The sequence below is a fragment of the Mesorhizobium captivum genome, from assembly GCF_033977165.1.
Taxonomy (GTDB): Bacteria; Pseudomonadota; Alphaproteobacteria; order Rhizobiales; family Rhizobiaceae; genus Mesorhizobium; species Mesorhizobium captivum.
Genome location: NZ_JAVIJB010000001.1, coordinates 112,028 through 169,698 on the forward strand (window position 1 = coordinate 112,028; position 57,671 = coordinate 169,698).

Genomic DNA, 57,671 nt, shown 5'->3' on the forward strand with positions numbered 1-57,671 from the left:
AGTTGTCATAGGTGTGGTCGCCGGTGCATTCGGCGATCACGAACAGGTCGAGATGGTCCTGCATGTTCGAGCCGACGCCGGGCAGGTCGTGGACGGGCGTCACGCCGACCGACTTCAGATGATCGGCCGGGCCGATGCCGGATTGCATCAGGAGCTTGGGCGAACCGATGGCGCCGGAGGAGAGGATCACCTCGCGGTTCGAACGCAGGATCGTCTTTTCGCCACCCGGCCTGTCAACGATCTCGACGCCGACGGCGCGGCCCTTCTCGACGACGACGCGGGTGACCAGCACGTCGGTCCTTACCGTCAAATTCTTCCGCGTACGGATCGGCTTCAGATAGGCGACGGAGGCGGACGAGCGCCGCGCGTCCTTCTGGGTGAGTTGGTAGTAGCCGACGCCCTCCTGGCTAGAGCCGTTGAAATCCGGATTGAAGGGGATGCCCATCTCCTGGCCGGCGCGGAAATAAGCCTCGCAGATCGGCAGCGGCGAGATCGGGTTGGAGACGCCAAGCGGGCCTTGGTCGCCGTGGAAATCGTTGGCGAAGCGCTGGTTGTTCTCGGCGCGCTTGAAATAGGGAAGCACGTCGCGATAGCTCCAGCCGGCGAGCCCTTCTTCCTTATCCCAGGCGTCGTAGTCGCGGGCATTGCCGCGCGTGTAGATCTGGGCGTTGATCGACGAGCCGCCGCCCACCACCTTGGCCTGGGTATACCAGAAGACGCGATCCTTCATGTTCTTCTGCGGCACGGTCGACCAGCCCCAGGAGGCGATGCCCTTGGTCATCTTGGCGAAACCCGCCGGCATGTGGATCAGCGGATGCCAATCCTTGCCGCCGGCTTCGAGCAACAGCACCGAGATCGAAGGATCCTCGCTCAGCCGGTTGGCCAGCACGCAGCCGGCCGGGCCGGCGCCAACAATGATGTAGTCAGCCATTGTTCCACTCACTCACAAGCGAGGCACGGAAAGCGCGCCGTCGACATCGATGACCGATCCGGTCGAAAAACCGAATTTCCCCGAGGCCAGCGCCGCGACCACATTGCCGATGTCGGCGGTCTCGCCCCAGCGTTTTGCCGGCACCAGGCCGCCATCGATCAGCGCGTCATATTTGGCGGAAACGCCCGCGGTCATGTCGGTGCGGATGATGCCCGGCCGGACCTCGAACACGCCGATACCTTCGGCGGCGAGCCGCAGCGCCAGGTTCTTCACCCACATGGATAGGCCGGCCTTGGAAATGCAGTAGTCCGCACGCTGAGGCGAGGCCATCGCGGCGCTGACTGAGGTGATAGTGATGATCGACCTGGTCGCGCTTGAGGGGGCTGCTAGCATCGCTTTGGCGACGGCCTGGCTGAGGAACACCGTGCCCCGCAGGTTGATATCCAGCGCGCGATCGAAATTTTCCGGCTTCAACTCCAAAAGATCGCCGCGCACCACGGCGCCTATACCGGCATTGTTGACAAGGCAGTCGATGGTGCCGAAGGCGTCCATCGCCGCCGCAACCAGTTTCGGATGGCCGGCGAGATCGGCGATATCGCAGCGGGCGTAGGCGAATTTCGCGCCGCGCGTTGCGATGTTCTTGGCAAGCCCGTCGGCAGGCTTGTCGGCAAGATCGGCGATAAGGATGTCGAAGCCGGCATCGGCAAGCGCCTCCGCGCAGGCAAGCCCGATGCCGCGCGCGCCGCCGGTGACTATGGCCGCCGGGCGGTTCATGCGACGAGATCCGTCTTGCGGATGTGGTCGGCGACGCGCAGCGCTTGCGCCGCGATCGACAGCGCCGGGTTGACCGCAGCGGACGTCGGCAGGAAGCCGCCGTCGACGACGAACAGGTTCCGGTGGTCGTAGGCACGGCAGAACGGATCGAGCGGTGCCGTTGCCGAATCGTTGCCCATGCGCACGGTGCCGCACTGGTGCGAGGGCGTGCGCTTGTCGAAGGGGCGCGACAGCACGATCGGATAGCCGCAGGCGCGGAAATTCTCGCGCATTACCTTGGTCAGGCCTTCCAGCGACTGCATGTTGGAGCGCCGCCACTGCATGACGATCTCCTTGCCGTCGACCATGATGCGGCTTTCGGGATCGGGCAAGTCCTCGCACATCAGGTACCAATCGACGGCGTGGCCGGCCATGAAATCGAGCGCGGATTTCGGCGCCAGCTTCACATTGGCCCTGAGCATGTTGCCGTCGATCTTGCCGAGCAGCTGCACATTGCCCAACGGCTTGCCGCCCTTGCCGTCCGACAGATAGTAGTCGTTGAGCATCAGCGTCTTCTGGTAGACGGCGTCGTTGCGGCGGCGCGGGTCGATCGCCAGCATCGCGCTCGAATTGTGGTTCATGAAATTGCGGCCGACCTGGTCGGAGCTGTTGGCGAGGCCTTTGCCGCCTGCCTTGCCGTTGCCGGCGGAAGGCGAGCGCAGCAGGATGACGGCGGAGTTGATCGCGCCGGCCGAGAGGATGACCAGCTTCGGCGATAGCGTCTTCCGAGAGCCATTCTGCGTGTAGTGGATGGCCGCAATCGACCTGCCGTCCGGCGAGGGCTCGAGCCAGTCGACATGGGCGCCGGTTTCGAGCCGGATGTTGCCGTCGGCGAGCGCCGCCGTCAGCGGTCCGGTCTGGGCGTCGACCTTGCCCTGGCCGGTATTCGGGAAAGCATCCCAGCCCGTCTTGCCGTCCTTCAGCCAGGCTTCGATGTCGACGCCGAGCGGCAGCGACGCGGGATGCAGGCCGAGACCTTTGAGTTCGGCGCGGGCGCGCGCGATCGAAGGCTCGTCGGGCACCGGCTTGAAGGCGTAGGGGATCGAATGGAATGGCTCGGTCGGGTCTTCGCCGAGGCTGCCGCGCACGCGAAAAAGCTGCTCGGCCTGCGAGTACCAGGGCTCGAACTCGTCATAGGAAAAGGGCCAGGCCGGCGACACGCCGCCGAAGTGTTCGAGTTCGGAAAAGTCCTCCTTGCGGTAGCGGATCAGCACCGCGCCGAAGAATTTCGAGTTGCCGCCGACATAGTAATAATTGCCGGGATTGAAGGCCGCGCCGCCTGCCTCGCGCCACATCTCCTTCGGCCGGTAATGTTCGTCGACGAAGATGGAGCGGGTCGAGCGCGCGTGCGGCGTCGCGGGCAGAGGTTCGCCGCGCTCCAGGATCAGGATCGAGGCGCCGCTGCCGGCCAAGCCGGAGGCGATCGTGGCACCGCCGATGCCGGAGCCGATGATGACAATGTCCGGGTTCATAGCTGTCAGAGAATGCGCTTCTCGGTCGCCGGGTCGAAGAACACCGCCTTGCTGAGGTTGAAGGCCAGAGGCGTGCTGGTGCCGGGCTGGATCCTGGCATCGGCGCGCAGGCGCGCCACCACGCCCTTGCCGCCGAGATTGGTGACGGCGAAGGTGTCGGACCCTGCCGGCTCGACCACTTCGATGTGGCAGTCGGCGGTGGCGATCTCGGACCCGTTACGCTCGGCACCTTCCGGATCGGTCAGCGCTTCCGGGCGGACGCCGAAGATCACCGGCTTGTCCTTGAACTCCGCAAGACCGGCCGGCGCGCCGGGAAGCGACAGCGTGATCGGCTGGCGCGCCTCGCGGTCGAGCACGACGGACAAGCCGCTGCCATTGGCGCCGATCTTGGCCGGGATCAGGTTCATCGCTGGCGAGCCCATGAAGTCGGCGACGAAGACGTTGGTCGGGTTGTTGTAGATTTCGGCGGGCGTGCCGAACTGCTGCACCTCGCCGTCGCGCATGACGGCGATCTTGGTCGCCAGCGTCATCGCCTCGATCTGGTCGTGGGTGACATAGACGATCGTGGTGCCGGTGGTCGCATGCAGGCGCTTGATCTCGATGCGCATGTCGACGCGAAGCTTGGCGTCGAGATTGGAGAGCGGCTCGTCGAACAGGAATAGCTTGGGGTCGCGCACCAGCGCCCGGCCCATGGCGACGCGCTGGCGCTGGCCGCCCGAGAGCTGGCTGGGCTTGCGCTGCAGGAGATGGCCGATCTGCAGGATCTTGGCCACCTTGTCGATCGCGGCCTGCCGCTCGGCTGCCGGCACGCCGCGCATCTCCATGCCGAAGGCGATGTTTCCGGCGACCGTCATGTTCGGATAGAGCGCGTAGCTCTGGAAGACCATGGCGATGTCGCGCTTCGAGGGATGCAGATCGTTGATCGCACGGCCATCGACGCGGATCTCGCCCTCGGTGATGTTCTCGAGGCCGGCGATGGTGTTGAGCAGCGTGGACTTGCCGCAGCCGGACGGACCGACCAGCACCAGAAAGCCGCCCTTTTCGAGCTCGACATCGATGCCCTTCAGGATTTCGACATTCCCGAAGCGCTTCTTCAGCCCATCAATTTCCAAAAAAGCCATGGTCGTTCCTTCAGAAAATAGGGTCAGCCCTTGACCGCGCCAGCCATCAGCCCGCGCACGAAATAGCGGCCGGCGACGACGTAGACGATCAGGGTGGGGAGCGCGGCGATCATCGCCGCGGCCATGTTGACGTTGTATTCGACGACGCCGGTCGAGGTGTTGACGACATTGTTCAGCGCCACCGTCATCGGCATCACGTCGCCGGAGCCGGCATAGGCGGAGGCGAACAGGAAGTCGTTCCAGATGTTGGTGAACTGGTAGATCACCGTCACAACGATGATGGGCAGCGAATTGGGCAGCATGATGCGGCGGAAGATCTGGAAGAAGGACGCGCCGTCGACCTGCGCCGCCTTGATCAGCTCGGTCGGGAAGGCCTCATAGTAATTGCGGAAGAACAAAGTGGTGAAGCCGAGGCCATAGACGACATGGACGAAGACCAGGTTCACCGTCGAATTGCCGAGGCCGAAGTTGAACCCGGTCGCGTTCCGCAGGGTGGCGCCGAAGCGGCCGATGCTGCCAAGGATGGTCGCCATCGGCAAAAGCACCGACTGGAACGGGATGAAACAAGCAAACAGCATCATCGCGAAGACCAGCGTGTGGCCGCGGAAGCGCCATTTGGTCAGCACATAGCCGTTGAGCGCGCCGAGCAGCGTCGAGATCAGCACCGCCGGCACGACCATCTTGATGGAGTTCCAGAAATAGCCCTTCATGCCGACGCAGGTCAGGCCCGAGCAAACTTCGCTCCACGCCTTTATCCATGGTGCGAAAGTCGGCGCATGCGGCAGCGACAGCATGTTGCCGTTCTGGATCTCGTCCATGGTCTTGAACGAGGTGACCAGCATGACGAAGAGCGGCATCAGGTAGAAGATCGCGAACAGCGCGAGCAGGCCGTAGATCACCATGCGGTTGAGCATCCTGGCGCGGACGCCGGTTGAGGCCTGGCGGGCGGGTGAAGTGACGGCGCTCATCGCGACTTCTCCCTGAGCTCGGAATAGAGATACGGAACGATGATGGCCGTGATGGTCATCAGCATGATCACCGCGCTCGCCGAGCCGACCGCCATCTCGTTGCGCTTGAAGGTGAACTCATACATGAAGTTGGACGGCAGCCAGGCCGAGCCGCCGGGCCCGCCGCTGGTCAGCGCCACGACAAGGTCATAGGACTTGATGGCAAGGTGGGCGAGCACGATGAAGGCCGAGAGGAACACCGGCCGCAGCAGCGGAATGACGATGCGGCGGTAGAGCTGGAAGGTGGTGGCGCCGTCGATCTGCGCCGCCTTCATGATCTCGCCATCGATGCCGCGAAGGCCGGCCAAAAACATCGCCATGATGAAGCCGGAGGCCTGCCAGACGCCGGCGATCACCACGGTATAGATGACGAAATCCTTGTTCTTGATCCAGTCGAAATGGAAGCTTGTCCAGCCCCATTGATGCAGCGTCTGCTCCAGCCCGAGCCCGGGGTCGAGGAACCATTTCCAGGCGACGCCGGTGACGATGAAGGAGAGCGCCATCGGATAAAGGTAGATCGGCCGCAACATGCCTTCGCCGCGGATCTTCTGGTCGAGCAGGATGGCGAGAAACAGGCCGAGCGCCAGGCAGATCAGGATGTAGAGGAAGCCGAAAATCCCCATGTTGGTGATCGAGGTGTACCAGCTCGACGGCGGGTCGCTCTCGAAGGTCCAGCGCCACAGCCGCTGATAGGCGCGGGCGCCGGTGATGGCATAGGACGGGAAGGTCTTGGAGTTGGTGAACGACAGATAGATCGTCCACAGGATGAAGCCATAAACGAAGACGATCGTCGCCGCGAAACTCGGCGCCAGAACGATCTTCGGCAACAGGTCCTGCAATCGCGAGCGGACGGTCGCGGTGGGGCGGGCGTCGTGCTCCGGTGTCAGCTTGATTTGGGTTTCGGCAACTGTGCTCATCGGCTCATCCAGTCCCGGTTGGTCGGGAGCGGCCCGGCACGAAAAGTGCGCCAGGGTGCATCCCGCATCTTTGTCGACAGGTGACCTCCCCCGCCGGAGCGGGGGAGACCTAAGTTCAAGCGCAGCTTACTTGGCGTCGTCGATCGCCTTGACCAGCTCGGTCACGGCTTCATCCGAGGTCTTGATCTGGCCGTGGACGAACTTCGATATGACGTCCTTGTAGGCATTGGCGACCGCAGGAGGCGCCCCATAACCCTGGGCCAGCGAGCCGAACAGCGTGCCGCCCTCGTTGGCTTTCTTCAGGTCGGCGATGCCCTTCTTGCCGCAAGCGTCGAAGTCGGTGTCCGGCACGTCGGTGCGGGCCGGGACCGAGCCCTTCACCACGTTGAAGGCCGACTGGAAGCTCTTCGACAGGGTGGCGGTGGCCAAAGCGACCTGGGCGGCCTTGCGGTCGTCCGGAACGTTGAACATGCCGAACATGTCGGAGTTGTAGATCACCGAGCCGTCGGTGCCCGGGAAGCGGTAGCAGAGGAAGTCGGTGCCCGGGGTCTTGTTGGCGGCGTGGAACTCGCCCTTGGCCCAGTCGCCCATCACCTGAACCAGCGCGTCGCCCTTGATGACCATGGCGGTGGCGAGGTTCCAGTCGCGGCCCGAGAAGTTCGGGTCGACATAGGTGACGAGTTTGGCGAGGTTGTCGAACGACTTCTTCATCGTGTCGGACTTGAGCGACTCTTCATCGAGGTCGTTCATCGCCTTCTTGTAGAATTCCGGCCCGCCGGTCGACAGCACGACGGAGTCGAACATGGTGGCTTCCTGCCAGTTCTGGCCGCCAAGCGCCAGCGGGATGACGCCCGCAGCCTTGGCCTTGTCGAGGAGGGCAATGAAGTCATCGAAGGTCTTCGGCTCGGCGCCGCCGATCTTGTCCATCACTGCCTTGTTGATCCACAGCCAGTTGACGGAGTGGACGTTGACCGGGGCCGCGACCCACTTGCCGTCATAGACGGAGAATTTCTGCAGGGCGGCCGGAACCGACTTGTCCCAGCCTTCCTTCTTGGCGGTCTCGGTGAGGTCGCCCATGACGCCGGCGGCGGCGTAGTCGAGCACGGTGTAACCGAGCATCTGCGAGGCGGTCGGATAGTTGCCGGCCGCGACCATCGCCTTCAGCGCGGTCATGGCAGCGTCGCCGCCGCCGCCGGCCACCGGCACGTCCTTCCAGGCATAGCCTTCCTTGGCCAGATCCTGCTTCAGCACGTTCAGAGCAGCCGCTTCGCCGCCCGACGTCCACCAATGCAGCATCTGCACTTCCTTGACATCCGCGGCATGCGCCGAGAACGCAAAGCTCGTCGCAAGAGCCGTTCCGATAAGCAGTTTGCGCAACATTTACTACCTCCCTTGTTGCATTCACATCCCGGCGGACGGCCGCCAGGGTCTCCCAACTCAGCCGACCCACCATCCGGTGCGCTGGCCGCGATGAAACTGGATAGTCTTTTCCTCGGTATAGTCCTCGACGGCGCGTTTGCCGAGTTCGCGTCCGAGACCGGACTGCTTGTAGCCGCCGAAAGGCAGTTCGGGATAACCTTCCATGAACGTGTTCACCCAAACCGTCCCCGAACGCACACCGCGCGCCACCGACATGCACGTGTCGATGCTGGCGCTCCACACACCCGCAGACAGACCATAGGGCGTGTTGTTGGCGATGTGCAATGCCTTCTCAATCGTTTCAAAAGTGAGCACGGAGAGCACCGGCCCGAACACTTCCTCGCGGGCGATGGCCATATCCTCCGTGACGTTGCGGACGATGGTCGGGTCGAGATACTGGCCGGCGTTGGAGGCGAGCTGCCCGCCGCCGCGGAAGACGCTGCCGCCGTCGGTCTTCGCGGCAGTAACATAGCCGGCTACTTTTTCCATGTGGTCGGCCGAGATCATGGCGCCGACCTTGGTGCGGTCGTCGAGCGGGTCGCCGACCCTGACCTTCTCGGCCAGAGCCTTGACCCTCTTGAGGAAGTCGTCGGCGATCGCCTCATGCACGATGAGCCGGCTGCCGGCATTGCAGCACTCACCGGCGTTGAAGAAGCCGCCGAAGACGGCTGCGTCAGCCGCCGCCTCGAGGTCGGCGTCGGGGAAGACGATCTGGCCGTTCTTGCCCCCGAGCTCCATCGAGACTTTCTTCAGCGAATTGGACGCGGCGGCCATGGTCATTTTGCCGACCCGCGTCGAGCCGGTGAAGGACACCATCTCGACCAGCGGATGGCTGACCATCGGCGCCCCGACATCGGCGCCGAACCCGGCGAGGATGTTGACGACGCCGGCCGGCAGGCCGGCCTCGAGCAGGATATCGCCGAGCACGAAGGTCGAGGCCGAGGTCATCTCGCTCGGCTTCACCACCGCCGTGCAGCCGGCGGCCAGCGCGAAGGGCAATTTCTGGCTGACGATCAGGAACGGGAAATTCCACGGCGTGATGATCGAGACGACGCCGATCGGCTCGCGCAGCACCACGCCCAGCATGGTGTCGCCGAGATTGGCGTAGCTCTCGCCAGAGAGCGTGCGGGCCAGCGAGGCGGCATAGCGCCAGATGTCGACGGCGCCGCCGATCTCGCCGCGCGCCTGGGCGATCGGCTTGCCGGATTCCAGCGCGTCGAGACGCGCAATCTCCTCCAGCCGGGTTTCGATCAGGTCGGCCGCCTTGAGCAGCACGGCGGCGCGTTCCGATGCCTTCATGCGCGGCCACGGGCCGGTCTCGAAAGCCTTGTGCGCCGCCTGAACCGCGGCCTCGACTTCCGCCGCGCCTGCTTGCGCGTAGCGCGACACGGCAAAGCCATGGCCGGGGCTGCTGCGCTCGATGGTGCGGCCGTCGCGGGCACCGACATGCTTGCCGTCGATCAAAAGCTTGTAGGCCTTAGGCGCCGCGGATGCCTCGGCCGGCATGGAAATCTTGAGGGGTGCGTTCATCGTTTCTTCTCTAGGATCTCGAAAAGGCCGGCTTCTGCTTGGCCTTGAAGGCGCCGACGCCGGCCTTGAGGTCGCCGGTCAGCGCAATGAAGCCGCTGGCCAGCGCCTCGGTCGCGGCGGCCTCTTCCTCGCCCTCGGCAATGCCGATCATCAGCTTGGCGGCCTCGGTCGCCAGCGGGCCGCGCTCGGCGATTTTCTCTCCCCAAGCTCTTGCTTCTTCAAATGCCTTGCCGGTTTCGACGAGGCGGTCGACGACACCCAACTGAAGCGCGTCGGCCGCCAGAAAAATCTCACCGCCGATGGCCATGCGTCGCACAACTTGCGCGCCGAAGCGGCGCACGGCGCGCTGCGTGCCGGACCAGCCGGGCACGACGCCGATCGAGGTTTCAGGGAAACCGAGCTTCACCTGGGATTCGGCGACGCGGAAGTCGCAGGCGGCCGCCAGTTCCAGCCCGCCGCCCAGCGCATGGCCGGACAGCACGGCGATAGTCGGCTGGCGCAGACGCGCGAGGCGGTCGAAGACGCGGTGGCCGTAGCGCACCCATTGCACCTGGAAATCGGCGGCGCTTAATTGTGCCCAGGCCTCGACGTCGCCCCCGGCGCAAAAACCCTTGCCTTCGCCGCGGAGGAGCACGACGCGGAGGCCTTCGGCCTGTTCCGCCTCGTCGAGCGCCGCTTCGAGCGCGCGCAGCATCGGGATGTCGAGCGGGTTGAACTTTTCCGGCCGCCGCAGCGTAACGATGCCGACTGCGCCGTCGGTTTCGAAAGTGACGAGATGCTCAGCCATGCGCACCTCCGAGCGTAGCGCCGCCATTGAGCGACAGGCCGATCGGCCGGTCCTGGTAGAGCGACGCGGGCGTCACCTTGAGGTCGTTGGCGATGCTAAGCGGAATCTCGGCCTGCGCCAGCACGTCGCGTTCGAGGTCGACGCCGGGTGCCAGCTCCGTCACCATCAGCCCGTCCGGTGTCAGCTTCATCACGCAGCGCTCGGTGACATAGGTGATGTCCTGGCCTTGCGCGACGGCGCGCTTGCCGGAGAAGGAGATGTGCTCGACCTCTTCGACCACCTTCTTGACCTTGCCTTCCTGGTCGATGCGGATGGCGCCGTCGGCCAGTGAGAGTTTTGCGCCGGCGTTGAAGAAGCCAGAGAAGACGATCTTCTTCGCCCGTGACGTGATGTCGACGAAGCCGCCGGCGCCGGCCGTGACATGCGGGCGTGCCGACAGCTTCGACACGTTGACCGAGCCGTGGCGGTCGATCTGCAGGAAGGAGAGCAGCGAGGCGTCGAAGCCGCCGGCCTGGAAATAGATGAACTGATGCGGCGAGGGCATGATCGCCTCGGCATTGGAGGCGCAGCCGAACTTGAAGTCGAGCAGCGGCACGCCGCCGACGGCGCCCTGCTCGATCACCCAGGTGACCTTGCCGTGCTGGCCTTCCTCCAACAGGATGCGCGGCACGTTGGCCGAAATTCCGAAGCCGATGTTGACGGCCATGCCGTCGCGCAATTCCATGGCGACGCGACGCGCGATCACCTTCTGGATGTTCATCTCCGGCGTGCGGAAGGAAGATAGCGGCCGGAAGATTTCGCCTGAGATCGCCGGGTCGTAAGGCGTCTGGGTCGTCTGCAGCTGGTCGGGCGCGACCACGATATGGTCGACCAGCACGCCCGGTACGCGCACGTCATGCGGCTTCAGCGTGCCGTTCTCGACGACGCGCTTCACCTGCGCGATGACGATGCCGCCATTGTTGCGGGCCGCGAGTGCCTGTTCCAGCCCGCCGAGATAGGCGCCTTCATGCTCGTAGGTGAGGTTGCCGCGCTCGTCGGCCGTGGTGGCGCGAATGATCGAGATGTTGGGAACAATGGCGCGGAAATAGAGCCATTCCTCGCCGTCGAACTGCTGCACCGAAACGATCGGCTCGCCGGCCGCCGCATTCATGGCGCAGCCCTGGTGGCGCGGGTCGGCGAAGGTGTCGAGGCCGACCTTTGTCAGCACGCCGGGCCGCTTGGCGGCTGCCTCGCGGTGCATGTCGAACAGGATGCCGGAGGGCACGTTGTAAGCGGCGACCGAATTATCGCCGATCATCTTCCAGATTTGCGGCGGCTCGGCGGAGGAGGGGCCGGACGGATAGGAGCCACAGAGCGTGCGCTTCAAAAGGCCGGGCTTCGCCAGATGGTCGATGCCCTTGATGCCGTACATGTCGCCGGCGGCGATGGGGTGCAGCGTGGTAATCGCCTTCGGATGACCCTCGGTGTCGAAGCGCTCGCCGATCGCGGCAAGCACGGCGTCCGGGCAGCCAAGGCCGCTCGACGACGACACCGAGACGACCATGCCGTCCTTGATCAGGCTGGCGGCCTGCGACGCGGAAACGATCTTGCTCAATTTCCGCTCCCGAGTTTCGGATCGATCGAAACGGTCTTGCCGGTCTTCGCCGACTGCAAAGCCGCCTCGGCCGCTGCCAGCGACCAGACGCCGTCCTCGCCGGTGGCCGAGGGCTGGCCTTCGCCACGGATGGCAGCGTGGAACTGGCGCAGCGACCTTGTGTAGAGGTCCTCGCGGTCAAAGCTCAGCTCTTCCTCACCCGAGGCGGTACGCAGGAGCACGGAGCCGACCGGCTTCTGCGTCATCACATTGGTAGCGATCAGCGAGCCTTCCGAGCCATGCACCTCGAAGCCGGTGCCGGCAAACTTCGTCGTGAAGCCTTCATGCGATTGCGCAATGACGCCGGACTTGAAGCGCCAGACGCACATGGCGCCGTCTTCCAGTCCACCACCCGCCATGCCGGCCGACTGCGTGAAAGCGGCGATCTCGACCGGGTCGTCGCCGAGCACGAAGCGCAGCGTGTCGGCGTCGTGGACGGTGATATCGAGCACCACGCCGCCGCCGGCTTCGGGCCTGGCGATGCGCCAGCCCTGCAGGTTGTCCGGCAGATAGACGGAGTGGAAGACGCGCGCCGCGACAGGCTTGCCGATGCGCCCGGCGGCAATCGCCTCGCGCATCGCCCGGTGCGCGCCGGCGTTGCGCAGATGGTGGTTGGTGCCGAACACGATGCCGGCTTCCTGCGCGGCCGCAACCATCTTGCGCGCGTCGGCGCTGGTCAGCGCCAGCGGCTTTTCGCAGAGCACATGCTTGCCGGCCTTGATCGCGGCAAGCCCCTGTTCGAGGTGCAATTCGTTGGTCGTCGAGATGTAAACGGCGTCGATGTCCGTGCGGAGCAACGCATCGAGCTTAGATACCGCGGCCGGGATGCCGTTTTCCCTGGCATAGGCTTCGGCGCGCTCGGGGCTGGAGCTCATCACGGCGGCAACCTCGCCGTCGGCTTGAGCGCGAATGGCATTGATCATGAACTGTTTTGCGATCGTGCTCGCGCCGATCAGGCCCCATCTCACCGTCATGCGGCGTCTCCCATTCCAGCGCCGCGCGCATTGCGGTCCGGCCCGCAGCTTTCCCTGACGGCCAGGTTGACCGCGCCGATATGATCCTCGGCGCGCGTCGTGCGCGACTGGATCATCTTCAGCATGACGTGGGCGGCGCGCTCGCCGAGGCCGGCGGTGTCAACAGCAACGCTGGTCAGCGCAGGGATGTAGTGTTCGGCCTCGGCGACATCGTCGAAGCCGACCACGGCAAAATCCGTCCCGGCCTCCAGGCCACGCTTGCGCAGCGCCAGCATGACGCCGAAGGCGACGGCATCGTTGAAGCAAAGGGCGGCCGTCGGCGACTCGGGCGACGCAAGCGCCGTCTCCAGGCAAGCCATGCCGCCTTTGCGGCTGGTCTCACCTTCGACGATGGTCCTATCGGCTGCCGGAATGCCGTGAGTCTCGCAGGCTTCGAGGAAGCCGCCCAAGCGGTCGTGGTAGACCACAAGGTCCGAGGAGCCGCCGAAGAAGGCCAGCCGGCGATGCCCCTTGGCGATGAGATGCTGGGTGGCGAGAAAGGCGCCGCGATGGTTGTCGGGCGCGATTGCCGGGATGCGGCTCTCGGGCAGGCGGCGCATGGCAAAGACAACCGGCACGCCTGCCGCCTCGATGCGGCGGAAAGCGCCTGGCGTGGTGCCCCGCGCCGGTGACACGATCAGGCCTGCGACGCCCTGCTCCATCAGCGACTTCAGTACCTCTTCCTGGCGGACCGGATTTTCCGCCGTGTTAGCGATGAAGGGCACGATGCCGGCCGCCTGGAAGACGCGCTCCATGCCGACCGCAAGCTCCGCGAAGAAGGGATTGGTGAGGTCGTTGATCACCATGCCGATGACGTTCGAATGCGCCTTGCGCAGATTGGCGGCGCCGCGGTTGTAGACATAGCCGACATCCTCGATCGCCTTGCGGACTTTGGTCGCGGTTTCAGGCCGGATCAGCCCGCTGCCCTGCAGCACGAGCGATACCGTCGACTTGGACACGCCGGCCTCGCGGGCGATGTCCAGGATCGTCGCCTTGGCCCGGCTGGCCATGTCGGTGCGTTCTCCATGCTCGGGTATCAAATTTATTGGAACGTTCTAAACATCGTACCAAACCGGAGTCAATCGGGATTCGCACGCAATTCAAAAAAATTGATGGATTTGCCGCAAATGCAAGAGTTTGATGTCGGGATGCGGCGTTGAATCGCTTCCGTTGTCAAATCATCAAGGTTCTTGATTTATTGGAACGTTCCATTTATAGGCTGCCGCAAAGGGAGATTTGCATGGACATCATCCTGCCTGCGGAGAGTGGCGACCGTGTCGGCTACCGGCTGGTCGGCCAACCGGTGGAGCCCGTCATCGGCGCGGCTTTCCCGCGTATCGCCTATGCCGCGGCCCATGTCGTCGCCAACCCCTTCGCCATGACCGATCCGTGGTCTCAGGCTGCGGTCGACTGGGACAGGACCATGGCGTTTCGCCATCATCTGTGGCGGCTCGGCTTCCGGATCGCCGAAGCGATGGACACATCGCAGCGTGGCATGGGTTTCGACTGGGCGAGCGCCAGGGAGCTGATCCGGCGCTCGATCGCCGAGGCGCGTACGATGAAGGGTGCCAATCTCGCTTCCGGCGCCGGTACCGACCATCTGGCGCCGGCGGCGGCAAGGACGCTGGACGACGTGATCCACGCTTATGAGGAGCAGTTCGCCTTCATCGAGGGCGAGGGCGGCAAGGCGATCATGATGGCGAGCCGCGCGCTCGCGGCGGTGGCCAAGGGGCCGGACGATTATGCGCGCGTCTACGACCGCATCCTCAGCCAAGCCTCCGGCAAGGTTATCCTGCACTGGCTGGGCGATATGTTCGATCCAGCGCTCAAGGGCTATTGGGGCAGCCGGGATTTCGAGCCCGCGCTCGACACGGTCATTGCCATTATCGAGCGGCATGCCGGTAAGATCGAAGGCATAAAGATCTCGCTGCTCGATACCGGCAAGGAGGTATTGCTGCGCGACCGCCTGCCCGAGGGCGTCCTGATGTTCACGGGCGACGATTTCAACTATCCGGAGCTGATCGCCGGCGATGGCAGGAGGCATTCGCATGCGCTGCTCGGCATCTTCGACGCCATCGCGCCGGCGGCGAACGCCGCGCTGGCCAGGCTCGGCGCGGGCGACCGGGCCGGCTATGACGCGCTGATGGCGCCGACCGTGCCTTTGTCGCGCAAGATCTTCGAGGCTCCGACGGAATACTATAAGGCCGGCATCGTCTTCATGGCCTGGCTGAACGGACATCAGAATCATTTCACCATGGTCGGAGGCATGCAGTCGGCGCGCGGCATATGCCATTACGCAGACGTGTTTCGCCTCGCCGACCAGGCAGGATTGCTGGCCGATCCCGAGCTTGCCGTCGCCAGGATGAAGAGCTTCTTGGCGGTAGCAGGCGTCTGAGCTGGACACCTTGTCGGCTCTCCCGCCGCTGCCGATCAGCCGGCGGATAAAAATCCTTTTCTCTCCTTTGAACCGTTCCGTGGCGAAGCGCGACCAAGCGTTGCGTAACGAACCAAGTTCACCAAGGAGAACGCATATGACTATCGTTTCAAGAAAAGTCTTTCTCGCCGCCATCGCCGTTTCTGTGCTGGCCGGCTGCAAGACCACAAGCTACAGGGACTGCGACACCATCAAGCCGAACGTTACCCATAACGCCAAATGCTGCGGCATCGGCGATGCGCCATGCCGCGAGGGTAAGGGCGGCGGTGGCGGTGGCAATCCCGGTCATTCGCCCGATCCGACACCGCAATGATTCAATGAGGAAGTAGGGCAGTAAGAGAGTAGGGCAGTACGGGGGAATTCGGGAACGCAGCGGCGAAGCCCTATTGCCTACTGCCGTATTGCCTTACTCTTTTGGATTTGTCTGGATGGTGGGCGTGACAAGGATTGAACTTGTGACCCCTGCAATGTCAATGCAGTGCTCTCCCGCTGAGCTACACGCCCATCCGAAGCCGCGCATACACCATTTTTGGTCCGGCGCGTCAATAGCAGGAATAAGAAAAGAAGGCTCCGTTTTGCCGCAGCGGCGGGAAGCGCTTATGCCTTGCCGGAAGGCTCCTCAAGCGGCCTGCAGCATCTTCTCGACCTCGTTGACGAGGTCGCGCAGATGGAAGGGCTTCGACAGCACCTTGGCGTCCTTGGGCGCCTTGGAATCGGGGTTGAGCGCGACGGCGGCAAAACCGGTGATGAACATCACCTTGAGGTCCGGATCGATCTCGGTGGCCCGGCGGGCAAGCTCGATGCCATCCATCTCGGGCATGACGATGTCGGTCAAAAGCAGCGAGAAAGGCTCCTCGCGCAGCCGCTCATAGGCGCTGGCGCCATTGTCGAAATCGCTTACCTGGTAGCCGGCTCGTTCCAGCGCCTTGACGAGGAACCGGCGCATATCGTCATCGTCTTCCGCCAGCAGAATGCGTGCCATGTTGTCCCGTCCGAATCGCTACCCCAAGCCTGCCGACGGGCAAGCCCGTTAACCATCCTGTATATGAGGAGGAGACGGTAAACATCAAGTGAACATTGGCCTTGTCTTTGCCGCTGCGGCCAGCCGTTTCGTGGGGCTGAAATGCTGGACATGCCGGGCGCAAGATGGCAGTTTTGCAACATGATGCAGTGCTTCATCCTGGTTCGTTCAAATTGAAGACGGCAGCCGAGGATTTTTCGGTCGTACCACCCTTCGAAATCCGATCGGGCGCCGAGCAACGCGTGCCTTTCTTGTTCAATTCGCCGCATAGCGGCCGCCACTATCCCGAGCGCTTCCTCGCCATGGCGCGGCTCGACCGCAACGCCATACGCCGGTCGGAGGATTGCTATGTCGAGGAGCTTTTCGGCGGTGCCGTCGCGCTCGGCGCGCCGATGCTGGCGGCGAACTTCCCGCGCGCCTATCTCGACGTCAACCGCGAGCCATGGGAACTCGATCCGCGCATGTTCGCGGAGCCGGTGCCGTCCTTCTGCAACATCCGCTCGGCCCGCGTCGCGGGCGGGCTCGGCACCGTGCCGAAGCTGGTGGGGGAGGGGCTAGACATCTATCCCGGGCGCCTGCCGCTCTCCGAGGCGGTGGCGCGCATAGAGACCGTCTACAAGCCGTATCACGAGATGCTGAAGCGGCTATTGACCAGGACCCATGCCAGGTTCGGCTATGCCGTGCTGATCGACTGCCATTCGATGCCGGCCAGCATTCGGGTCGGCGACAATGGGGTGCGGCCGGATTTCATCATCGGCGACCGCTTCGGCATTTCCGCCACCGCGGCTCTGACCGAGACGGCGATCGGCCTGCTTACGGGCATGGGCTACGCGGTCGCGCACAACAAGCCCTATGCCGGCGGCTTCATCACCGAGCATTACGGGCGGCCGGCACGCCATCTCCACGCGCTGCAGATAGAGGTCAATCGCGGGCTTTACATGAACGAGCGGACATTCCAGAAATCGGCCGGCTTCGACGCGCTTGCTGACGACCTGACGCGGTTTTCGGCCGAGCTGATGTCGATACCCGATCATCATTTCATCGACCTGCCGCTCGCCGCGGAATGACCGCGAAACAGCCGTTCGCGGCCAAAAAAAAGACCGCATCGTTTTCACGACACGGTCGAAGTCTAGGGAGGAAACGCCCAAGGAGGGCATGGACAGAGTAACCTGTCCGAGAACAAAACTATTGTGCGATGCACAAATGTCAATCGACTTCAGGGTTTTTTAATTCAATATGATGTGGAAATTCCGCTTCGGCGGGTGAGGTGTGACATTGGGGCAACAGGAGGGAAGGCGCCTGACCCCGGCTTTCACGCTTCTCTTCCGGCGGAAACAGCGGCTGCCGATGGCTGCCGCAACGGGGAGAGTGAGTTGGACGTCAGCATCGATTTCATGCGGCGCATCGCGCGTGCCGCCGCCGCCGAGACCTTGCCGCGCTTCCGCAGCCGGGGCGCGGTCGCCAACAAGCAAACGGAAAGCTTCGACCCGGTGACAGAGGCCGATCGCGAGGCCGAGCGCGCCATCCGGACGCTGATAGCGGCGGAATACCCCGATCACGGCATTCTTGGCGAGGAGCATGGCAGCGAGAACATTTCGAGCCGGCATGTCTGGGTCATCGACCCGATCGATGGCACGCGCGCCTTCATCTCCGGCCTGCCGGTGTGGGGAACGCTGGTCGGGCTGACGGTCGACGGCGACGCCGTCGCCGGGCTGATGTCGCAACCGTTCACCGGCGAGCTGTTCTACGCCAATGCCTCCGGCTCGCATTACGAAGGTCCGGGTGGCCCGCGCAAGCTCGCGACCCGCAAGACGACGGAGCTTTCGCAGGCGACGCTGTTCACCACCACGCCGGCCTTGTTCAAGGGCGAGGCGCGAACGCGCTACGATCTGTTCGAGAGGCAGGTGCAGCTCGCCCGCTACGGCACGGACTGCTACGCCTTCGCCATGGTGGCGGCGGGAAGCGTCGACATCGTCGCCGATCCCGGCTTGAAGCCCTATGACATCGTGGCGCTGATCCCGATCATCGAGAAGGCGGGCGGCGTCGTCACTACATTCGAGGGCGGCCCGGCGGAAAATGGCGGCGACATACTGGCGGCGGCGACGCCGGAATTGCACGCCGCGGCGATGGCGGCGCTGCGCGGCTGAGCAACCGCTGCGCAGTTTTCTGACACTGCTGTCAGCTGCCGGCGGGCCGGGCGTCCGTGAGACGCAGGCCCCACAAAATGAGCGCGAAAGCGGTGAGGCCGGTCGGCGCGGACGAATACCCCACGACCTTGATCACGGCTTCCTGAAAGGCGCTCCCACGGAAGGCCCCGGCCGCCAGCGGCATCGTCTCGTTGCCGGCCCCCCAGATGCTGGCCATCACATAGGCGGCCAGGATGGCCAAGGCCGAATAGATCAGGAACCAGAAGGCAACCCGCGACATCGCCGCGCCGAGATTGAGCCTGGGCCACGCGAGACCCAGCGCCAGCATGAGAACGCCCTGCAGGCCGCTCAGCGTGTGCGCGGACAGTCCGAGCCGCGGTGCGGCGAGGTACGGTATAGCGAAGCCTTCGAATGACGAAAACAAAAGCAGGACGACGCCAATCTGCAGCAGGCGATGCCCCTGACGTGACAGCGTGTTCGATGCGTTCATGGCCGTTTCTCCCGATCTTTGTCGACTGGTGCCTGGCCTCTACAGGCAGCAACCTAGCGCTCGACGCCTGAACAGGAATAAGGCGTCAATCCGCGCCCGGTATGGCGGCGAGCCGGGAAGCCAACCGGGTCGTGAAGTTCGCGCACGGGTCATGGCGCTGGCCCGCAAGGCCAGTGTGCTGGCGAAGCGGTCAAACCGCGTCGCCTGTTCCAGGAATGAAAGCATCGAAGGCCGCGAGGAACTGCTCGCGGTAAAGATCCTTCTCCTGCAGGATCTCATGATGCGCGCCGTCGATCATCAGGAGCGAGCCGACGCGGAGCTGCCTGGCATAGGATTCCACGGCCTTGGTCGAGACGACCTGGTCGGCGCCGGCCGCGACAATGAGCATCGGCACCTGGATCCCTGCCATGAAGTCGGGATCGCTGATCGCATCGGAAGCCTCGGCGGCGGCTTTCAGCCAACGGATGGTAGGGCCGCCGAGCGCCAGTTGCGGCCAGGCCTTGTAGATGCCGGTATTACGCCGGTAGCGCGCAGGATCCGAAGTCACCTTGTTGGTTTCGAAGGGCGTCGGCAATTTCGGGCGCGGCCCCAGGGCGGCATAAAGCCAGCCGAGGCCCAGAGCGCAAAACACCGCGCAGACGCGCCGTACAGTGGTTATCGAAACCGGCAAGTCGGGCACGGCCAGGAAGGGCGCGATCAGCACCATGCGCCGCACCCGGTTGACCATCGACGGTGAAGCTAGCAGCGCGATAACCGCCCCGGTCGAATGGGCGAGGATGTAATAGGGGCCGCGGCAATCCGGCAGCACGATCTCCCCGAAGAACTGCTCGAGATCGCGGGTGTAGTCGCGGAAGCTGCGGACATAGCCGCGCTGGGGATCGCGCAGCAGGCGGCTGGAACCGCCCTGGCCGCGCCAGTCGAGGACGGCGACGCTAAAGCCCCGGTCGGCGAGGTTGCGGATGGTCTCGAAATATTTCTCGATGCACTCGTTGCGGCCGGTCAGCAGCACCACTGTGCCCTGCAGCGGGCGGGCGACCGCGCCGAAGACGCCATAGCGAATCTTCTTGCCGTCGCGGGTAATGAAAAAGCCGCCGGCGGCATTTTCGGGCTGAGGATTGCCCTCGGTCTGGTGGAAAAGGTCCGTCATTCGGCGCTTCGTTGATTGTTCTTTGCCCGAACGGGCCAGGCGTTGCCATGGTGATAGACGGCCATGCGCCAAAAGCAAAGGCGTTGCTGGGATTTGGGCTGAACGGGGAAGGCCGGAAGCGCCTGCGGTGCGCTTCCGGCCTCTGTCGATCCGGGAGGAAGGGACGTTGCACCCGGTTCGGCCTCGTCGCGGCGCCGTGCGAGGCGCCGCATGTCCGCATTGTTGGCAGTAGCTTAGCGCCGCGTGGCTGAACGGATGCCGAAGCCGCGGTTCATCTGGCGTTCATCGGACGCAAAGATCGCAGGGAAGTTGATCGCGCAAAGTTCTTGAAATGGGCTTTTGCGCTTCCCAAATGGAGATTGTGGCCGCCGATGTCGGGGCCGCTGGCCTATCCGGGACGCCTTTCGAGGGTTTCGCACCGGGTCACACGCAAACCATGTTGCTCAACAGGAGAACACACCATGCGTCACGTTGATTTTTCCCCGCTTTATCGTTCGACCGTCGGCTTCGACCGGCTGTTCACCATGCTCGATACGCTCGGCCAGCCCGAGAGCGCGCAGACCTATCCGCCCTACAACATCGAGCGCACCGGCGAGAACGCCTATCGCATCTCGATGGCGGTTGCCGGCTTCTCGGAAGACGAGATCTCGATCGAGGCGCACCGCAATGTGCTGACCGTCAAGGGCGAGCGCAAGGAAGAGAACAACGGCGAAGGTTCCGAGCTGCTTTATCGCGGCATTGCCTCGCGCGCCTTTGAGCGCCGCTTCCAACTCGCCGACCATGTCGAGGTCGAGGGCGCCACGCTGAAGAACGGCCTGCTCTTCGTCGACCTCAAGCGCAACATCCCCGAGGAGCTGAAGCCGCGCAAGATCGCGATCACCTCGTCTTCGGACAAGGCCAAGCAGATCGAGGCCAAGGCCGCCGCGTAACCCGCGCGCTCCACATGTAAGACACGTCTCCCTCCCGAGACGAAAGCGGCGCCGAGAGGCGCCGCTTTTTTGTGCCATGGGCAACGGCTCCCTTCTGGCTCTTTTGAAGCCCGCATTGTCCTCCCATGAAGGGCAATGACCGATTTCTCCCTGCTGCTCACCTCAACCATCGTCGTCACCTTCCTGCTGGCGGGGATAGTCAAGGGCGTCACCGGCATGGGGCTGCCGACGCTGGCGATGGGATTGCTCGGCACTGTCATGCCGCCTGTCACCGCCGCGTCGCTGCTCATCGTGCCGTCCTTCGTCACCAATGTCTGGCAGCTGTTCGCCGGCCCGAGTTTTGCATCGATCCTGAGACGGCTCTGGCAGATGATGGCGGGCATCGTGATCGGCACCGTCGCCGGCTCGCGGCTGCTCGCCAGCGACAATATAACATGGACGACAGCAGGCCTCGGCGCCGCCCTGGTTCTCTATGCCGCCTACGCATTGCTGGCGCGGCAGCCCGCCGTCCCGGCGAAGACCGAGCGCTGGTTCTCACCATTTGTAGGCTTTCTGACCGGCCTTGTGACCGGCGGCACCGGAGTCTTCGTCGTGCCGGCCGTGCCGTACATCCAGGCGCTCGGGTTGGGCCGCGATGACCTCATCCAGGCGCTCGGCCTTTCCTTCACGGTGTCCACCATCGCGCTGGCGCTGGGTCTGGCCTCGCATGGCGCCTTCGAGGTCGGACATCTGGCGATTTCCTCGCTCGCTGTGCTGCCGGCCTTGCTCGGCATGTGGCTCGGGCAGGTTCTCAGACAGCGGATCAGCCCGGCGGCATTCCGCCGCTGGTTCCTGATCTTCCTGATCCTGCTTGGCTTCGAGCTGCTGGTGCGGCCTTTCCTGGCCTGATCATTCGGAGAGCAGTTGACCGAGGCGGTCGATCTCTTCCGCCGTCGTCGCGAAGCTGGCGACGAAGCGGTAGATCGCTTCGTTGTCGCCGAGATGGCCGTCAAAACCCTGCGGCACGCCCCATTCATAGAATTTGGCGCCGGCGGCCTGCAGCTTTTCGGCAGTGCGGCGGTCGAGGATCGCGAACACTTCGTTGGCCTGCGGCAGCCAGGCGAGCTTGCCCGCCGGCGCGTCCTCGATGGTCTCGGCCAGATGTGCCGCCATCGTATTGGCATGCCGCGCCATCCTGAGCCAAAGGTCATCGGCGAAATAGGCTTCGAACTGGGCCGAGATGAAACGCGCCTTGGAGAAGGTCTGTCCGGCGCGCTGGCGCAGCAGGCGCAAGTCCTTGCCGACATCCGGATTGAGGATCACCACCGCATCGGCCATCCAGCAGCCGTTCTTGGTGCCGCCGAAGGAGATGAGGTCGACACCGCTCTTCCAGGTCATTTCGGCGGGGGTTACACCTGTCGCCGCAATCGCGTTGGCGAAGCGCGCGCCGTCCATATGCAGCGGCAGTTTATGGCGGCGGCTGACCTCGGCAATCGCCTTGACGTCGTCGACGGTGTAGACGGTGCCAACTTCGGTCGCCTGGGTGATCGTCACCGCCATCGGCTGGCCGCCCGGAGCGAGGTCCTGCGAATAGCGTTTGATCGCCTTGTCCAGAGCCTGCGGATTGATGCGGCCCAGGGGACCTGGAACAGGCGCCACGCGCGCGCCGCCGGTATAGAAGCCCATCGCGCCGAACTCATCGACATTCATATGCGCTTCGGAATGGCACAGGGCGATGCCCCCGATACGGTTCAACGCCGCCATCGAAAGCGCGTTGGCTGCCGTGCCGGTCGCGACGAAGAACACTTGAACCTCGCGTTCGAAGATCTCGCTGAAGCGGCGGTAGACGGCCCGGTCCAGGTCGCCGTCGCCATAGGCGGTTGCGATGCCGGCCGCGTGACGGGAAAGATTGGCCGAAATGTCTGGATGGACGCCCGCCCAGTTGTCGGATGCAAAGTACATCGAGAGGTCCGTATCGTGATTGGCAAAACGGGCGCGACTTGACTGCTTTGGCGCCCGAAGCGCAAGGGCCAATCGTTCGCAAAGCGGTGGAGCCAGTCGGCGGCTACATAGGGCTGCGACCAAAGCTTACGGTTCTCGATCGTGTCACGAAATTTTGTGTCGCGGCGTGACCAAGATTTTTGTGAATCGGTCTTGTGCGGGCCCCCGAATTCTGCCATAAAAAATTTAGGACAGTAGTGCTGTCTTATTTTGTCGCACAAAACAGGCTGGACTGGCGTATCATTGGTGCCATTCCGGCCATTGTCGCGAGCGGCGGGTAGACGGATCCGCTCTGGCCTGTACGATACCGGGTGCGAACCGGGCGTATAGCCGAGATGGTTCGGCAAGAATTTCGCGAGACGTGCAGCAAGGATCGAGGGGAAGCATTCTGCTTCCCAAGGCAAACCAGCGCCCTAAGGGAATCACCGCCAAAGGGTGCGGAACGGAGGACAGGACGATGACGGAACTGACGCCATCTGCGATCAACGGCCAGGCCGCGCAGACGAAAGCGGCAGCCGTCAAAAATCCGACTCGCCCGACAAACGGCTTGACCGCGCAAGGGCTCTACGATCCGCGCAACGAGCATGACGCCTGCGGCGTCGGCTTCATCGCCAACATGAAGGGCGTGAAGTCGCACCAGATCGTCGAGGACGGTCTGGCGATGCTGGAAAACCTCACCCATCGCGGCGCCGTCGGCGCCGATCCGCTGGTCGGCGACGGCGCCGGCGTGCTGGTGCAGATTCCGGACCAGTTCTTCCGTGAGGAGATGGCGGCCAAGGGCGTCGAACTGCCACCCGCCGGCCAGTACGGCGTCGGCCACTGGTTCATGCCGCAAGACGCGGCACTTCGCGCCCATGTCGAGGAAATCATCGCCGAATCGGCTCAGTCCGAAGGGCTGCCGCTCATCGGCTTCCGCGATGTGCCGGTCGACAATTCGTCACTGTCGAAGGCGCCGGAAATCGTGGCGTCGGAGCCGTTCCATCGGCAGGTGTTCATCGGCCGCACGGCCGACATTCCGGACGACGAGGAATACGAGGCCAGGCTCTATCTGCTGCGCAAGGTGATCTCGGGCCGCATCTATGCCGAGAACGACAACAAGGACATCGGCGCCTATTGCGTATCGCTGTCGGCGCGGACCATCGTGTACAAGGGCATGTTCCTGGCCTATCAGGTCGGCGCCTACTACAAGGACCTCACCGACCCGCGCTTCGAGACCGCGCTGATCCTCGTCCACCAGCGCTTCTCGACCAACACCTTCCCGTCGTGGAAGCTGGCGCATCCCTACCGCATGGTCGCGCATAATGGCGAGATCAACACGGTGCGCGGCAACAACAACTGGATGGCGGCGCGCCAGGCCTCGGTCGATTCCGAGCTGTTCGGCAACAACATCTCGAAGCTGTGGCCGATCTCCTACGAAGGCCAGTCCGATACGGCGTGCTTCGACAATGCGCTCGAATTCCTATTCCAGGGCGGCTACAGCCTGAGCCACGCCATGATGATGCTGATCCCGGAAGCCTGGGCCGGCAACAAGCTCATGGACCAAGACCGCAAGGCCTTCTACGAGTACCATGCCGCGCTGATGGAGCCATGGGACGGGCCGGCGGCGGTCGTCTTCACCGACGGACGGCAGATCGGCGCGACGCTCGACCGCAACGGCCTGCGCCCGGCGCGCTACATCGTCACCGACGACGACCGCGTCATCATGGCTTCGGAAGCCGGCGTGCTGCCGGTGCCGGAGGAAAAGATCGTGCAGAAGTGGCGGCTGCAGCCCGGCCGCATGCTTCTGATCGATCTTGCCAAGGGCCGCATCATCTCCGACGAGGAGATCAAGTCGGAGATCGCCACCAGGCACCCGTACAAGACCTGGCTCGCCAACACGCAGCTCATCCTCGAGGACCTGAAGCCGGTCGAGCCGCGCGCGCTGCGCAAGGACGTCAGCCTGCTCGATCGACAGCAGGCCTTCGGCTACACGCAGGAAGACACCAAGCTTCTGATGGCGCCGATGGCGACCACCGGCCAGGAAGCGGTCGGCTCGATGGGCACCGACACGCCGATCTCGGCGATGTCGGACAAGTCGAAGCTGCTCTATACCTATTTCAAGCAGAACTTCGCCCAGGTCACCAACCCGCCGATCGACCCGATCCGCGAGGAGCTGGTGATGAGCCTGGTGTCCTTCATCGGGCCGCGGCCGAACATCTTCGACCTTGTCGGCACGTCGCGCCGCAAGCGGCTGGAAGTGCGCCAGCCTATCCTGACCAACGGCGATCTCGAGAAGATCCGCTCCATCGGTCACACCGAGGACCGTTTCGACACCAAGACGATCGACATCACCTACGCCTCGAGCGAGGGCGCTGCGGGCCTGCAGGGCGCCATCGACCGGCTCTGCGAGCGGGCCGAGGCGGCGGTTGCCGGCGGCTACAACATCATCATCCTGTCCGACCGCCAGGTCGGCCCGGACCGCATCGCCATCCCGGTGCTGCTCGCCACCGCGGCGGTGCATCACCATTTGATCCGCAAGGGCCTGCGCACCGCGGTCGGGCTGGTGGTGGAATCCGGCGAACCGCGCGAGGTGCATCACTTCTGCTGCCTGGCCGGCTACGGCGCCGAGGCGATCAATCCCTATCTCGCCTTCGACACGCTGCTCGACATGCACAAGCGCGGCGAGCTGCCGGAAGAGGTCGACGAATACGAGGTCGTCTCCCGCTACATCAAGTCGATCGGCAAGGGCATCCTTAAGGTGATGTCCAAGATGGGCATCTCGACCTACCAGTCCTATTGCGGCGCGCAGATATTCGACGCCATCGGGCTCAAGTCGGATTTCGTCGAGAAGTACTTCACCGGCACCGCGACGCTGATCGAGGGCGTCGGGCTGGACGAGATCGCGACCGAGACGCTCGGCCGCCATAGCGACGCCTTCGGCAACGACCCGGTGCTGCGCAACAGCCTCGAGGTCGGCGGCGAGTACATGTTCCGCATGCGCGGCGAGGCCCATATGTGGTCGCCGGACGCGGTCGCCACCTTGCAGCACGCCGTGCGCCAGGGCTCCTGGGACACATTCAAGGACTATTCGGCGCAGATCGACAGCGCGACAGCTAGAGCGCAGACCATCCGCGGCCTGTTCAAGATCAAGCTCGCCGAGGAAACCGGGCGCAAGACGGTCGCGCTCGAAGACGTCATGCCGGCGGCCGAGATCGTCAAGCGTTTCTCGACCGGGGCGATGTCCTTCGGCTCGATCTCCAGGGAAGCGCACACCACGCTGGCGCGCGCCATGAACACCATCGGCGGCAAGTCGAACACCGGCGAGGGCGGCGAAGAGGCCGACCGCTATCTGCCTCTGCCCGGCGGCGGTAAGAACCCCGAGCGCTCGGCGATCAAGCAGGTCGCTTCCGGGCGGTTCGGCGTCACGGCGGAATATCTCGTCAATTCAGACGTCATGCAGATCAAGGTGGCGCAAGGCGCCAAGCCCGGCGAGGGCGGCCAGTTGCCTGGACACAAGGTCGACGCGACTATCGCCAAGGTCAGGCATTCGACGCCTGGCGTCGGCCTGATCTCGCCGCCGCCACATCACGACATCTATTCGATCGAGGATCTGGCGCAACTGATCTACGACCTCAAGAACGTCAACCCGGTGGCCGATGTTTCGGTCAAGCTGGTGTCGGAGGTCGGCGTCGGCACGGTTGCGGCGGGCGTCGCCAAGGCGCGCGCCGACCACATCACCATCTCGGGCTATGACGGCGGCACCGGCGCCTCGCCGCTGACCTCGCTCAAGCATGCCGGCAGCCCGTGGGAAATGGGTCTTGCCGAAACGCACCAGACGCTTGTGCTCAACGGCCTGCGCTCACGCGTCGCACTGCAGGTCGACGGCGGGTTGCGCACCGGGCGCGACGTCATCATCGGCGCGCTGCTCGGCGCCGACGAGTTCGGCTTCTCGACCGCGCCGCTGATCGCGGCCGGCTGCATCATGATGCGCAAGTGCCACCTGAACACTTGCCCGGTCGGCGTGGCGACGCAGGACCCGGTGCTGCGCAAGCGCTTCAAGGGCACGCCGGAACACGTCATCAACTTCTTCTTCTACGTGGCGGAAGAGGTGCGCGCGCTGCTTGCCGAAATGGGCTTCATCCATCTCGACCAGATCATCGGCGACACCGACCTTCTGGAGAAGCGCGACGTGATCCAGCATTGGAAGGCGCGCGGGCTCGACTTCTCGAAGATGTTCTTCAAGCCCGATGCGCCGCATGAGGCGCTGCATTGGACCGAACGGCAGAAGCATCCGATCGACGATGTGCTCGACCGCAAGCTAATCGAGCAGGCGAAGCCGGCACTTGAGGCCAAGCAGCCGGTCACCATCGAGCTGCCGATCCGCAATGTCGACCGCTCCGCCGGCGCAATGCTGTCGGGCGAAGTCGCCAAGCGCTTCAAGCACAAGGGCCTGCGCGAGGACACGATCACCGTCAAGCTCACCGGCACAGCCGGGCAGTCGTTCGGCGCGTTTCTGGCGCGCGGCGTCTCTTTCGATCTGGTCGGCGCCGGCAACGACTATGTCGGCAAGGGCCTGTCGGGCGGCCGCATCGTCATCCGTCCGCCGGAAGAGGCCAAGATCGTTGCTGCTGAATCGATCATCGTCGGCAACACGGTGCTCTATGGCGCGACCGAGGGCGAAGCTTATTTCGCCGGCGTCGCCGGCGAGCGCTTCGCCGTGCGCAATTCCGGCGTCGTCACCGTCGTCGAAGGCGTCGGCGACCATGGCTGCGAATACATGACCGGCGGCATCGTCGTCGTCATCGGCAAAACGGGGCGCAACTTCGCCGCCGGCATGTCGGGCGGCGTCGCCTATGTGCTCGACGAGAAGGGCGATTTCGCCGAGCGCTGCAACATGGCGATGGTCGAGCTGGAGCCGGTTCCGGAAGAGGACGACCTGATGGAGAAGCTGCTCCATCATGGCGGCGACCTCGACCACAAGGGACGCGTCGACGTCTCCGGCGACATGACCAGCCACGATGAGGAGCGGCTCTATCAGCTGATCTCGAACCACGTCCATTACACGGGCTCGCTGCGCGGCCGCGAGATCCTCGACAACTGGCAGAGCTTCCGGCCGAAATTCCGGAAAATCATGCCGGTCGAGTATCGCCGCGCGCTGATCGAGATGGAACGCATGCGCATGAGCGTGGCGGCGGAATAGCCTTCGGGCGTGGCCGGGGAGACAATGCCTCGGCCGGCATCCTCACCAACAATCCTGACCTAGAGCGGTTTGGCTAGAACCGCCAAACCGCTCTAACTATTTGTTTTTACGCAATTCCGGACGGAAAACCGCTACGCACTTTTCCTGGAATTGCTTTAGGAACCAAGGTTGCCATGGCGGCCTTATGAGGTTAACGGGTGTGCCGACAAGCTAGGCTTTCGAGCGTGCCTTCGGACAGCAGGGACTGGACTATGGGCAAGGTAACAGGGTTTCTCGAAATCGACCGGCAGGTGCACAAGTACCAGCCTGCCTCCGACCGCATCCGGCATTTCCGCGAATTCACGCTGCCGATGTCGGACAAGGAGGTCGAGAAGCAGGCCGCGCGCTGCATGGATTGCGGCATCCCGTACTGCCATGGGCCGACCGGCTGCCCGATCCACAACCAAATCCCGGACTGGAACGATCTCGTCTACAACGGCGACTGGGACAGCGCGATCCGCAACCTGCATTCGACCAACAATTTCCCGGAGTTCACCGGCCGCATCTGCCCGGCGCCCTGCGAGGAAGCCTGCACGCTGAACCTCGAGGACATTCCGGTCGCCATCAAGACGATCGAGCAGGCGATCGCCGACAAGGCCTATGAGACCGGCCACATCCGGCCCTATCCGCCGGAGAAGAAGACCGGCAAGCGTGTCGCCATCATCGGCTCCGGTCCGGCCGGCATGTCGGCGGCGCAGCAGCTCGGCCGCGCCGGCCACGACGTGCATGTCTATGAGCGCGAGAGCCGGCCGGGCGGGCTGATGCGCTACGGCATTCCGGACTTCAAGATCGAGAAGCACTACATCGATCGCCGCATCGAACAGATGCAGGGCGAGGGCGTGAGCTTCCATTGCGGCGTCAATGTCGGCGTCGACAAGCCTGTCGCCGAGCTCCTCGCCGAGTACGACGCCGTGCTCTATTGCGGCGGCTCGGAAACGCCGCGCCCGGCCAACATTCCGGGCGACGATCTCGCCGGCGTCTATGACGCGATGCCCTATCTGGTGCAGCAGAACCGCCGCGTCGGCGGCGAGCCGATCCAGTCGGTGGCGTGGCCCTCGCACCCGATCATCGCCGGCGGCCAGCATGTCGTCGTTGTCGGTGGCGGGGACACCGCGTCCGATTGTATCGGCACCGCTTTCCGCCAAGGCGCGGTGCGCGTGACGCAGCTCGACATCCGCCCGCAGCCGCCGGAGAAGGAAGACAAGCTCGCGGTCTGGCCCTACTGGGCGACCAAGATGCGCACGTCGTCCTCGCAGGCCGAGGGCGCGGAGCGCGAATTCCAGGTGGCGACGCTCGAGTTCATCGGCGAGGACGGCCAGCTGACCGGCGTCCGCTGCTGCGAGGTCGACGAGAAGCGCAAGCCGATCGCCGGCAGCGAATTCGTCATCCGCGCCGATCTCGCCTTCATCGCCATCGGCTTTGCCGGACCGGCGGGCGACAGCGTGATGAAGGAACTCGACGGCGAGATAAATGTGGTCACCGACAGCCGCCGTTCGCGAAACGTCGAGGCCAACGACCGCGATTACAAGACCAGCATCGACAGGCTCTATGTCGCGGGCGACGTGCGCCGCGGCCAGTCGCTGGTGGTCTGGGCGATCCGCGAAGGCCGCCAGGCGGCGCGCTCGATCGACGAGGCGTTGATGGGATCGACGGTGCTGCCTCGCTGAGGAGCGATGCGTTCTGCAACGCCAGGAGACTCCGCCTGGCCGCAAATGCTCCGGTCCAGGAGCCCTCGGCGATCTGGATGATCTGGAGCGGCTCAGCCTTCTCAGAACGCTGACCCGCTCTCCCGAGATGCTCTAGCTCACCAGTAGTGCTGCCGCCCAGTAGGCGCCGATGGCCATCTGGACCGCAAACGCCAAAAATCGAACCTTGACCGCAGTTGGGCTTGTCGACGTCAAATGAATGAGCGACTGGGTGATACGCGCCCCTAGGAACCAGTATGCGAGAGGATCGGTTATCGAAACGCGGGAAGTCATGATCGCTAGCGCCATGAGACTGCCGAATATCGGTAGACCTTCAATGCAGTTAGCGTGAGACCGCGCCAGTCGCTGCATGAAGGGCGACAGGCCAGCATTATCAGGCGTGAAACCATTTGCCGGTGCCCGGCCCGTCACAACCAGATAGGTCCGCACGACCTCCATGAAGATAAGCAGGCAAAGCGCCCAAGCTGTGAACCCAATCAACGCGTAGCCCGTCGCTGACATCTCGTCCCCCAATCATGGCCGCAGCCATGGATATTGCCATTGGCGGACAATGCCACTGTTCTACCCGGCTCGGAATGCTTGCACGCCACAATTCCGGACGGAACCGCTACGCACTTTTCAGGGAATTGTTCTAGCGATTGATCGCTGTCGTCGTGTCCGGCGCGGCGGCGGCCGCTGTAGCGGGTTTCGGCGGCCAGGAGAAATCGTCGGCGCGGCCGGGCGAGGCGGCCGGCGCCTTGCCTTCGACGGTAAGCTTTTCACCCGGCAGGTTCGGATCGGCCTTGATGGGCGGAGCAGCGCCCAGCAGTTCCGTGCCGCCGTCCAGCGCGGGGTCGCTGAGCAGCATTGGCGGCGTGCGGTCGACGATGACAGGGGCCGCGGCAGGCTTCGACGCCTCGACCGGGGCGCCGGCCGGCGCGGAAACCGTGGTGACGCTTCCCGGCGCCGCCAGTCCCAGGATCTTCGCCAGCGGCTTTTCCGTATAGAAGGCCAGCTTGCGTTTGCCGGCCTTGGTGATGTTGATGCCGTCGTCCGAGCGCAGGCGCACCGGTTGGCCGTTGATGTCGGGACCGGAGGTGACGAAGGCGCCGTTCTCGTCGACGAAGCCGTCCCAGACGTCGACGAACTCGCCGCCATGCGCCTGGGCGGCCGAATGATAGATGTCGTTGAAGGCCAGCATGTCCGAGGTCATCTTCGCCACCCGGAACGCCGGCATGCCGACCCACAGGAACGGCACCTTGGTGTTTTGAATGGCCTTGCCCAGCGCGTCGGCGCGGCGCTCATATTCCTTGGTCCAGGTCTCGGAGCGCGGCTGCTCGCGCACGTCGCCGACGCGCATCTGCTGGCGGTCGTTGGAGCCGAGCATGACCACCACGACGGACGGTTTCTCCGTCTCGATCAGCGACTTGATCTCGACCGGCCAGTTGTAGAAATCGTCGCGCACGAAGCCGGACGAGCCGTTGCTGCGCACAACGATCCTGACGGCCGGATTGTCGGCGAAGGCGTCGTCGAGACCCTCGGCCAGCCCGCCCGCCAGGAAATCGCCGACCACCAGCACGACGCGGGCGTCCGGCGCCTTCTCGACGATCGGCGTTTCCGGTTCGGCCGGCGGACGCGGCTTGGGTTTCTTCTTTGGTTTCGGTCTGGCCTTCTGGATTTCGACCGGCGGCTCGATGCGCTCGCTGCGGCGCGGGAACAGGAGGTCGCGCAGCGACCAGCCGCGGCTTTCCTCTTCCTGCGCGAAAGCTGGCGAATGGAAGGCACTGGAGCTGGCGACGGCGAGCACGGCGACGGCCAGAACGAGGATCGGCAGGCGGCGAACGATCAGCCAGATACGCGCAACCGTAACCAATCACCTCTCCATTCCTTGGCGCATGACCAGCAAAACGCGGAAAGTCATGCGCAAGCCGAAGCGCTACAGCATCCTTTCCGTCTTTGAAAGGATGCCTCGCGCCATGGACGGCTCTATTGCTTCCGGAGCCATTTCAGCACTTCCAGGCTCGGATAGCCATCCTGGGTCAAGCCGACCTTGGCCTGATAAGCCATGATGGCGGCCTTCGATCCGTCGCCGATCTTGCCGTCGAACTTGCCGTCATAATAGCCGTGCTCGGAAAGCCGCTTCTGCAATTCCTGGCGTTCCTCGAAGGTGAGCTTGGTGAAAGGCCGCTGCCAGTCCTGCACAAGACCGGTGCCGCCGGCGATCTCGTCGGCGAGAAGGCCGACGGCTAAAGCGTATTTGTCGGCGTTGTTGTAGGCCTTGATGACCGAAAAATTCCTGATCATCAGGAATGCCGGTCCGCCTCTGCCGTCCGGCACCTTCAACGTCGCCTTATCGGTCAGGTTCCTGAACGGCTTGCCATTGGCCCTGGCGACACCGAGCGCCCGCCATTGCGCCAACGTCTTCGATCCAGCGGGCAGCTTGCCGGCCGGCAGGGTCACCTCGTAGCCCCAGGTCTTGCCGGCCTGCCAGCCGTTCTTCCTCAAAAGGTTGGCGGCGGTCGCCAATGCGTCGGGGATCGAATTCCAGATATCGCGCCGGCCGTTGCCGTCCATGTCGACGGCATAGCGCTGATAGCTGGTCGGGATGAACTGCGTCTGGCCCATCGCGCCGGCCCAGGAACCCATGAGATGGCTTTCGTCGATGTCGCCGGTCTGCAGGATCTTCAGCGCGGCGATCAGCTGCGTACGGGCATATTTCGACCGCTTCGGGTCGCCATAGGCAAGGGTTGCCAGCGAACGGACGACATTGCGCATGATGTCGTCGCGCTTGAGGATCTCGCCATAGTTCGATTCCATCGACCAGATGGCGAGAAGGACATTGCGGTCGACGCCGAACCGCGTCTCGATGCGATCCAGCCACGGCTTCCATTTGCGCGCCATCGCCTGTCCGTTGGCCACCGACTGGTCATGCACGCGGTTGTCGAAATAATCCCAGGCGGGGGCGGTGAATTCCGGTTGGGTGCGGGCTTTTTCCAGCACGACCGGGTCGGGCTCGATGCCCCTCATGGCCTGGTCATAGACCGCGCCGGAGACGCCGCCCGCGACCGCGGTGGCGCGGAAGCCTGCGACCCACTGGCGGAACCCGGCATCGGCGAAAGCAGGTCCGGCGGGCATCAGCAAGGCAAGCGTCAGGCCGGCCGCCGTCACCAGTGCCGTCAGGCGCCTTGCGGTACTGCGAACGGACATCTTTTCCTCCTTCGTCAAATCAGGAAGGATCATTCAACGCCGAACCGGGTTAGTATTTAGTTTACCATAGGGGCCGCCAGGAACGAAAAGTGCGGTCGCGGCCTTTCGCCGGTCAACTCGGCCGTTCTGTAGTTCAACATTCCGGCGTGAAAATGATTCCCGGCGTGAAAATGTTGGAGGGGATTGCGGAGCGGAGCGCCGAGCGGATAATGGGTTCAAAAAAGGATGGGTGGAGCATGAAGCGAGTTCGTAAGGCAGTTTTCCCGGTCGCCGGCCTCGGCACACGATTTCTTCCAGCCACCAAGGCCATTCCGAAGGAGATGCTGACCGTCGTCGACCGGCCGGTCATCCAATATGTTGTCGATGAGGCGCGCGATGCCGGCATCGAGCATTTCATCTTCGTGACCGGTCGCAACAAGGCGGTCATCGAGGATCATTTCGACGTCCAGTTCGAGCTCTACGATACGCTGGCCCAGCGCGGCAAGGACGATCAGCTCGCCCGCCTGCAGCGGCTGCAGCCGGCGCCGGGGCAGACCAGCTTCACGCGCCAGCAGGTGCCGATGGGGCTTGGCCATGCCGTCTGGTGCGCGCGCGAGCTTGTCGGCGACGAGCCGTTCGCGCTGCTGTTGCCCGACATGATCATGCAGTCGGAGAAAAGCTGCATGAAGGACATGGTCGAACTCTATGCCGAGACCGGCAACAACATCATCGCCGTGCAGGAATGCGACCCGGCCGAAGCGCACAAATACGGCATCGTCGGCCGCGGCGAGGATACCCATCACGGCTTCCGCATCACCGAAATGGTGGAGAAGCCGAAGCCGGGCACGGCCCCCTCCAATCTCTTCATCAACGGGCGCTACATCCTGCAGCCGGAGATTTTCGGCATCCTCGAAAGCCAGGAGCGTGGCGCAGGCAACGAGATCCAGCTGACGGATGCGATGCTGAAGCTCGAGCGGCAGCAGTCCTTCTACGGCTATCATTACAAAGGACGCACCTTCGACTGCGGCTCGCCGGAAGGCTTCGTCGAGGCCAATGTCGCCTTCGCGCTCTGGCGCAACGATATGAACGCGAGCATGGCCGGGGTCATCCGAACGCTGCTGGATGAGGTGCAGCCGGCCGAACGCCGCGGCGCCGCCTTTTAGGGCATTTGCCGATATTCAGCTATGCCGGGACCGCTTCGGCGCCACCGTCAGCGCTGCACCTTCAGGCCGAGATAGACGCTGTTGGCGACATAGTCGCGGCCGGGCAGGTTGCTGGTGAGCTTCTCCGTCCTCACCCGCGTGGTGAGGCCGGCATAGCGGTTCAGCCACCAGGTCAGACCGGCTTCGGCGCTCAAGATCAGATCGTGGCCGTCGGAGCCGGTATAGTCGCGCCAATCGAGGCCAAGCGACGAATTCGCCGTCAGATTGGCGCGGACCTGCCGCTCTCCGGTGAGCCGGCCCGAGTAGAGGACGTCGCCGCTCTCGTTTGCCGCGGTCGTGCTCTCGATCGTGGTCCTTCCGGTGAGACCGATGATGGTGCCGCGCTCGGGCGACCATTTGAGATCGGCATTGACATACGGCCCCGCATTGGCCGGCAGGCGGTCGTCGTCGATGGCTTCGCGCAGCCATCCGACGGAGAACTCGCCGGACAGCTTGTCGTCCATGTCGAGCTCGAGGCCGGCGCGCGCGCCGAGCCGCGTCGAGGAGCGCTCGAAACCGTTGCTGTCGAGGCGCAGATCATAGACCCGCCGGCCGGCTTCGAGCTCGGCGAACGGAGTGATGGCCGGTGAAACCTGGTAGCCGGTGCGCAACGTCGCGGAATAGAGCGTGGAGTCGCGATCCTTCTGCGACAAGACGGTCCCATCCGAGAGCTTGGCGTCGCCGTAAAAGTCATGCGTAACCGCGCCGGTCAGCGTGTAGCGCATCTTGCCGACATCCTTCTCGATGCCGAGGCTGCCGTCCACGGTCTGGCGCAGCGGCTGCGAGGTGACGCCGGCGATCGCATCCGGCGAGGACGCCGATTCCGGCACCGCTTCGTAGCCGAGCTTGGCGATGGCGCGCAGCTCATGGTCGAGGTCGACATTGAGCTGGCCCTCGATCCGGCCCTGCGCATCGTTGATCTTCTGGCCCGAAAGTGTGTTGCGGAAAATCCCGTAGCCGTTGATGAGCGCTGAATTCTCGCGCCAGTCCGAGGCGGCGGAGAAACGCAGCGCCGTCTCGGACAACACCGCCGGCCTGCCGCCGCTGCTGGCATCGGCATTGGACGTCGCGGTGAAGCCCTGCTCCAGTGTCGGCCGGAAGACAAAGGTGCCGACCTTGATCCCGGTGGGGGCAAAGGGATCGTCCTCGGGTTTGACTTTCTGGCCTTCGATCGAGCCGGTACGCTCGGCGCCGGGATCGAGCTTCTGCCTGTCGACGCTATCGATGGTAAGGGCGCGGCGGTTGGGACCGTCCTGGTCGGTGGCCGCAGTATCGGCCTGGTCGCCGGCAGCGGCGGTCCTGGTCGTGCTGCCGGTGGTCTCTCCGGGCTTCTTTTTGACCTTTTTCCTGTCGGCCCCCTCGGCGTCTTTTTTTGTGCTGGCGTCAGCCGCGCGCTGCCTGGCGGTCGAAGGCCGGCGCGGCTGGGCCGCGGTCTGATCGTCGGCGAACGGGTCGTCGGTCGCTTGCGGCTGGTCGAAGATGCTCCCAGTTGCGCCCGCTGCCTGGTCGTCGTCGGTCACCACGCCCAGGCTCGCCGGCTCATAGGGGTTGGCCTGTGTCTGGTCCTCGGCCGCCTGGGCCGCCGGAGCCGCCTGATCCAGCGATCCTTGCGCGCGCAATTGCCTCGCCTTGCGCTGCTGGTCGGCCAGGATCGCCGATTCCGAGACCTCGCCGCGCAGCTCGGTATTCTGCGCGAAGGCCGGCGCCGGGCGCAGCAAGGCAAGAACGCTCGCAGCCACCAGCAGCGTGCTGACGGCTATGCCCTTTCGACCTCTTATCGTTTCAGGCTGGGCCCCGGACATCGTCACCACTGCTTGCGCGGCGCGGTTGCGCCATACTTACCGAACCGTAAAGGCGGATGGTTAACGGAGGGTTGAGGCGGGCCGATTCCGCTGCCCTCGACGCACGCGAAACGGGAATTCCGTTGGACAGGCGGACGACATGGCGCTAATGGCATCTGCCATGCATGCGGGGTCCCCAGGAAGAAAGCCGCCGGACAGGCAGGCCGCGATCGAATCGGCGCTCAGAACGGTGGCGACGGAGCAGGCCGGTATCGCTGCGCTTGCCGCGGCGCTCGACAACGGTCTTGCCGAGCCGTTCGCGGCCGCAATCGATCTCATCTCGCGGATCGAGGGACGTGTCATCGTCACCGGCGTCGGCAAGAGCGGCCATATCGGCTCAAAGATCGCGGCCACGCTCGCCTCGACCGGCACACCCGCCTTCTTCGTCCATCCGGCCGAGGCCAATCACGGCGATCTCGGCATGATCGCCAGGGACGACGCCATCATCGCCATGTCGTGGTCGGGCGAGAGCAAGGAACTGATGGGCATCGTCGCTTATTCCAGGCGCTTCTCGATCCCGCTGATCGCCATCACCTCCGGCGAGAGTTCGGCGCTGGCGCGTGCTGCCGACGTGGTGCTGCTCCTGCCGCCGGCGCCGGAGGCCTGTCCGCACGGGCTGGCGCCGACGACATCGGCGCTGCTGCAATTGGTCATGGGCGATGCGCTGGCGATCGCGCTGCTCGAGGCGCGCGGCTTCACGCCCGATCATTTCCGCACCTTCCATCCCGGCGGCCAGCTCGGCGCCAACCTGACGCAGCTGCGCGAGATCATGCATGTCGGCGAGCGGCTGCCGCTGGTGCCGTCGGGCACCGGCATGCGCGAGGCGATCGCCGAACTGTCGCGCAAAGGCTTCGGCTGCGTGGCGATCACCGGCGCCGATGGCGCGCTGATCGGCATCATCACCGACGGCGACATCCGCCGCCATATCGGCAGCGATCTTCTGTCGATGAACGTCGATCAGGTGATGACGAAGAAGCCGAAGACGGCGGCCCCCGACACGCTGGTGGCGACGGCATTGCAGACGATCAACACGTCCGCCATCACCAGCCTGATGGTGGTCGAAGGCGGACGGCCGGTCGGCCTTGTGCATCTGCACGATCTGTTGCGCATCGGCGCCGCCTAGGTTCAGATCGCTTCGACCGTCAGCTCAAGGTCAGTATCGGCGGCCCCTGTAACACGCACCTGCGCGCCGGCTGGCAGGTCCGGGCCGGAGACACGCCACAGCGTGTCTCCCAGCCGGATGCGGCCGCGGCCGTTCTTGATCGGCTCGGCAAGCGTGGCCGTGCGGCCGACCAGTTGCGCGCCGCGGCGGTTCAGCAGCGGCTGATCCGCGTTGACGTGACGATCACCCACCACCTTTTTGCCGACGAAGGCCGAAATCAATGACAGCACGAGGAAGGCCAGCACCTGGACCTGCCAGGTCCAGAAGGCCGCGTCCCAGGCCAGCAGCGATATCGCGCCGATGATGAGGGCCGCGATGCCGATCCACAGCATGAACACGCCCGGCGCCACGATTTCCATCACCAGGAGGACGAAGCCGAGAACCATCCAGTTCCGCGGGCCGAGCTCCGAAACGATGCGGTCGATCATTGACGTTCTCCCCCCACCCACACGTTGGATCAGTTGTCCGTCGGCCGCACGAGCGGCGGACGGGTGCTCTGCCGTTGCCCGCCCGAGGGGCCGTCGCCCTTGAAGACTTCGCGGGCGATCTCGCCGATGCCGCCCAGCGAGCCGATCAGCGATGAAGCTTCGAACGGCATCAGCACGATCTTGTTGTTGCTGGACGAGCCGATCTTGGCCAGCGCCTCGGTGTATTTCTGGGCGACGAAATAGTTGATCGCCTGCACGTCGCCCTTGGCGATGGCTTCCGACACCACCTGCGTCGCCTTGGCCTCGGCTTCGGCCGAGCGCTCGCGCGCCTCGGCGTCGCGGAAGGCGGCTTCCCTGCGGCCCTCGGCCTCGAGGATCTGCGATTGCTTCAACCCTTCGGCGGCGAGGATCTGGGCGCGCTTGTCGCGCTCGGCCATCATCTGGCGGCCCATCGATTCCACCAGATTGGCCGGCGGGTTGATGTCCTTGATCTCGACGCGGGTGATCTTGATGCCCCACGGATGCGCCGCCTCGTCGACGACGCGCAGCAGGCGCTCGTTGATGGCGTCGCGGTTCGACAGCAGTTCGTCGAGGTCCATCGAGCCCATGACGGTGCGGATGTTGGTCATGGTGAGGTTAAGGATGGCGTTCTGCAGACCGGAGACCTGGTAAGCCGCCTGCGCCGCATTAAGAATCTGGAAGAAGGCGATCCCATCGACGCCGACTATTGCGTTGTCGCGGGTGATGATTTCCTGGCTCGGAACATCAAGCACCTGTTCCATCATGTTCATCTTGGCGCCGATGCGCTCGAAGATCGGGTTGATGATGTTCAGGCCGGGCGTCAGCGTCTTGGTGTACCGTCCGAAACGTTCCACCGTGTAATTGTAGCCTTGCGGCACCGTCTTGATGCCTTTGAAAAGAAGGATGATGACCAGGAAGACAAGAACAATGATGGCAATATCGAAACCGCTGAAGCCCATTTCGTTTCTCCCTCAAAAGGCGGCGACCTCACGAAATCACTTAAGTGTGTTTCCGCAACGTTACAATCAGGTGATCACGAATATTGGTTAGCGGAGGCTTTTGCGCACCGGTATCAGGACCTGTCGGTGAAGCTTGTCACACCCAGCCGGACAGTTCGCGCCGCACCAGCGCCTCGATCACCGCCATGCCCTCGGCGCTGTCGTTGAGGCAGGGAATATGGGCGAAGTTCCTGCCGCCGGCATGGTGGAACGTCTCGGCCGCTTCGCGGCCGATCTCGTCCAGCGTCTCGATGCAATCGACGGAAAATCCCGGATTGACGATGGCGATCGACTTGACGCCGTCCTTCGCCAGCTTCTCGACGGTGACGTCGGTATAGGGCTGCAGCCATTCCTGCGCGCCGAAGCGCGACTGGAAGGTGGCGATGAGCTTCTTCTCGTCCCAGCCGAGCCTTGCCCGCAGCAGCCGCGTCGTCTCCAGGCAATGCGCCCGATAAGGATCGCCCTTGTCGGAATAGGGTTTCGGGATGCTGTGATAGGACGTGATCACCACCTCCGGCTCGAAGTCGAGCGTCGCCAGATGCTTCTCGATCGAACGCGCAAGCGCCTCGATATAGACCGGCTCGTCGTAATAGGGCGGCACGCTGCGGATCGCCGGCGCATGCCTGATCTTCATCAGCGCCCGGAACAGCTGGTCGTTGGCGGTCGCCGTCGTCGTCGCCGAATATTGCGGGTAGAGCGGAAAGCTGAGGATGCGCTCGCAACCTTGCTCGACCAGCCGGCGGGCGACGGCTGCCGTCGAGGGATTGCCATAGCGCATCGCCCAGTCGACGACGACGTTCGGCAGGTCAGCGAGCGCATCGGCGAGTTTCTCGGCCTGCGCGCGGGTGAAGGTGCGCAGCGGCGACTCGTTCCTTTCGTGGTTCCAGATTCTGGCGTAGTTGGCGCCGGACTTTTTCGGCCGCGTGGTGAGAACCAGCCCGTAGAGGATCGGATACCAGATCGCCTTGTTGAGCTCGATGACACGCGGATCGGAGAGGAATTCTCTCAGATACCGCCACATCGGCTTGAAGTCGGTGCCGTCAGGCGTGCCGAGATTGACCAGCATGATGCCGATCTTGCCCGCTGTCACCGGCGCGGCACCCGCCGGCGCCGGATCTGCGGTCTCGGCGGCTTTCGCATCGGCGGGATTGGCAAGCGTCATCGACTGTCTCCGCGCGCCACTGGAGCAGGTCGGCTTCCTCGGCCGCTGACCCGCTCCAGTGTGGCACTCTTTTTCGCGCAATTGCTCCGGGCCGCGAAACTAGCGATGCCGTGCCGGTTTTCAATGCTGCGTCTGGCCGCACCTCGATCGTCGAATTCGAGTGCGGGCTCGCCCGGTTGCCCGAGCAAGCCCTTTGGTTGCCACCAGTTACTTGGCAGCCGGCGGGATGGTCAGCGTCGCGCCGAGCGGCAGGCGGCGCGGCCTGTAGTCCTTGTTGGCCTCGGAAATCAGCTTCCATTTGGTGCCGTCGCCATAGTTTTTCTTGGCCAGGTCCCAGTAAGTGTCGCCGGCGGCGATCACATGGCTGGTTTCCGGGCTGGTCCCGGCCGGCTTGGCAGGTTCGGTGGCGGGGGCAGGGGTCGCCGGAGTTGTCTCGGCAGGTTTTGCCGCTTCCGACGTTGCCGGTGCCGTCTCGGCCGGAACGGTCGGCGGCGTGCCGGCGATGTCGCCGGAATTGGACGGCAAAGCCGGCATTGCGGTCTCGGCGGCGGCGGGCGCAGTCTCGGCCGGTTTGGTAGGTTCGGCCGTTGGCGCGGCCGCTGCAGGCGCGGTCTCGGCAGGCTTTGCCGGCTCCGCCGCCGCCGTGGTGCCGACCTCGGCGATGCGGCCGTCGAGCTTCGGCGTGTAGGGCCGGTGCGCGCCGAGATAGTCGGCCACCACCTGCTCCAACCCGGGACCGTAGTCGTAGGCGTCCGTCGCCTTCTCGGCGAAGACCTTGTAGCCGTCGCCGCCCTGGCGGACATAGTTGTTGGTGGCGACGAGATACTGCTTCTCCGGATTGATCGGCGCCCAGGCGCCGTTCTCCATCACCTCGACCGATTTGACGCGACCGGCATTGGGCGCCACCGACTTGTCGAAAGCGTATTTCAGGCCGGCCACCTGTGGGAAGCGCCCGGCGCCGTCCTCGATCTGGCTGAGGCCGCTTTCGAGACCGGCGACCAGATCCTTGCCGGAGATCTTGAACGTCGCCAACGTGTTCTGGAACGGCAGCACGGTCAGCACCTCGCCCATGGTCACGGTGCCCTGGTCGATCGAGGCCCGCAGGCCGCCGCCGTTCGAAATGACGATCTCGACGCCCTGGCCCTTGACGCGATCGAGGACGGCGTCGGAGACGAGATTGCCCATCTCGCATTCCCGCGCCCGGCAATTCTCGCGGCTGCCGTCGATGGCCTTGCTGGTCTCGGCGACTTCCTTGTTCTTCAGCGCCTCGATCGGCGCGCCAAGCTCCTTGATACGGGCGAGCACGGCCGGATCGGGCGTGATCGACTTGTCGAGATAGATCGGGTCGCCGCTCGCTTCCTTGACCACGCCATTGTCGTCGAACACGACCTTGAACTCGCCGAGATATTTCGAATAGGACGCCGCCTGCACGACCGGCACCTTATAGCCGTCGGGGTTGTCGACCATCGTCGGATAGGGGCCTGCCGCCTTCGGGTCGGTGTTGGACAGGAGCGTGTGGCTGTGGCCGCCGACCACCACGTCGACGCCACGGATTTTCGCGATGACATCGCGCTCGCGCTTGTAGCCGATGTGCGTCACGGCGATGATCTTGTTGATGCCCTGCGCCTTCAGCTGCTCGACCTCGGCGGTGATCGACTTGACGTCGTCCGCGATGGCGATGTTGGGACCGGGCGAGGCGAGCTCGGGCGTGTCGTTGGTGACGGCGCCGACAATGCCGATCTTCTGGCCGCCGACCTCGACGACGATCGACGGCTTGATCTTGCCTTTGGCGCCGGACTTGTCGTTGGGCACGACATTGGCGCTGACGACCGGGAACTGCGCCTTGTCGAGGTAAGGCACCAGCGCGCTCTCGCCGTCGTCGAATTCGTGATTGCCGAGCGTCACCGCGTCGGGCCTCATCTGATTGAGGAATTCCTCTTCCGCCGCGCCCTTGTACGTGATGTAGAACAGCGACCCCTGAAAACTGTCGCCGGCATTGAGCAGCAGCACATTCTGGCCTTCGAGCTTCTTGCGCTCCTGCGCGATCGCGGTGATCAGCCGGCCCGCGCCGCCGATGCATTCGCCCTTGGTCTCCTCCTCGGCGGAACAGGTCGACTCGTATTTGTTGTTGCCTTCGATGCGACTGTGCCAATCGTTGAAATGCAGGATGTTCAGCGTGTAGTCGGCAAAGGAGGTTCCGGCCGACAGGCCAAGTGCTGATGCTGAAAGGGCGGCAATGGCGGCAAATTTCTTCATTCTCGTCTCCCGGATGCGCTGACCTGAAGTGCTTAAAGCGCGTCGCGCAGAAACGGATTCGGGCGACGTGCTTCAAGTATTTTGATTTGATGCAGGTCGTTCTCCCAAAACCGCTGCGCACTTTTGGGCGACATGCATTAAAGCCCTAGCTTGACCGAAACATAACAGTCAGCTTCAGGTCATGTTCACATCGCGTTTTGGCCGATGCAAGCGGAAATCGGGAAGAGGTTTGCCGGCACAAAAAAGGACGGCAGCTCGCGCCGCCGTCCCGCATCATTTCGATATTTCGCAGACCTTAAGCGCGGCGCGTCAGCACGAAGTTCTGGCCGCTGGCGCTGGTGCAGTTGAGCTGGCTGGTCGAGACCATCAGGCAGTTGAAGCTGACCGGCGTCTGGCGGATCAGCGAGGTGCCGTGAATCTCGACCGAGGTCGGGCCGGTCATGGTGTAGCTGCCCTCGGACAGCTTCTGGCCGGTGTCGGTCGCGACGGTGGTGAAGCTGCCGGCGGCGAAGGTCGACAGGCCGGTGCCCTTGGCGTCGATCCAGTTGCCCTCGACGCCCTTGGGCGCGGCCGCGATCGGTTCGGAGGGGCCGGTGGTGGTGCAGGCGGCAGCGGCCAAAAAGCTTGCCGCGGCGCCTGCCGAAAGCAATTTGCGCGCAATGGTCATTTCTAAAATCCTCTCCTCTCGCATCGGCCCGAAAATCGCTTTCCGATTTTCGGAAAGCACGATGCGTCCATTCAAAGTGCTAGAGCCTACTTTGTGCGTCCGAAGGGACGCACGTCGCTCTAGGCCGCCCGTCTTCAATCGCCCGATTTCCGGGCGATTGCAAGGTGGAGACGGCGGTAGACGCGGCTGCTATCGCACGAGGATGTTGCGGAACTGCCACGGGTCGTCCTTGTCCATATCCTCGGGGAAAAGGCCGGGCCGGTTATCGAGCGGCGTCCAGTCGGTGTAATAGCCCCTGACCGGCCCGAGGTAGGGCATCTGCACTTCCAGGCAGCGCTTGTAGTCCATCTCGTCGGACTCGACGATGCCGGCAGCCGGATTCTCGAGCGCCCAGACCATGCCGGCGAGCACCGCCGAAGTCACCTGCAAGCCGGTGGCGTTCTGGTAAGGAGCCAGCTTGCGAGCCTCGGCCAGCGACAGCTGCGAGCCGTACCAGTAGGCGTTCTTGTCGTGGCCGTAGAGCAGCACGCCGAGCTCGTCGACCCCATCGACCAGCTCGTTCTCGTCGAGCACATGATGGACCGGCTGCGCCTTGCCGGCGGCGCCGAACATCTCATGCAGCGACAGCACGGCGTCGTTGCAGGGATGGTAGGCATAGTGGCAGGTCGGGCGATACTGCACCTTGCCCTTCTTGCCGCGCACGGTGAAGAAGTCGGCGATCGAGATCGCCTCGTTGTGCGTCACCAGGAAGCCGTATTGCTCACCGGGCGTCGGGCACCAGCTGCGCACGCGCGTGTTGGCGCCAGGCTGCTCCAGATAGATCGCCGCCTGCGAGCCGTTCTTGTGCTTCTTGCCGTTCTTCGGCATCCAGGTCTCATGCGTGCCCCAGCCGAGCTCGGCCGGCTGCAGGCCCTCCGAGATGAAACCCTCGACCGACCAGGTGTTCCAGAACACGTCCATCGGCTTCGGTTTCTTCGTGCGCTGGGTATCGCGCTCGGCGACGTGGATGCCCTTGACGCCGGCCTTCTTCATCAGCTTCGCCCAACCCTCGCGGTCGTGCTCCGCCGGCACGGCAAACTCGAGCCCGAGATCGGTGGCGAGGTTGACCAGCGCCTGCTTGACGAACCAGGAGACCATGCCGGGATTGGCGCCGCAGCAGGAGATCGCGGTGGTGCCGCCCGGGTTCTTCTCCTTCTCCTGGCGGACGCTCTCGCGCAGCGCATAGTTGGTGCGCGAGGCATTGTCGGCCTTTTCGTCGAAATAGAAGCCGAGCCACGGCTCGACGACGGTGTCGATATAAAGCACGCCGAGCTTGCGGCAGAGCTTCAGCAATTCGAGCGAGGAGGTGTCGACCGACAGGTTGACGCAAACGCCCTGGCCGGCGCCATTGGTAAGAAGCGGGGTCAGAAGCTTCTTGTAGTTCTTCTTGGTCACCGCATCCTGCATGAAGGTGATGCCGCGCTCGTCGAGCAGCTTACGGTCGGTGTCGCGCGGGTCAATGACCGTCATGCGCGACTTGTCGAACTTGAAATGGCGTTCGATCAGCGGCAGCGTTCCCCGTCCGATCGAGCCAAAGCCGATCATCACGACAGGGCCGGTGATTTCACCGTAAACGGGCCAGTTTTCATTCGCCATTTTTTCGCACACTCCTTCAAACACTGGGAAAGCCCGGCATTTTCGCCGGTAGCCCTACACCACAGATCATTGTCACAAACCAGCGAAAAGCGCCAACCGCCGGCTAAGCCGGGATGGCCACGTGGTTAAGCTGCCTCGGCCATGCCGGCGAGATATGCAACCAGCCGGTCGCGGTCGGCGGTGAGTCCCTTGTAGTCGAGCTGCGCCTGGTCGAGAGCGTTGAGCTGTTCGGCGAAAGAAGCCGCGAGCGCCGCCTTGTCAGGGTGGCGCGCGAGCACGGCCAGCGGGTCGAGATGGATGCGGATGGTGAAGAGAATGTCGCGCGAGACCGGCAACTTGCGCAGCGTCTGGCGCTCGACACGGATAAAGGCGTGCGCGTTGATATCGCCGTCCGGAAAGCGTGTCGGGCGGCTGGTGGCGCGGTCGATGCGCTGGATGTTGGAAAGCGGGTGATAGAGCGCGTCGCCCGCCTGGATCGACCAGTTGAAGCGTTCGACCGCCTGACCCTGCAGGCCGTCGAACATGCGGTTGATGACTTCGGCCGGCCGCGTGCCGGGGCCGAAGCCGGGCACCGGCGCATGGATTTGCTGCAGCGGCTTGCCGAATTTTTCCCGAAGCGACCAGGATGACGGAAAACACAGCGATCCGGCGGCGAGCCGCCAGCCGCTGTCGTCCCGGCGCATCAGGATCAAATCCTCCTGGACCAGTAGCGATGCCCGGACGAGCGGTGCTTCGCGCAATTCGGGAGAGAGTTCGCCAGTCGCTCCGTTGAAGCCGACCACCTCGATAGCTGAGCCAGCGCCGCGATGGCTCTCAGGATGTTTTGCGGGGAGATAGGCGGTGAGGAGGTCGAGCACTTCGCGCTGCGCGTCGCGCGTATCGTATTCCTCGACAAAGACCTTTTCCGCGATCTCCGCGTAAAGCCGCTGCTTCTCGGCGAGATGCGGCAAGAGGAATTCGTCGACCTCGATCCAGCGATCGAGCTCGAGCGGCTTCAGACCAATGGTGAAGAGCTTCGAGGATCCGTCGTAAGGCGTGTGGGTCGGCTGTCGAATGGTCATGCTTTTATCAAACAGAAAATGTACCGCGGCTCCGCTGTCAGCCCAATTGCGCCGGGATAAGCCCGCGCAGCGAATTGCCGACGAAGATAGCCTTCGCGGACTTCAGATCGTCGAAGGTGTAGATCGCTTCCACGGCGCGGCCTTCGTCCAGAAGCTCGCCGCGCAATACCCCAGGCAAGAGGCCGCAATCAAGTCTCGGCGTCGCGAGCACGCCGTCGCCGAAGTCGGCGAAGAGATTTGTGATAGTGCCTTCGCAGAGTTCGCCGCGCTCATTGGCAAGCAGCACCTCGTCGGCGCGGGTGGCGAGATATTCGGCGCGCGCCCGCTGGTAGGTTTCGCGACGGCTGGTCTTGTGGCGCAGCAGCGTGTCGCCGGAATCGAGCCGGACCCGCGCCAACTGCAGCCGCCACGCCTTGCCGGCGGGAAGCGGTTCGTAAGGCTGCGCGGACGCCGCTGCTTCGCCGTTGCGCCGCAGGGCGAGGCGGGTTCGCAGCGCGATCCGCTGCCCACCGACCGCGCCCGTCAGCACCTCGCCGACCCGTCGCGGGTCGCAGGCAAAGCCCAGCTCCGCCGCCGAAGCGTAAAGCCGCGCAAGATGCCGGTCGAAGCGCAGGAAGCCCGAGCCAGGCTCCCAGCGCATGGTCTCGATCAGCTCGAAATCGGCACGGTTCCCGTCGCGAAGCGCGCTTTCAGAAGACACTCCTGGTACTCCTCATCGGCGGTCGAATCGAAGACGACGCCGCCGCCGACATTGTAGACGGCATCGCCATCGGCAAAGAGCGAGATGGTGCGGATCGCCACCGAAAACCGCATCCTGCCGCCGGGCGCGATCCAGCCGATGGCGCCGCAATAGACGTCGCGCGGCACGCCTTCCAGATCGTGCAGGATCTCCATGGCGCGGATCTTTGGCGCGCCGGTGATCGAGCCGCAGGGAAAGAGCGCGGCGAAGACCTGGCGGATGCCGATATCCGGCAAGAGCTTCGCCCGCACCCGGCTCACCATCTGGTGCACCGTCGGATAGGTCTCGATGCGGAACAGTTCCGGCACCTCCAGCGTGCCGACCTCGCTGATCAGCGAAATGTCGTTGCGCAGCAGGTCGACGATCATGCGGTTCTCGGCCTGGTTCTTCTCGTCGTTGCGCAGAAATGCCTTCAGCCGCGCATCCTCAGCTTTGGTCGCGCCGCGCGGCGCCGTGCCCTTCATCGGATGGGTTTCGATCATGCCTTCGGCGTCTACCTCGAAGAACAGTTCCGGCGACCGCGACAGCACGATCGGATCGCCAAACGAAACCAGCGCGCCGTATTTAACCGGCTGGCGTTCGGTCAGCGCGTCGAAGGCGGCGAGCGGATCGCCGGACCATTGCGCATGGACCGGAAAGGTCAGGTTGCCCTGGTAGCAGTCGCCCTTGCGGATGTGGTCGTGCAGGCGCGCGAAGCGGACGCCATAGTCCTCGGCGGACCATTTCGCCCTGGCGTCGAAGATCGGGCCGTTGCTGACGGGGCCCGAGTTCTGCGGCACCGCCTGTTCGAGCGGCGCGTCGAAGACGCCGAGACAGATCAGCGGCGCGCGGCGGCCCTCGGGCAGCAATGGCACCAGCTTCGGCTCGAGCAGATAGCCGGCCTCATAGGAGAAATAGCCTGCCAGCCATTTGCCGGCGTCGGAGGCCGCCTGTGCCGCCTCGAGCGCCGGCGTGAACTCGTCCGCGCTGCGCGCGACAATGACTTCGCGCGGATGGTCGAAGACCAATTGGCGAGCCGTCTCGTCGTTGCGGAAGATTGCGAAGGGCAGGGGCATGGCTCGGAGTTGCAATCGATGGCGCCAGAGATCGCTCTATATGGGGGGTTGGCGACGCGCAATCGAGAGAGCGGCGTCCAAGGACGCAAAGGCGGCTGGAACAAAAGGAAAGCGGCGGTGCCCATGACGAGCGCCGCCGCGTGTGATGTGCCCGAAGGCTGAATGGGATCAGGTGTTGCTTGAGGTTCCAGCCGTCGGGAACTGGCGGGCGAATTCGGCCTCGTTGCCCGAGGCCAGCAATTTCGCCTGCTCGATCCATTTCTCGCGCGCGATGCGCCCGTCGAAATTGAGCACGTCTTCGATCCGCTTGACGTCGGCATCGGTCCAGGCAGCGATCTGGGCGTAAGTCGTGACGCCCTGACCCTTGAGCAGCTTCTCGTTGACCGGACCGATGCCGATCAGGCGGCGCAGATTGTCGGCCTTGCCGGCAGCCGCTTTAGGAGCAGCGGCTCTCTTCGGAGCCGTGGCGGCCTTCTTTGGCACAGCCGATTTGCCCGCCGGTTTCGGTGCGGCGCTCGTCTTGGCTGCCGCCGGCTTGGTCGTGGCGGTTTTGGTCGAAGCGGGTTTTGCCGCGGCCGATTTCGCCGCGGCCGGCGTCGACATCAGCGCCGCCGGCGCAGGCGCGGCGGCCTTGTCGGCACCGGCCTTGGCGGGTGCGGAAGGCGCTTCGCGCAGCCGGTTCTCGAGGTCGGCGCGGGCGCGGCCACATGCGTCAAGCTCGCCGCTCAGGCGATTGGTATCGGCGCGCAACCTGTCGCGTTCGCTCTTCGTGCGGTCGAGATCGCCGCGCAGGCTGTCGAGCTCGCCGCGCAGCCGGCCCCAGATGAACCAGCCGACCAAAACACCCACAACGAACGCCAGGAGCATGTAGAAGAAAGTGCTCATTTCCCTCTCCAGTCCGATCGAGCTGCCGCAGCCCGGAATGGCGGGCTTGCCGCAGGGATCGTCAATCGTTCCGCAGTCGGCGGAACAGCCGCTTCAATCGAGCAGTCGGCGCTTGGCTCTCCTCCGGCTATGCCCGACGGCCGTCATCGCATCCGCCGAAGCGCCGCCAAGGCCGTCTCTGGCCTTGGCGATGCGTCCGGCTGAGCTTGGGGCGGGACGCTATCATATGGCCTGCGGAAAGCTAATTGAAAAATGCGGCGGAGAGTTATTGAAGAACAGGTATTTAGGGCAAGAGTAGAGCCGCCGCGAATATGCGTTTCGGCTAAATTGTTCCGACCCATGCCGCCGGGCGAAACGCCCGTCATTTGTCGAGCGCTTCCAGCTCGTCGATCAGGGCGCCGATCACGCCAAGGCCGATCTGCCAGAAGGCAGGGTCGGTGGCGTCGAGGCCGAAGGGCGCCAGAAGCTCCGAGTGATGCTTGGTGCCGCCGGCGCGCAGCATCTCGAAATACTTCTCCTGAAAGCCGCGCTCGGCGTTCTGATAGACGGCATAGAGGGAGTTCACCAGGCAGTCGCCGAAGGCATAGGCATAGACATAGAAGGGCGAGTGGATGAAATGCGGGATGTAGGTCCAGAAGACCTCATATCCATCGCGCAGCTTGATCGCCGGTCCCAGGCTCTCCGCCTGCACCTCCAGCCAGAACTGGCCGAGCCTGTCGGAGGTGAGCTCGCCGTTGCGGCGCTCGGCATGCACCTTGCGCTCGAACTCGTAGAAAGCGATCTGGCGCACGACGGTGTTGATCATGTCCTCGACCTTCTGGGCGAGCATCGCCTTGCGCTCGCGCTTGTCGGCGGTCTGGTCGAGCAGCGAGCGGAAGGTCAGCATCTCGCCGAAGACGGAGGCCGTCTCGGCCAGCGTCAACGGCGTCGAGGCCATCAGCGCGCCCTGGCCGGCCGCCAGCACCTGGTGCACGCCATGGCCGAGCTCATGCGCCAGCGTCATCACATCGCGCGGCTTGCCCATGTAGTTGAGCAGCACGTAAGGGTGCGCCGACGGCACGGTCGGATGGGCGAAGGCGCCAGGCGATTTGCCGGGCCGCACTGGCGCATCGATCCAGCTGCGGTCGAAGAAGGTCCGCGCGATTTCCGCCATGTCGGGCGAAAAGCGCTGGTAGGCCGACAACACCGTGTCCCTGGCGTCGTCCCAGCGGATCACCGCCTGCGGGGTCTCGGGCAGCGGTGCGTTGCGGTCCCAGTGGTTCATCACCTCCATGCCGAGCCAGCGCGCCTTCATCGCATAGTATCGATGCGACAGGCGCGGATAGGCCTCGCGCACGGCTGCCGCCAGCGCGTCGACCACGCCGCGCTCGACGCGGTTGGCGAGATGGCGTGAATCGGCTATGTCCTCGAAGCCGCGCCAGCGGTCGGAAATCTCCTTGTCCTTGGCGAGCGTGTTGGTGATGAGGGTGAAGGTCCGCAGGTTCTTGCGAAAGGTCGCGGCGAGCGCCTCGGAGGCGCGGCGGCGCACTTCGCCGTTCGAGTCCTGCAGCCGGTTCAGCGCCGGCTCCAGCGTCAGCTCCTCGCCGTCGACATCGAAGCGCAGGTCGGTCATCGTCTCGTCGAACAGGCGGTTCCAGGCGCCGCGTCCGGTGACCGACTTTTCATGGAACAACTGCTCGACCCGATCCTCGAGCTGGTAGGGCTTGTCCTTCCTGAGGTCGAGCACCCACGGGCGGTAGTGGGCGAAGGTCGCGTCGGCCGCAAGCGCAGCTTCGGTCATCGCGTCGTCGATCAGGTTGAGCTCGAGCGCGAAGAACAAAAGATGCGCGCTGGCATCGGTCATCTTCTCCTGGATGTCGCCATAGAGCTTGGCGCGCTGCGGATCGGCGGTGTTGCCGGCATAGACCAGCCCGGCATAGGAGACGATGCGGCCGATTAGCTCCTCCAGCGCCTCGTAGGCCGTCAGCGCTTCGCCGAGCCGACCGGCGGCGCCGCGTTCGGCCTCGGCGGCCAACGTGCCCTTCCAGCGGGCCTCGAAGGCAATGGCGTCGCTTGCCGCCCGAGCGATGTCGCGCTTCAGCTCCGGCGCTTCCATGCCGGAATAGAGATCTGCAAGATTCCATTCCGGCAGATCGCCAAGCTCCGCCGCGCCCTGACCGGACGCTGGCGCCGCAAGCCGCCGATCAAACATCATGCGCATCAAAATACCTTCCAGGACCAAGGGGAAAGGAGAAGCCGGTCAAATGCTAAGGAATTCGTTCACCGGGTTTTTTGAAACCTTATTTAGAACCCTGTGCCAAGATGATCCATGGGGATTTCTTAGGGCCGGGCAGCCAAAACAGTCATGACAGGTTCCATACTCATAGTCGATGACGATCCCGTGCAGCGCAGGCTGCTCGAGGCGGCGGTGACGAAATTCGGCCACAGCGCCATCGTCACGGATGGCGGCGAGGCAGGCCTCGATGTGCTCGACGGACCGAACGCGCGCGATGTGTCGGTCGTCATCCTTGACCTCGTCATGCCCGGCCTCGACGGCATCGGCATGCTGAAGGCGATGCGCGAGCGCGCCATCAACCTGCCGGTCATTGTGCAGACCGCGCAGGGCGGCATCGAGACCGTTGTCTCGGCCATGCGCCACGGCGCATTCGATTTCGTCGTCAAACCGGCCTCGCCCGACCGGCTGCAGGCATCGATTTCCAATGCTCTGAAGGTCGAGGCGGTCGAAGGCGAGATGAAGCGCACGTCGCGGCGGCGCGGCGGCCATCTGACCTTCAAGGACCTGATCACCCGCAGCCCGGCGATGGACCGGGTGATCCGCCTCGGGCAAAAGGCGGCGGCCTCCAACATCCCGATCCTGATCGAAGGCGAGTCCGGCGTCGGCAAGGAGCTGGTGGCGCGCGCCATCCAGGGCAGCGGCGACCGCCGCTCGAAACCCTTCGTCACCGTCAATTGCGGCGCCATTCCCGACAACCTCGTCGAATCGATCCTGTTCGGCCACGAGAAGGGCTCGTTTACCGGCGCCACCGACAAGCACACCGGCAAATTCGTCGAGGCGCATTCGGGCACGCTGTTTCTTGACGAAATCGGCGACCTGCCGCTCGACGTCCAAGTCAAGCTGCTGCGCGCCGTGCAGGAGGGAGAAGTCGACCCGGTCGGCGGCCGTTCGACCGTCAAGGTCGATATCCGGCTGATCTCTGCGACGCACCGCAACCTGTTGCAGCAGGTCAAGGACGGCAAATTCCGCGAAGACCTGTTCTACCGGCTCAACGTCTATCCGATCTTCGTGCCGCCGTTGCGCGACCGGCGTGACGATATCCCCTATCTGGTCACGCACTTTATGGAAAAGGTGGCGCCGGCCGATCCGCGCCACCGTCTCACTGGCATATCGGCCAAGGCGCTGGCGATGCTGCAGGCCTATGACTGGCCCGGCAACATCCGCCAGCTCGAAAATGCCGTGTTCAGGGCGTCCGTGCTCGCCGAAGGCGAATTGCTGACCGAAGAGGAATTTCCGCAAATCCGAGCGCAGGTCGAAGGCACGGTAAAGCTGGATGCCGAGCCGGCATTGGCCGCTGAGGGAGTCGCGGCCGAGCCGCAGCCGGCCGACCAGGCCGCTGCCAACGGGGCAGGGGCTGTTTTGCCCGAGAGCGAGGCCCCGGCGCGGCTGCAGCCCCGCTTCGGCACGCTGAGAGCCTTGGACGAGCGTGGCAATGTGCGCGCGCTGGCCGATGTCGAGCTCGAAATGATCAAGCTTGCGATCGACCACTATAACGGCCAAATGAGCGAGGTGGCACGCCGCCTCGGCATCGGGCGCTCGACGCTCTACCGCAAGTTGAAGGAATATGGCATTGACCCCGAAGCGGGTCGTCTCGACCGGCTTGCCTCCTGAGACGCAAGGCCCAGCTCAGCTTGCCCGTTTAAAATCTGAGTCAAATTGTCGCTTTTCGCGCGAAAATCCTGGGTTTTCAGCGGTCTGAGTTGCTGCTGATCACGCATTAAGGCTAACGGTAACAGATCGTGTTTCGGCCCGAGCCGAATTCTCGATCTAAACCAGTGATTTACCACGAAAAGCGGTGCATCATTTTTGACGGGATATCGCCACGGTGTTACCGCATTTCGGCTTCAATAAGCGATGATTAACCATTAGGATTGATATTCGGATGTGAGAACCACGCATCCGTTTGGGCAAATCCGGGGACAAACGGCAGCCTGCAAGGCCTTTTGATTTGAACCAAGTCGAACGACACACAAACGGGCGGCATTTTCACATGAGCGTCTGGCCGAGGTGGCTGACGTTTGTGATTTTGGCCGTCGGGTTCCTCTCGGCAGCCGTCTCCGGCGCGAAGGCCGAAATCCGTTCGCTGAAGCTCTACCATCTGCACACGCACGAAAAGGCCGAGATCGTCTACAAGCGCAATGGCCGCTACGATCCGGAAGGCCTGCGCAAGATCAACATCATCCTGCGCGACTGGCGCCGCAACGAGCCGACCAAGATGGATCCGCGGCTGCTCGATCTGGTGTGGGAGGCCTATCGGCAAAGCGGAGCGACTGACTATATCCAGGTGGTCTGCGGCTATCGCTCGCCGTCGACCAATGCGATGCTGCGCAGCCGCAGCCGCGGCGTCGCCGAGAAAAGCCAGCACATGCTCGGCAAGGCGATGGACTTCTACATTCCCGGCGTGCCGCTGAAGAAGCTGCGCAATATCGGGCTCAAGATGCAGGGCGGCGGCGTCGGCTACTATCCGAGTTCGGGTTCTCCGTTCGTCCACATGGATGTCGGCAACGTGCGCCATTGGCCGGGCATCAGCCGCCAGGAACTGGTCAGCCTGTTCCCGAACGGCAAGACGCTGCATGTGCCGAGCGACGGCCGGCCGCTGCCGGGCTATGAACAGGCGGTGGCCGCCTACAAGGCGCGCAAAGGCGCCGGCACGCCTAACATCGAACTGGCCAGCGCAGGCGGCTCGACCAAGCGGTCCGGCGGACTGTTTGCGGCCTGGTTTGGCGGCGGCGACGACGAGGCCGACGACAGCGCCGATGTCGCGAGCGCCGAACCCACGCCGCAGCCAAAGGCTGTGAAGCAGGTGGCGGCGGCCAAGAGCAGCAACCGGCCGGGCATCGCGATCGTCGCGCCGCAGGACGCCAAGCGCGCCAACATTCCGCAGATCGCGGACGACAGCACCGACGATTCGCAACCACAGCAGGATACGCCTGAGACCATTATCGCCGCGCTGCCGCCGAAGGAGATTCCGCTGCCTGCCTTCGCGCCGAGGCCGAAGGCCGACGTCGGACAGCAGACGCCTGAGAATGTGCCGTTCGCCACGGCGGATGCCTCGGCCACGACCGAGCAGGCGGTGGCGACGGCGCATGCTCCGGCCAATGTGCCGTTCGGCATGGCCGATGCCGCCGGCGCGGCACAGGCCGCAGCCGACCCCGCGCAGGTGGCGGTCAACAACATCCCGCTGCCGACCTGGCGCCCCGATCGCTCGACGCCGGCCGAACTCGCCTCCAAGGACAAGAACGTGCTTCTGGCGCTGGCGGAAACGGCGGCGCAGGACAAGAGCGCCACCGACGCCTTCTCGGTGCTGCCGACGGCGCGGCCCGACACGGGCAAGCAGGATGAGATCAAGGCAGTGCTTGAACAGGCCAGCGCAACCACCGCCGCCGGCGCGAGCGGGGCCGAATATGAGGTCGCTTCGCTGACAGAGCCGCAGCCGCGCTCGGCATTCAACGATCCGTCGGGCCTCGATGCGGCTTCACCGCGCGAAGCCATCGTCGCCCGTCCGGCCGGGACCGATCCGGCGCAGGCGATCGGCGCCGGTGTGAAGACGACGCGCAAGGAGGCCAGGGCTTCCGCCAGCGACCTTCGGCCCGGGCCGAAGGCGATGGTGGTGGCGACGCCGCCCCAGGCAGCGCGCTGGGCGCTGGGCAGCGGCGACAACATCGCCACCGTTTCCGACCCGACGACGGCGCCGCGCTATGCCTACAACATCGTGCATACGCCGCCGAGCGAGGTCTACACGGCCGGCTTCCATACGGACCCCCAGACGCCGGATGCCAGCCGGTTTGCCGGCAACGCCGTGAAGTTCCTTTCGGTCGCCCGCTTCCAGACGAAATAGCCAGCCTGCCGCTGCCGCAAAAGCCGCGTTGGGCAACAGCGCGGCTTTGCTTTTTCATCCATGGCGGCATATTTGACCCCCGGCCATCCCGCTTCGTCTAATGGTAGGACAGCGCCCTTTGAAGGCGTGAATCGTGGTTCGAATCCATGAGCGGGAACCAGTCGCGACCGTGACTTCCCACCGCCGCCAGCATGCGATCACGCAAGCCTAAACTTCGGCAGCCGTCGCTCCGACGCAGGCCGAAACCATTATCGTCAAGACCGGCAAGCATCACTGCAGGACCAAGATGGTCACGCATTGAGTTCACCACCGCAAGGTCGTCGAGAAGATCAAGGTCTGCCGCTGATCGCATTCCAAGCCCCTGGCCCGGTCGGCGAAAGCCGGCCGGTTTTTTTCACGTCGATCGAGGCGGCTCAGTCAATTTCCAGCGTCGGCGCTTCGCCCTTAGCCAACAGCCGCGCGGCGTCGCGCGCGGGGGGTAAGCCGAACTGGCGCGCATATTCCCGGCTGAATTGCGATGCGCTTTCGTAACCTACGGTGAAGGCGACACGCGCGGCGTTGCCCGGCTGCGCGATCAGCAGATGGCGGGCCTCCAGCAGGCGCACCTGCTTCTGATACTGGATCGGACTCATGGCTGTCGCTGCCTTGAAGTGACGGTGGAACGCGGCGCTGCTCATATGGGCGAGCGCGGCCAGCTCCGTCACATCGATCGGCTCGTTGTAGTGCGCCCGTATCCACTGGGTGGCGCGGCGGATCTGCGACAGGCGTCCGTCGGCGCGCGCGAGCTGGCGCAGCTTTGCGCCTTGCGGACCTTGCAGCAGCCGAAACGCTATCTCCCGCTCGAGCATCGGAGCCAGCACGGGAATTTCAGCCGGCCTGTCGAGCAGCCGCAGCATGCGGCGCCATGCGTCGAGCAGCTCGTCATCGGCGGGGTAGGTCGCGAAGCTGTCGCCGCCGGCCGCCGGCCTGTGGTCGATGAGCAATGTGGCGATCACCTCGATATCGAGAGCGAAAGCAATGGCCAGATAGGGGCGGGCGGCGCTCGCCTCGATCAGCTGGCTGGTGGCGGGTGTCTCGACCGCATAGACGAAGCAACTGCCGGCGCCGTAGCGAAGCGTGCGGTCGCCGATCAGCACCGATTTCGCGCCCTGCAGCACAAACAAGGCGGTCGGCTGACAAAGCTCGGGCAGCGGCGGTGTTGGAAACTCGCTGCGGCCGATCGTGACGTGCGGGACCGCCGTCCTTGTCCGCCGCCCACGCGCATGGCGGCCGGCGATCGCGATCAATTCCTGCAGTGCCTCGTTCATCGGCTCAGCATTGCCGATCCGCACGAGCCGCGCAACGAGGCGACGCGCAAGCGCGCACCCAGGTGATGCGCAAGCGCGCAACGAGGTGACGCGCAAGCGCGCACCTGAGACGCGCAAGCGCGCACCTGAGACGCGCAAGCGCGCACTTGAGAGGATTAGGCAAGAGCATGAGAGCTTTCGGCGCGCGAAGCCGGCCGGCTCAGGTCATTTCTAGGTCGCTGAAAAGGAGACATGGATATGACGACACGGAAGAACGCGCTGGTGACCGGCGCCAACAAGGGCATCGGCCTCGAGACCGCGCGGCGGCTGGCGGCGCTGGGGTTCAAAGTCTGGCTCGGCGCCCGGGATGGCAAGCGCGGCCAGGCCGCGGCGGAAGCGTTGCGCGGCGAAGGGTTCGACGTCGAGCGGCTCGAGCTCGACGTCACCAGCGACGAGAGCGTGGCGGCCGCGGCCAGGACCATAGCTGCGCGGGCGCCCAGCCTCGACGTGCTGGTCAACAACGCCGGCGTCGCCGCCGGCTATGTCGACGCGCTCGGCCCGGACGGACGCTATGAGCGGCCGCCGAGCCGGGAAGACATCGCGGACATGAAAGCCACCTATGACGTCAATGTCTTCGGCCCGGTTCGCGTCACCCAGGCGTTCCTGCCGTTGCTCTTGGCATCGCCCGCTGCCCGCATCGTCATGTTGAGCAGCTATCTCGGGTCGATCGCACGCGCGGCCGGCGAGAGCCAGTCACCGAATGCCATGGGCTATGGCAGCTCCAAGACGGCGCTCAATGCCATCACCGTGGCTTTCGCCAGGGAACTTTCGCCACGCGGAATCATGGTCAACGCCGCCGCTCCCGGCTACACCGCGACGGATCTCAACGGGCACAAAGGTCACCGTACGGTGCAGCAGGCGACCGAGATCGTCATGCGCCTGGCGACGCTCGATGCGGGCGGACCGACCGGCGGCTATTTCGATGAGAACGGTCCGCTGCCCTGGTGAATTATTTGGCGAGCTTGCTGGCCTCGCGCGCGAGCGCTTCGATCTCGTTCCACTTGCCCGCCTTGATCAGATCGTCCGGAGCCACCCAGGAGCCGCCGACGCAGATGACGTTGGGCAGGCTCAGATAGTCGGCGGCATTCTTGCCGGTGATGCCGCCGGTCGGGCAGAATTTTATGTCGGCGAGCGGCGAGGCGAAGGCTTTCAGCGAAGCGATGCCGCCCGACTGCTCGGCCGGGAAGAATTTCAGGAAGCGCAAGCCGGCTTCGCGCGCGGCCATGATCTCGCCGGGCGTGATGGCGCCGGGCAGCAGCGGCACCGGGCTGTCCTTCGCCGCGTCCAGAAGCTGGCTTGTGATGCCGGGGCTGACGATGAATTTCGAGCCGGCGCGTGCTGCCTCGTCGAATTGCTTGGCATCGAGAATCGTGCCGGCGCCGACGATTGCGTCCTCGACCTCGGCCGCGACGCGGCGGATCGCCTCCAAGGCGTCGGCGGTGCGCAGCGTGATCTCGATCGCCGGCAGGCCGCCGCGCGAAAGCGCGCGGGCAAGCGGCACGGCGTCGGCCACGTTGGCGACCTTGAGCACCGGAATGACTGGCTGGCCGTTGAGGAGCGACAGGAGCTTTTCGGTCTTGCTGGTCATTGGCTTGTCTCTCCGTTCCGATCGATTTCAACCGATTAGCAGAAGGGGTACCCCAAGTCCACGAAGGCAGGCGTGTCGCGATGTCACGCAGTGGATCGCCGCGCCGGCCCAGAATTTCCTCTGCCTTGAAACCGCTTTCAGCACGGTCTAGTGGCATGGGCATGACAACAGCCAAGGAAATTCAGCCAATCCGCGTCGCCGCGCTTTACAAATTCGCGCGGCTCGACGGGTACGAGGCCTTGCGCGAGCCGCTCGCCGCCTTCTGCTGCGGACGCGGCATCAAGGGCACGCTGCTTCTGGCGCATGAAGGTATCAACGGTACCGTCGCCGGCAGCGAGGAGGCGATTGCCGCGCTGATCGATCACCTTCAGACGATCGAAGGGCTAGCCGGCATCGAGGTCAAATACAGCGGCGCCGCCGACATGCCGTTCCACCGCATGAAGGTGCGGCTGAAGCGCGAGATCGTCACCATGGGCGTCGACAGTCTCGACCCGGCGACCAGCGCCGGCACCTATGTCGCGCCGGCCGACTGGAATGCGCTGATCTCGGATACCGACACATTGGTCATCGACACACGCAACGCCTACGAGGTGTCGATCGGCACCTTCAAGGGCGCGGTCGATCCGAAAACC

Annotated in this window: 47 protein-coding genes and 2 tRNA genes (2 of these 49 running past the window's edge); 15 read left to right on the forward strand and 34 right to left on the reverse strand. The window is 64.3% G+C overall.

Going from position 1 to position 57,671, the window contains the following annotated elements; genetic code table 11:
• The 12 genes from RFM40_RS00535 to RFM40_RS00590 all read right to left on the reverse strand — a co-directional run.
• Nucleotides 1–931: the 5' portion of a GMC family oxidoreductase gene (locus RFM40_RS00535; RefSeq protein ID WP_320219562.1), read on the reverse strand. Its footprint begins 698 nt before the window's first position; the window shows 931 of its 1,629 coding nt (coding positions 1–931); it begins with the start codon at nucleotides 929–931; the stop codon falls past the left edge of the window.
• 12 nt (nucleotides 932–943) lie between these two features.
• A complete protein-coding gene (locus tag RFM40_RS00540; protein WP_320224765.1) occupies nucleotides 944–1,705 on the reverse strand; it encodes a 3-ketoacyl-ACP reductase in 762 nt (253 codons plus the stop codon).
• Nucleotides 1,702–3,216 (reverse strand): GMC family oxidoreductase, encoded by a 1,515-nt coding sequence (locus RFM40_RS00545; protein ID WP_320276968.1) that lies wholly within the window; start codon nucleotides 3,214–3,216, stop codon nucleotides 1,702–1,704. Before RFM40_RS00545 ends, RFM40_RS00540 begins: the two co-directional genes overlap by 4 nt.
• A gap of 5 nt (nucleotides 3,217–3,221) precedes the next feature.
• Entirely contained in the window at nucleotides 3,222–4,337 is a 1,116-nt protein-coding gene (locus RFM40_RS00550; protein WP_320224767.1) for an ABC transporter ATP-binding protein, read from the reverse strand.
• 23 nt (nucleotides 4,338–4,360) lie between these two features.
• Nucleotides 4,361–5,305, reverse strand: a complete 945-nt coding sequence (locus tag RFM40_RS00555; protein ID WP_126098022.1) for a carbohydrate ABC transporter permease — start codon at nucleotides 5,303–5,305, stop codon at nucleotides 4,361–4,363.
• Nucleotides 5,302–6,261: a carbohydrate ABC transporter permease gene (locus RFM40_RS00560; protein ID WP_320224768.1), complete on the reverse strand. Its 960-nt coding sequence runs from the start codon at nucleotides 6,259–6,261 to the stop codon at nucleotides 5,302–5,304. Before RFM40_RS00560 ends, RFM40_RS00555 begins: the two co-directional genes overlap by 4 nt.
• A 126-nt stretch (nucleotides 6,262–6,387) precedes the next feature.
• A complete protein-coding gene (locus RFM40_RS00565) occupies nucleotides 6,388–7,641 on the reverse strand; it encodes an ABC transporter substrate-binding protein (RefSeq protein WP_126098024.1) in 1,254 nt (417 codons plus the stop codon).
• A gap of 57 nt (nucleotides 7,642–7,698) precedes the next feature.
• Complete coding sequence (locus RFM40_RS00570; RefSeq protein ID WP_320224769.1) at nucleotides 7,699–9,210, reverse strand: aldehyde dehydrogenase family protein; 1,512 nt, start codon at nucleotides 9,208–9,210, stop codon at nucleotides 7,699–7,701.
• Nucleotides 9,211–9,220: 10 nt separating this feature from the next.
• Nucleotides 9,221–9,997 (reverse strand): enoyl-CoA hydratase/isomerase family protein, encoded by a 777-nt coding sequence (locus RFM40_RS00575; RefSeq protein ID WP_320224770.1) that lies wholly within the window; start codon nucleotides 9,995–9,997, stop codon nucleotides 9,221–9,223.
• On the reverse strand, nucleotides 9,990–11,591 hold the full coding sequence (locus RFM40_RS00580) for an acyl CoA:acetate/3-ketoacid CoA transferase (protein WP_320224771.1): 1,602 nt from the start codon (nucleotides 11,589–11,591) through the stop codon (nucleotides 9,990–9,992). Before RFM40_RS00580 ends, RFM40_RS00575 begins: the two co-directional genes overlap by 8 nt.
• Nucleotides 11,588–12,604 (reverse strand): Gfo/Idh/MocA family protein, encoded by a 1,017-nt coding sequence (locus RFM40_RS00585; protein WP_320224772.1) that lies wholly within the window; start codon nucleotides 12,602–12,604, stop codon nucleotides 11,588–11,590. Before RFM40_RS00585 ends, RFM40_RS00580 begins: the two co-directional genes overlap by 4 nt.
• A complete protein-coding gene (locus RFM40_RS00590; RefSeq protein ID WP_320224773.1) occupies nucleotides 12,601–13,653 on the reverse strand; it encodes a LacI family DNA-binding transcriptional regulator in 1,053 nt (350 codons plus the stop codon). The genes RFM40_RS00585 and RFM40_RS00590 overlap by 4 nt, the downstream gene beginning before the upstream one ends.
• 230 nt (nucleotides 13,654–13,883) lie before the next feature.
• Here RFM40_RS00590 and RFM40_RS00595 point away from each other — a divergent pair, with 230 nt between their 5' ends.
• Nucleotides 13,884–15,038 (forward strand): dihydrodipicolinate synthase family protein, encoded by a 1,155-nt coding sequence (locus RFM40_RS00595; RefSeq protein ID WP_320224774.1) that lies wholly within the window; start codon nucleotides 13,884–13,886, stop codon nucleotides 15,036–15,038.
• 136 nt (nucleotides 15,039–15,174) lie between these two features.
• Nucleotides 15,175–15,390 carry a hypothetical protein gene (locus RFM40_RS00600; RefSeq protein ID WP_059184470.1) on the forward strand — a complete coding sequence of 72 codons (216 nt, stop codon included), beginning with the start codon at nucleotides 15,175–15,177 and terminating at the stop codon, nucleotides 15,388–15,390.
• Nucleotides 15,391–15,506: 116 nt separating this feature from the next.
• Here the strand turns inward: RFM40_RS00600 and RFM40_RS00605 are convergent.
• Nucleotides 15,507–15,581: transfer RNA gene (locus RFM40_RS00605), tRNA-Val, on the reverse strand.
• Nucleotides 15,582–15,696: 115 nt separating this feature from the next.
• Complete coding sequence (gene cpdR, locus RFM40_RS00610; protein WP_006199474.1) at nucleotides 15,697–16,059, reverse strand: cell cycle two-component system response regulator CpdR; 363 nt, start codon at nucleotides 16,057–16,059, stop codon at nucleotides 15,697–15,699.
• 164 nt (nucleotides 16,060–16,223) lie between these two features.
• On the opposite strand from cpdR, the gene RFM40_RS00615 reads away from it, so the two are divergent.
• Nucleotides 16,224–17,165, forward strand: a complete 942-nt coding sequence (locus RFM40_RS00615) for an N-formylglutamate amidohydrolase (RefSeq protein WP_320224775.1) — start codon at nucleotides 16,224–16,226, stop codon at nucleotides 17,163–17,165.
• Between the two features lie 306 nt (nucleotides 17,166–17,471).
• Nucleotides 17,472–18,245 carry a histidinol-phosphatase gene (gene hisN, locus RFM40_RS00620; RefSeq protein WP_320224776.1) on the forward strand — a complete coding sequence of 258 codons (774 nt, stop codon included), beginning with the start codon at nucleotides 17,472–17,474 and terminating at the stop codon, nucleotides 18,243–18,245.
• Between the two features lie 31 nt (nucleotides 18,246–18,276).
• Here the strand turns inward: hisN and RFM40_RS00625 are convergent, their stop codons facing one another.
• Nucleotides 18,277–18,735, reverse strand: a complete 459-nt coding sequence (locus tag RFM40_RS00625; RefSeq protein WP_320224777.1) for a styrene oxide isomerase — start codon at nucleotides 18,733–18,735, stop codon at nucleotides 18,277–18,279.
• Nucleotides 18,736–18,925: 190 nt separating this feature from the next.
• The gene (locus RFM40_RS00630; RefSeq protein ID WP_320224778.1) at nucleotides 18,926–19,882 is read right to left on the reverse strand and encodes an alpha/beta hydrolase; all 957 of its coding nucleotides are present in this window, start codon (nucleotides 19,880–19,882) and stop codon (nucleotides 18,926–18,928) included.
• A 461-nt stretch (nucleotides 19,883–20,343) separates the two neighbouring features.
• Between RFM40_RS00630 and RFM40_RS00635 the strand changes: the two genes are divergently transcribed.
• Both RFM40_RS00635 and RFM40_RS00640 read left to right on the forward strand, forming a co-directional pair.
• Nucleotides 20,344–20,811 carry an Hsp20 family protein gene (locus tag RFM40_RS00635; protein ID WP_067002526.1) on the forward strand — a complete coding sequence of 156 codons (468 nt, stop codon included), beginning with the start codon at nucleotides 20,344–20,346 and terminating at the stop codon, nucleotides 20,809–20,811.
• Between the two features lie 135 nt (nucleotides 20,812–20,946).
• A complete protein-coding gene (locus RFM40_RS00640) occupies nucleotides 20,947–21,699 on the forward strand; it encodes a sulfite exporter TauE/SafE family protein (protein ID WP_320276969.1) in 753 nt (250 codons plus the stop codon).
• Here RFM40_RS00640 and RFM40_RS00645 read toward each other — a convergent pair whose 3' ends face one another.
• On the reverse strand, nucleotides 21,700–22,752 hold the full coding sequence (locus RFM40_RS00645; protein WP_320224780.1) for a threonine aldolase family protein: 1,053 nt from the start codon (nucleotides 22,750–22,752) through the stop codon (nucleotides 21,700–21,702).
• 496 nt (nucleotides 22,753–23,248) lie between these two features.
• Between RFM40_RS00645 and gltB the strand changes: the two genes are divergently transcribed.
• Both gltB and RFM40_RS00655 read left to right on the forward strand, forming a co-directional pair.
• Complete coding sequence (gene gltB, locus RFM40_RS00650; RefSeq protein ID WP_320276970.1) at nucleotides 23,249–27,970, forward strand: glutamate synthase large subunit; 4,722 nt, start codon at nucleotides 23,249–23,251, stop codon at nucleotides 27,968–27,970.
• Between the two features lie 251 nt (nucleotides 27,971–28,221).
• Nucleotides 28,222–29,676: a glutamate synthase subunit beta gene (locus RFM40_RS00655; RefSeq protein ID WP_320276971.1), complete on the forward strand. Its 1,455-nt coding sequence runs from the start codon at nucleotides 28,222–28,224 to the stop codon at nucleotides 29,674–29,676.
• 132 nt (nucleotides 29,677–29,808) lie between these two features.
• Here RFM40_RS00655 and RFM40_RS00660 read toward each other — a convergent pair whose 3' ends face one another.
• From RFM40_RS00660 to RFM40_RS00670, 3 genes are all read right to left on the reverse strand, one after another.
• Nucleotides 29,809–30,216 carry an MAPEG family protein gene (locus RFM40_RS00660; RefSeq protein WP_320276972.1) on the reverse strand — a complete coding sequence of 136 codons (408 nt, stop codon included), beginning with the start codon at nucleotides 30,214–30,216 and terminating at the stop codon, nucleotides 29,809–29,811.
• A 130-nt stretch (nucleotides 30,217–30,346) separates the two neighbouring features.
• Nucleotides 30,347–31,567 carry an SGNH/GDSL hydrolase family protein gene (locus RFM40_RS00665; RefSeq protein ID WP_320276973.1) on the reverse strand — a complete coding sequence of 407 codons (1,221 nt, stop codon included), beginning with the start codon at nucleotides 31,565–31,567 and terminating at the stop codon, nucleotides 30,347–30,349.
• Between the two features lie 113 nt (nucleotides 31,568–31,680).
• Entirely contained in the window at nucleotides 31,681–32,901 is a 1,221-nt protein-coding gene (locus RFM40_RS00670) for a lytic murein transglycosylase (protein ID WP_320224785.1), read from the reverse strand.
• A 236-nt stretch (nucleotides 32,902–33,137) separates the two neighbouring features.
• Between RFM40_RS00670 and galU the strand changes: the two genes are divergently transcribed.
• Nucleotides 33,138–34,043: a UTP--glucose-1-phosphate uridylyltransferase GalU gene (gene galU / locus RFM40_RS00675; protein ID WP_320224786.1), complete on the forward strand. Its 906-nt coding sequence runs from the start codon at nucleotides 33,138–33,140 to the stop codon at nucleotides 34,041–34,043.
• Nucleotides 34,044–34,090: 47 nt separating this feature from the next.
• On the opposite strand, the gene RFM40_RS00680 is transcribed toward galU, so the two are convergent.
• Entirely contained in the window at nucleotides 34,091–35,884 is a 1,794-nt protein-coding gene (locus RFM40_RS00680; protein WP_320276974.1) for an outer membrane beta-barrel protein, read from the reverse strand.
• A gap of 160 nt (nucleotides 35,885–36,044) precedes the next feature.
• Here RFM40_RS00680 and RFM40_RS00685 point away from each other — a divergent pair, with 160 nt between their 5' ends.
• Nucleotides 36,045–37,046, forward strand: coding sequence for a KpsF/GutQ family sugar-phosphate isomerase (locus tag RFM40_RS00685; protein WP_320224788.1), 1,002 nt, complete (start codon nucleotides 36,045–36,047; stop codon nucleotides 37,044–37,046).
• A gap of 2 nt (nucleotides 37,047–37,048) precedes the next feature.
• Here RFM40_RS00685 and RFM40_RS00690 read toward each other — a convergent pair whose 3' ends face one another.
• The 11 genes from RFM40_RS00690 to RFM40_RS00740 all read right to left on the reverse strand — a co-directional run bounded on the left by RFM40_RS00690 (nucleotide 37,049) and on the right by RFM40_RS00740 (nucleotide 50,192).
• The gene (locus RFM40_RS00690; RefSeq protein ID WP_320276975.1) at nucleotides 37,049–37,513 is read right to left on the reverse strand and encodes an NfeD family protein; all 465 of its coding nucleotides are present in this window, start codon (nucleotides 37,511–37,513) and stop codon (nucleotides 37,049–37,051) included.
• Between the two features lie 29 nt (nucleotides 37,514–37,542).
• Nucleotides 37,543–38,493, reverse strand: coding sequence for an SPFH domain-containing protein (locus RFM40_RS00695; protein ID WP_292300649.1), 951 nt, complete (start codon nucleotides 38,491–38,493; stop codon nucleotides 37,543–37,545).
• 136 nt (nucleotides 38,494–38,629) lie between these two features.
• Entirely contained in the window at nucleotides 38,630–39,694 is a 1,065-nt protein-coding gene (hemH, locus tag RFM40_RS00700) for a ferrochelatase (protein WP_320276976.1), read from the reverse strand.
• Between the two features lie 207 nt (nucleotides 39,695–39,901).
• A complete protein-coding gene (locus tag RFM40_RS00705) occupies nucleotides 39,902–41,950 on the reverse strand; it encodes a 5'-nucleotidase C-terminal domain-containing protein (RefSeq protein ID WP_320276977.1) in 2,049 nt (682 codons plus the stop codon).
• Between the two features lie 295 nt (nucleotides 41,951–42,245).
• Nucleotides 42,246–42,617 (reverse strand): outer membrane lipoprotein Omp10, encoded by a 372-nt coding sequence (gene omp10 / locus RFM40_RS00710; protein WP_320224792.1) that lies wholly within the window; start codon nucleotides 42,615–42,617, stop codon nucleotides 42,246–42,248.
• Nucleotides 42,618–42,806: 189 nt separating this feature from the next.
• On the reverse strand, nucleotides 42,807–44,252 hold the full coding sequence (locus tag RFM40_RS00715) for a homospermidine synthase (RefSeq protein WP_320276978.1): 1,446 nt from the start codon (nucleotides 44,250–44,252) through the stop codon (nucleotides 42,807–42,809).
• A gap of 125 nt (nucleotides 44,253–44,377) precedes the next feature.
• Nucleotides 44,378–45,313, reverse strand: coding sequence for a heme-dependent oxidative N-demethylase family protein (locus RFM40_RS00720; protein ID WP_320276979.1), 936 nt, complete (start codon nucleotides 45,311–45,313; stop codon nucleotides 44,378–44,380).
• Between the two features lie 37 nt (nucleotides 45,314–45,350).
• Nucleotides 45,351–46,013 (reverse strand): aminotransferase class IV family protein, encoded by a 663-nt coding sequence (locus RFM40_RS00725; RefSeq protein WP_320219617.1) that lies wholly within the window; start codon nucleotides 46,011–46,013, stop codon nucleotides 45,351–45,353.
• A complete protein-coding gene (locus tag RFM40_RS00730; protein ID WP_320276980.1) occupies nucleotides 45,962–47,107 on the reverse strand; it encodes an aminodeoxychorismate synthase component I in 1,146 nt (381 codons plus the stop codon). Before RFM40_RS00730 ends, RFM40_RS00725 begins: the two co-directional genes overlap by 52 nt.
• A 168-nt stretch (nucleotides 47,108–47,275) precedes the next feature.
• A complete protein-coding gene (locus RFM40_RS00735; protein WP_320224796.1) occupies nucleotides 47,276–47,992 on the reverse strand; it encodes a proton-conducting membrane transporter in 717 nt (238 codons plus the stop codon).
• Nucleotides 47,993–48,353: 361 nt separating this feature from the next.
• Complete coding sequence (locus tag RFM40_RS00740) at nucleotides 48,354–50,192, reverse strand: M3 family oligoendopeptidase (protein WP_320224797.1); 1,839 nt, start codon at nucleotides 50,190–50,192, stop codon at nucleotides 48,354–48,356.
• Between the two features lie 144 nt (nucleotides 50,193–50,336).
• Between RFM40_RS00740 and RFM40_RS00745 the strand changes: the two genes are divergently transcribed.
• From RFM40_RS00745 to RFM40_RS00755, 3 genes are all read left to right on the forward strand, one after another.
• Entirely contained in the window at nucleotides 50,337–51,878 is a 1,542-nt protein-coding gene (locus RFM40_RS00745) for a sigma-54-dependent transcriptional regulator (protein WP_320276981.1), read from the forward strand.
• A gap of 379 nt (nucleotides 51,879–52,257) precedes the next feature.
• Nucleotides 52,258–54,105, forward strand: coding sequence for a peptidoglycan L,D-endopeptidase MepK (locus RFM40_RS00750; protein WP_320276982.1), 1,848 nt, complete (start codon nucleotides 52,258–52,260; stop codon nucleotides 54,103–54,105).
• Between the two features lie 86 nt (nucleotides 54,106–54,191).
• A tRNA-Gln gene (locus RFM40_RS00755) sits at nucleotides 54,192–54,265 on the forward strand.
• Between the two features lie 253 nt (nucleotides 54,266–54,518).
• Here the strand turns inward: RFM40_RS00755 and RFM40_RS00760 are convergent.
• Entirely contained in the window at nucleotides 54,519–55,412 is an 894-nt protein-coding gene (locus tag RFM40_RS00760) for an AraC family transcriptional regulator (RefSeq protein WP_320276983.1), read from the reverse strand.
• 237 nt (nucleotides 55,413–55,649) lie between these two features.
• Here RFM40_RS00760 and RFM40_RS00765 point away from each other — a divergent pair, with 237 nt between their 5' ends.
• Entirely contained in the window at nucleotides 55,650–56,399 is a 750-nt protein-coding gene (locus RFM40_RS00765; protein WP_320276984.1) for an SDR family oxidoreductase, read from the forward strand.
• Between the two features lies 1 nt (nucleotide 56,400).
• On the opposite strand, the gene RFM40_RS00770 is transcribed toward RFM40_RS00765, so the two are convergent.
• A complete protein-coding gene (locus tag RFM40_RS00770; protein WP_320224802.1) occupies nucleotides 56,401–57,039 on the reverse strand; it encodes a 2-dehydro-3-deoxy-phosphogluconate aldolase in 639 nt (212 codons plus the stop codon).
• 161 nt (nucleotides 57,040–57,200) lie between these two features.
• Between RFM40_RS00770 and trhO the strand changes: the two genes are divergently transcribed.
• Nucleotides 57,201–57,671 carry the 5' portion of an oxygen-dependent tRNA uridine(34) hydroxylase TrhO gene (gene trhO / locus RFM40_RS00775; protein WP_320277045.1) on the forward strand. Its footprint extends 459 nt past the window's final position, so only the first 471 of its 930 coding nucleotides appear in the window; its start codon is at nucleotides 57,201–57,203; its stop codon lies beyond the right edge, outside the window.

Coding starts and splice junctions, on each gene's coding strand:
- RFM40_RS00690 (WP_320276975.1), bottom strand. CDS start 37,513: ATGATCGACCGCATCGTTTCGGAGCTCGGCCCGCGGAACTGGATGGTT.
- RFM40_RS00635 (WP_067002526.1), top strand. CDS start 20,344: ATGCGTCACGTTGATTTTTCCCCGCTTTATCGTTCGACCGTCGGCTTC.
- RFM40_RS00740 (WP_320224797.1), bottom strand. CDS start 50,192: ATGCGCATGATGTTTGATCGGCGGCTTGCGGCGCCAGCGTCCGGTCAG.
- RFM40_RS00735 (WP_320224796.1), bottom strand. CDS start 47,992: ATGAGCACTTTCTTCTACATGCTCCTGGCGTTCGTTGTGGGTGTTTTG.
- RFM40_RS00705 (WP_320276977.1), bottom strand. CDS start 41,950: ATGAAGAAATTTGCCGCCATTGCCGCCCTTTCAGCATCAGCACTTGGC.
- hemH (WP_320276976.1), bottom strand. CDS start 39,694: ATGACGCTTGCCAATCCCGCCGATGCGAAAGCCGCCGAGACCGCAGAT.
- RFM40_RS00680 (WP_320276974.1), bottom strand. CDS start 35,884: ATGTCCGGGGCCCAGCCTGAAACGATAAGAGGTCGAAAGGGCATAGCC.
- RFM40_RS00540 (WP_320224765.1), bottom strand. CDS start 1,705: ATGAACCGCCCGGCGGCCATAGTCACCGGCGGCGCGCGCGGCATCGGG.
- RFM40_RS00730 (WP_320276980.1), bottom strand. CDS start 47,107: ATGCCCCTGCCCTTCGCAATCTTCCGCAACGACGAGACGGCTCGCCAA.
- RFM40_RS00625 (WP_320224777.1), bottom strand. CDS start 18,735: ATGAACGCATCGAACACGCTGTCACGTCAGGGGCATCGCCTGCTGCAG.
- RFM40_RS00670 (WP_320224785.1), bottom strand. CDS start 32,901: ATGTCCGTTCGCAGTACCGCAAGGCGCCTGACGGCACTGGTGACGGCG.
- RFM40_RS00570 (WP_320224769.1), bottom strand. CDS start 9,210: ATGAACGCACCCCTCAAGATTTCCATGCCGGCCGAGGCATCCGCGGCG.
- RFM40_RS00750 (WP_320276982.1), top strand. CDS start 52,258: ATGAGCGTCTGGCCGAGGTGGCTGACGTTTGTGATTTTGGCCGTCGGG.
- RFM40_RS00745 (WP_320276981.1), top strand. CDS start 50,337: ATGACAGGTTCCATACTCATAGTCGATGACGATCCCGTGCAGCGCAGG.
- RFM40_RS00640 (WP_320276969.1), top strand. CDS start 20,947: ATGACCGATTTCTCCCTGCTGCTCACCTCAACCATCGTCGTCACCTTC.
- RFM40_RS00585 (WP_320224772.1), bottom strand. CDS start 12,604: ATGACGGTGAGATGGGGCCTGATCGGCGCGAGCACGATCGCAAAACAG.
- RFM40_RS00645 (WP_320224780.1), bottom strand. CDS start 22,752: ATGTACTTTGCATCCGACAACTGGGCGGGCGTCCATCCAGACATTTCG.
- RFM40_RS00655 (WP_320276971.1), top strand. CDS start 28,222: ATGGGCAAGGTAACAGGGTTTCTCGAAATCGACCGGCAGGTGCACAAG.
- RFM40_RS00615 (WP_320224775.1), top strand. CDS start 16,224: ATGGCAGTTTTGCAACATGATGCAGTGCTTCATCCTGGTTCGTTCAAA.
- RFM40_RS00695 (WP_292300649.1), bottom strand. CDS start 38,493: ATGGGCTTCAGCGGTTTCGATATTGCCATCATTGTTCTTGTCTTCCTG.
- RFM40_RS00550 (WP_320224767.1), bottom strand. CDS start 4,337: ATGGCTTTTTTGGAAATTGATGGGCTGAAGAAGCGCTTCGGGAATGTC.
- RFM40_RS00575 (WP_320224770.1), bottom strand. CDS start 9,997: ATGGCTGAGCATCTCGTCACTTTCGAAACCGACGGCGCAGTCGGCATC.
- RFM40_RS00685 (WP_320224788.1), top strand. CDS start 36,045: ATGCATGCGGGGTCCCCAGGAAGAAAGCCGCCGGACAGGCAGGCCGCG.
- RFM40_RS00765 (WP_320276984.1), top strand. CDS start 55,650: ATGACGACACGGAAGAACGCGCTGGTGACCGGCGCCAACAAGGGCATC.
- RFM40_RS00560 (WP_320224768.1), bottom strand. CDS start 6,261: ATGAGCACAGTTGCCGAAACCCAAATCAAGCTGACACCGGAGCACGAC.
- omp10 (WP_320224792.1), bottom strand. CDS start 42,617: ATGACCATTGCGCGCAAATTGCTTTCGGCAGGCGCCGCGGCAAGCTTT.
- RFM40_RS00545 (WP_320276968.1), bottom strand. CDS start 3,216: ATGAACCCGGACATTGTCATCATCGGCTCCGGCATCGGCGGTGCCACG.
- RFM40_RS00760 (WP_320276983.1), bottom strand. CDS start 55,412: ATGAACGAGGCACTGCAGGAATTGATCGCGATCGCCGGCCGCCATGCG.
- RFM40_RS00720 (WP_320276979.1), bottom strand. CDS start 45,313: ATGACCATTCGACAGCCGACCCACACGCCTTACGACGGATCCTCGAAG.
- RFM40_RS00770 (WP_320224802.1), bottom strand. CDS start 57,039: ATGACCAGCAAGACCGAAAAGCTCCTGTCGCTCCTCAACGGCCAGCCA.
- RFM40_RS00555 (WP_126098022.1), bottom strand. CDS start 5,305: ATGAGCGCCGTCACTTCACCCGCCCGCCAGGCCTCAACCGGCGTCCGC.
- RFM40_RS00565 (WP_126098024.1), bottom strand. CDS start 7,641: ATGTTGCGCAAACTGCTTATCGGAACGGCTCTTGCGACGAGCTTTGCG.
- RFM40_RS00660 (WP_320276972.1), bottom strand. CDS start 30,216: ATGTCAGCGACGGGCTACGCGTTGATTGGGTTCACAGCTTGGGCGCTT.
- RFM40_RS00630 (WP_320224778.1), bottom strand. CDS start 19,882: ATGACGGACCTTTTCCACCAGACCGAGGGCAATCCTCAGCCCGAAAAT.
- RFM40_RS00595 (WP_320224774.1), top strand. CDS start 13,884: ATGGACATCATCCTGCCTGCGGAGAGTGGCGACCGTGTCGGCTACCGG.
- RFM40_RS00600 (WP_059184470.1), top strand. CDS start 15,175: ATGACTATCGTTTCAAGAAAAGTCTTTCTCGCCGCCATCGCCGTTTCT.
- gltB (WP_320276970.1), top strand. CDS start 23,249: ATGACGGAACTGACGCCATCTGCGATCAACGGCCAGGCCGCGCAGACG.
- cpdR (WP_006199474.1), bottom strand. CDS start 16,059: ATGGCACGCATTCTGCTGGCGGAAGACGATGACGATATGCGCCGGTTC.
- galU (WP_320224786.1), top strand. CDS start 33,138: ATGAAGCGAGTTCGTAAGGCAGTTTTCCCGGTCGCCGGCCTCGGCACA.
- RFM40_RS00715 (WP_320276978.1), bottom strand. CDS start 44,252: ATGGCGAATGAAAACTGGCCCGTTTACGGTGAAATCACCGGCCCTGTC.
- RFM40_RS00590 (WP_320224773.1), bottom strand. CDS start 13,653: ATGGCCAGCCGGGCCAAGGCGACGATCCTGGACATCGCCCGCGAGGCC.